Genomic DNA, 55,969 nt, shown 5'->3' with positions numbered 1-55,969 from the left:
GCGGACGACGTCGTCCAGTCGTTTTCGGTCTCCGCCGCGCATCGCGGCGTCACGATTGAACGAACCGGAATAGCCGGACCGCTGGCGATCACTGCCGCGCCGACGGCGCTGCGCAGGCTTTTCGTGGCGTTGCTGGACAACGCCGTCCGTTTCGCCCGGGGACGGGTGGACGTGGGCGTAACTACAGACTCGAGGACTCTGGTCATCACGGTGCGCGATGACGGGCCCGGTTTTGCCGACGACGTCAAACCGCGGGCCTTCGAGCGGTTAGCAACCGCGCGGCCAGCCGACGCCGAACCGGAGGCCGGCGCCGCCCCGCGCCACTACGGTCTAGGCCTCGCCCTCGTGGCGGAAGCGGCCGCGCAACACGGAGGCCGGGTGGAAATCGGCACGCAACCCTCCGGCGCGGTCATCGTGGTGCATCTGCCGATCCGACGAAACCCCGGGAACTCTCCAGCAGCCGGTTCCTTCTTTCGTGCCTTGGTCTCCAGGCTTCGAAGAATGTTCTAAGAACCCGAACCTAGCATTGCGAGCATGAGCAGACCATGGGCCACCGCGGGACGGACTAGATGACGGCCCGGGCTGGAGCAACGGGCCGGACGGCCAGCCAGCGGCGGATGCCACAACGGGCCCGTTATTTGCGCCGGGCTCGTTTGGCGGACTTGTTGGAAACGATGGTCTGGTTGTCGGTGGCGCTCGTCCTGGCACTGTTTCTGGCAGACAGCGGACTGGTGGAATTCAAAACCGTCCCGGGCGCCTTTACCGCCGTCGGCATCATCGCCGGACTCGTGGGGACCGACCTGATGCTGATCCAACTCCTCCTGGCAGCACGGCTCCCGGTCATTGACCGGGCATTTGGCCACGACCGGGCTTTGCTGGTCCACCAGCGGATGGGCAAGCCCGTCTTTTACCTCATTTCTTCACATGTGCTGCTGCTTTGGACCGGCTACGCGCTGACGGCGCGATTGAACGTGTTTGCAGAAATATGGGACATGTTCACCTCGCTGCCGGACATGAAAGTCGCATACCTTGGGTATGCGCTCCTGGCGGTCGTCGTGATCACCTCACTGGTTCTTGTCCGGCGGAAGCTTTCCTACGAGGCGTGGCACGTTGTCCACTTCCTCGCATACGTCGCCGTGCTCGCCGCCCTACCGCACCAGTTCAGCACCGGGCAATTGTTCGCGGACGGAACCTGGGCGCGTTACTACTGGCTGACGCTCTACTTCGGAGTGGCGGCGGCGCTGCTCGTCTATCGGTTCATCATTCCCGTGTTCCGGACTCTGCGCCACGACCTTCGGGTCAGCAATATCGTCACGGAGGCGCCCGGGGTGTACTCCATCGAGATGACCGGACGTTCACTAGCTGACCTGCGGGTCCGTGGCGGCCAATTCTTCATCTGGCGCTTCTGGTCGCGCGGGCTATGGTGGCACGCCCACCCCTTCTCGCTCTCGGCGGCCCCGGGGATCCTTCGCCTCAAAGTCACCGTTCGTGAGCTGGGAGGCGGAACCGCCGAATTGAGTGCACTCCCGATCGGCACCAGGGTAAGCATCGAAGGACCTTACGGACTCTTCACGGACCGGGCCCGCACCACCCGGCGTGCGGTCGCTGTCGCGGCCGGCATCGGAATTACGCCCATCATCTCTTTGCTTGAGCAGGGCGACTTCGCTCCCGGCGAGATGACGGTGATCGTTCGGGCGCCGGACGAGAAGGGCCTCTACCTTTACCGCGAGCTCCAGAAACTGTGCACCAAGAAATCTGCAACGCTCTACGTCCTGCTGGGGCGCCGGCCGAAGAGGGGCCTCGACAGCTGGCTGCCGGCCCGCGAGGCTAGCCACCGGATGAGCCTGTCCACGATCGTCCCCCATGTCCGGGACGCCGACGTGTTCGTGTGCGGGCCACGCGACTGGACCGACCTGGTAGTCGAGGACGCAAAACGGGCAGGCGTACCCCGGTTCCGGATCCACTACGAAAGGTTCAGCTGGTGAGAGCCCGCAGCGCCATACTGGCCGGCCTCGCTTCCGCCGCCGTCCTCGTGATCGGATGGCATGCCGGAAACCAAGCTGATTCCGTATCCGGCGGCACCACAACGAAGGCGGCCAATCCGCCGTCGGGCGCCGGAACGCTCTCCGGACCGAACAGCCCGACGGCGGCCGGTACCAGCGCCGGTCCTCCGGGACCGGCCGCTCCCGGTGCGAAAGACGGAACCTTCGACGGCAGCCAGATCCAGACCCGGTATGGCACGGTGCAGGTCCAGGCCGTGATATCCGGCGGCAAGATCACCGACGTCGTGCCGCTGCAGCTTACCGACGTCGGGTCGCTGTCCGGCGAAATAGACCAGCAGGCCGTGCCGATGCTCAAATCCGAGGTGCTGTCGAGCCAATCATCCAATGTGGACACAGTGGGAGGTGCAACCTACACGAGCGAGGGCTACCTTAGCTCGTTGCAGGCCGCACTCGACGCAGCGAACTTCAAGGGATAGCAGGCGGCGCCCTCTGAGCGATCCTTACGGGAACCGGTCACGTGCTCGGATGAGAAGATAAGCATACTGATGGTTTGTGTAGAATGGCTGCCGGTTTTACGTTGTAGAACGATGGGCCGGCTCGGCCAACCGGGATACTGGACAGGAGTCTGCGTCATGAACGACGTTCATGGGTCGATTAACGTCAACGTTCCGGTTCGCCTGGCTTATGAACAGTGGATGCGGTTTGAGGAATTCCCGCTTTTCATGAGCGGGGCAGAGTCCGTGACAAGGGTCGATAACGTTCGTCTCCGGTTCAAAACGGTTGTCGGCGGGGCGCCCCACGAATACGATGCGTGGATCATCGCCCGCGAAGCGGAGTCAAGGGATTGGCCCGCGCGCGAGGCCGGGGCGCGCTAAGCCTCTCGCCGTCGACGATTTCTTCTTCTTCGTGTTTCACGAGTTTCTCGCTGCGCTTGGTTCCGCGGGGTGGGAGCTGGATGGTTTCTTCGGCGTCGATTCCTGCCTGCAGTTCCCGCCCGCGTTCCATTTCGGCGTCGAACTCTGCGCCGAACAGGAGGGACATGTTCAATATCCATAACCACAGGAGCATCACGATGGCGCCGCCTATTGCACCGTAGGTCTTGTTGTAGTTGCTGAAGTTGGCCACGTAGAAGCCGAAGCCCAGCGATGCCAGGATGAATGCCAGCAAAGCGATGAAGGAGCCGATGCTCATCCAACGGAACCGCGGCTGCTTTACGTTAGGGGTGGCGTAATACAGGACCGCGATGATCAAGACCACCAGCAGGATGACGACGGGCCATTTCACGATGCTCCAGACCGTCAGGAGGTCTCCGCCAAGGTTGACTGCCCTGCCCGCGGCGTCGGCGACGGGTCCGCTGAGCACGAGCATGCCGGCGATCAGGGCCACGAGCATCACCGCGAACACGGTGACGCCGAGCATGGTTGCCCGGAGTTTGATGAATCCGCGCCCTTCGTCCACTTCGTAGACGCGGTTCATGGCCCTGCTGAAGGCTCCCACGTATCCGGACGCCGACCACAGGGCAGCGACGAGACCGAGTACCAGGGCGAAACCGGCTGATGTCGAGGTGGTGAGCTCTTCAATGGGCTGGCGGATGGTGTCGATGGTGGGTCCCGGGGCGATGCCTTGGATGAGGTCCAGGAGGGCGGACGTGCTCTTTCCTGCCTGCCCGAAAATACCGAGCAGGGAGACGAGCGCAAGCAGGGCAGGGAAAAGGGAAAGCACCGCGTAGTAGGTCAGCCCCGCGGCGGCATCCGGGCACTGATCCTTGCCGAACTCTCGGAAGGTCCTCTTGACTATGTAGGTCCAGGTTGGCTTGGCGATGTCGGTGGGTCTGTCCGGTTTTCGGTCATCATCCGCATCCGGGGCTGTTGCTGCCTTGGCCTCGCTGCTTTCGCTGGGATTTTTCGTCGTCATGGATGTCCCTCATTCCAAAGCGGGCTGGAGGCGTGTTGGCCTTCTAGAAGTGTTAGCCGGACAGCACGCCTCCGTCTGGATCATGCGGGCTGGATCCTGTCCTTGGCCGCTGCGGTGCTGTCCGTTACGTCGGAGACGGCCGTCTGGGATTCTTCCTTGACGTTTTCGACTGCCTCAGAGGCCGCAGACTTCACGTTCTCCAGCGCTTCCTGGGCTGGCTCCTGGAGATCCTGGGCCACGTCCTGAGCTGCCGCGGCAAGTTCGGTGGTCAGGGGTTCGGCCGCTTCCTTCAGGGCCGCGGCTGTCTCCTTTTCCTTCTCACTTGCCGGGATCAGGGAAGCCACCAGGAGCCCGGCCCCGAAGGCGATCAGCCCGGCAGCCAACGGGTTGCCTTGCGTTTTGCCGGCCAGACGGTGGGGCACGTCCCCGATCGCCGCACCGGCGTCGTCGATCGCTGATCGTCCGCCATCTGCCAGCTCATCAGCCGTGCCCATGACGTTCTCCTTCACGCGGAAGACGGCATCCTTGACTTTTTCGGTTTGGCGTCGGACAACGTGCGATGGCGTCACCTTATCCGCCACTGCGTCTACGTTGGTGCCAAGGCGCCGCCGGGTTTCCTCAATCTCGGAACGGATATCATCCGGATTTTCACTCATCGTTGCTCCTCGCGTGGTTTGAGTGTTTCTGGGATTTCCTGGATTGTTTCGGCCGTCTGGGGCATGCCTTTGACGGCTTTGAGTTCCTTGCGGCCTATCGATGCCATGGCTGCCGCCACGATCGCCCAGAGAACGGCCACGACGACGGCGGACCAGCCCAAGCCCATCAGCTCGCCTAGTGCGTACCAAAGGGCGAGGGAGAGGAAGAGGAGGACGAAATGCCCGGCAACACCGGCGCCTGCCAGCATTCCGGCGCCCTTGCCGGCCTGCGCCGCGGACTGCTTCAGTTCAGCTTTGGCCAGCTCCACTTCCTGGCGCATCAGCGTGGAAATATCCCGCGTGACCTCGCCCAGAAGGTCTCCCAACGATGTCGATTCCGCTTTGGCTTGTGCGGGCGTCGGCGGGATTTGGCTCTCGGTCATCGCGACTCACCGCTGGTGGGGTCGACGTCTGGCCAGGGATCGGCTTCCGGCTCGGTGACCGGTGTGGGCTGAGGCAGGGTGCCCGGCGTGCCGGTGGATTCAACGGTCCTGTCGACCGGGAGGGTGCCGGTGTTCGAGTATCCAGCAGTCGTAGTGGTTGGGCCGGGGAGCTGGACCGGGGGAGGGGGCACTGTCATCCCTGGCCCGGGGACGAAAGGCCGGGCTTCGTCGTGGGCTGGCTGGATCGGGCCCCGCCCGGTGGCCGTTCCTCGTGAGGAGCCGTCAGCGCCGGCGCTCAGTCCGCGGCTCAAGCGGCCGGCCAGGACGCCTGCTCCGGCGGCCAAGAGAAGAAACGCCCCAGGACGCTGCCGCGCGAAAGTCTTCACTTCGTCCAGAAGGGACCCGGGATCCCGGTCCTCGAGCCACGTCGCCACGGATGAAGACCGTTCGGCGGCTTGCCGCACCAAATCCGTTGCGACGCCGGGTTGCTCCGAGGCGGTGGCCATGGATTGCAGTTCTTCCGAGATGGATCGAAGGCCTGCGGCGACTTTTTGCTGCTGCTTTCCGGCCTGGTCCGTGAGGTCCAGCCTGGCCTGGTCCAGCAGGTCCCTTGCGCTCGAGTTCACTTCAGAGGCAACGTTCGCGACTTCGGATTTCGCGGTTTCGACGACGTTCTTCGCAGAGTCCCCGGCCTGCGCGGCCACGTTCCCTGCTTCGTCCTTGATGGTTTCCGTCGTCGGCATGCCGCTGTTCTGAGTAGGCGGCGGGGGAACTTGCGTACCCGCTGGTTGCTCGGTGACCGGCGGGGGCGTGTAATTCCCGTCCCATTGGTTCTCTGTCATCTTCGCTCTCTTTCCAAGAAGGTCGGCTGCGGATCAAGAACCAGAAATACTGGCAGTTAAGATAGTAAGCATGCTTACCATCTGAGCGGAACCCCCGACCGGACGATACTTCCTGTGGCGACTATCCCGACGCGTTGTCGGTGGGTGCGCCTGGGGTTGTCCGGCCGCGGGGCTCCCGGCCACGGCCATGACGCGACTCCGGGGGACGCATCCGCGTGCGGTCCTGACCGTCCGGCCCCTAGGGCGCGGCAGAATATGGTAAGTGTACTTACTGAAATGACTGCCCGACGATAAGCACCCTATGTTGCCATTATCACCACGCGTACTATCAGGACAGGGCACTTTGGCGAAGTGGGAGCCTGGTTTGTCCCGCCTCTTGAGTGGCCCAATCTCACGACAAATAGTCCATTAGGCCAATGGCTCTATCACCGTAATCTGGAGGTTGACGTGACAACTGCAATTATTGGAATCGGCAACATCGGGTCCAGTGTCGCCCGCCATCTTGTTCAGGGCGGCGAGCCGGTCGTCTTGGCGGCCCGCGATCAATCCCATGCCGAATCGTTGGCCGCTGAGCTGGGTGAGTTGGCAAATTCGGCGAGTGTCGCCGATGCCGTGTCACAAGCGGACGCCGTCCTGATGGCCGTGTGGCTGGACACTGAGAAGGAACTCATCTCCCAATTGTCCGAGGCGCTGGTCGGCAAGGTGGTAATCGACCCGACCAACCCGATCGGGCCTGATGGCCGCGGCGGATATACCACGACGCTGCCGGAGGGCCAATCGTCAGCCTCGATCGTGGCTAGTCTGCTCCCTGACGGCGTGCATTTCGTGAAGGCCTTCGGCACATTGGGTGCCGACGCGCTGGGTTCGGCAGCCAACCGGCCATCCGGGCGGGCAGTTCTGTTTTACGCAACCGACGACGACGCGGCGGCCGCAACGGTGGAGAGGCTCATTAGTGCCGCTGGATTTGATCCGGTCAAGGCCGGAGGAATCGAGGCGGCCGGCAGGCTCGAGCTGATGCGAGGCGACCTTCACCAGAATGGCGGGCTTGGTGGAAGGCTTTTGACCGCCGACGAGGCGCGTGCCGCCCTGTAGGGCCGGTCCTGACTAGACGAAAACGGACAGCAGCAGTGTAAATCCGAATCCCACGACCGAAATTATGGTTTCCATGACCGACCAGGTCTTGATTGTTTGCCCAACTGTCAGCCCGAAGTATTCCTTGACCAGCCAGAAGCCGGCGTCGTTGACATGGGAGAAGAACAGCGATCCGGCACCGATGGCGAGTACAACCAGCGCTAGCTGAGCCGGCGACAATCCGGTTGCGAGGGGTGCGATGATGCCGGCGGCCGTCACCGTAGCAACAGTCGCCGAGCCGGTGGCGAGGCGAATCAGCACGGCGATGATCCACCCCAGCACCAGGGCAGACAGACTGGCAGCTACCGCGATCTTGGCGATCGCGGTTCCGGTACCGCCGTCGACGAGTACTTGCTTGAAGCCGCCGCCCGCGCCGACGATGAGCATGACCCCGACAATCGGCAACAGGCTCTCGCCGATCTTCTTCGTCAGGGTGGAGGCGGAGAAGCCCACCCTTGTACCGAAAGTCACCATTGCCAGAAGCACCGCCACGAGCAGCGCAAAGACCGGATCACCGATGAAGTCCAGCAAGGGCCGGAGCGCGGCGCTCTTGTCCATCCAAATGTCTGCCCCGGCTTTGATCAGCATGAGCACCAGCGGCGACAGCAGGGTCACCAGGGTCCAGGCGAAGGACGGGCTGCGTGTGGCTTGCGGATCCTGTGCCTTACCAGCGGGCGCGTCGCCGCGCGAACTGGCGGCTTTTGCGCCAGGGCCTTGCGAGCTGTCCGGATGGGTGGTCTCGCCGGCTCCGACGGTGACGGCCAGGCCAGCGCCTGCGGCTCCGATCGGCACGATCCGTGCGGCGAGACGGCCAAAGAGGGGACCTGCGATGATGACGGTTGGAATCGCTATAAGCAGGCCAAAGGCAAGAGTCACACCGACATTGGCGTGCAGGATGCCGATTGCGGCCAACGGGCCCGGGTGCGGTGGGATGAACCCATGGAGCACCGACAAGCCGGCCAGGGCCGGAATCCCAAGACGCATCGCCGGGCCCTTGGAACGGTGCACGGCGAGCATCACGACAGGTATGAGTAGCACGAGCCCGATCTCGAAAAACATGGGGATGCCGATGATGCCGGCGATGAGCGCCATCTTCCACGGCAGCGTTGCGGGCCGGCCATGGAGAAGCGTGTCCACGATCTTGTCCGCACCGCCGGAATCCGCCAACAGTTTGCCCAGCATCGCGCCCAATGCGATGAGCACGCCGACGTAGCCCAGCACGCCGCCCACGCCGTTTTCGTAGGACGTGGTCACCTTGTCCAAGGCGATACCCGAGGCAATGCCGACGAAGAGGGCGCCGATGCTCAAGGCCAGGAAAGCATGCATCTTTGCCCAGACGATCAGCAAGACGACTATCGCGATGCCGATGGCCGCCACCACAAGTACTTGGGTGTCGTGGCCGGTCCACGGTTGATGCATCGCGTCGGTGGTGGCGTCGGTGGCGACCCCTGCGAAGGGCCTGTTGAGGATGGAGATTCCGTTCATGGTTCTCGTCCTGTTCCGCTCGGCCGCAGGCCGAACTTGTCCATGATTTGCTGGGCAATCACCGCTGGACCCGGACCAACGTCGATCCGGATTCCCGGCTCACCCGGGGACAGTTCCTCAAGGTCCGCGAACTGACTCCCCAACATACTGGCGGGCATGAAATGGCCGTGCCGTTCGGCCAGCCGTGCGCTGATAGTCTCGGGCGTCCCGGACAGAAAAACGAAGACGACACCTGAACCCCGGCGATTAATGATGTTTCTGTAAGACCGTTTGAGCGCCGAACAAGTAATGACGCCGTTTTCCCCATGATCCAGCCTCCGGTCGACCCACTCGGCAACCTTCTCCAGCCAGGGATATCTGTCCTCATCCGTGAGCGGATGTCCCGCTGCCATCTTGTCGATGTTTGTTTGGGGATGCAAGGCATCGCCTTCTTCGAAGGCCCAGCCAAGCCGGCCCGCAAGGAGGGCGGCAACTGTGGACTTGCCGGAACCGGAAACGCCCATGACAACCAGCACAACCGGTTCGTCCAGAAGGGGCGCCGCCAAGTCCATGGGGTCCATGGAGCCCATCTTGGCAGCACCTGGACCTCAGTGCCATAGCGAAGCGCAGCGGATTTCCCCGCCGAGACGGAGGGGGCACCGGCCTGACGGCGGCTCAGTCCGAGCCCTTTCCGATCGCGGACAGGAGCGGCAATTCTCGAATGGCAGCGGAGGTGACAATCCAGCAAGCTGAAATCACGACGCCGGAGCTCGCAACGGCGAGTACGGCGCGGCGCTCGCGAAACAAACCAGGCGTCCCGTTTTGAGTCCCGTTGACGCGCCGACGTATGTTGCCGATATTTGGCAATCGGTTGTCAATCCGGCGCGTGGCTGACTAGACTCGAGGCGAACGCACGCCCGCGAACTGCCACTTGGCGCCATATGCCGCCGGGCGGGCGAACGGATCCAAAGGAGATTTCCGTGACTGAAACCAATGCCGTGTGGAGCCTGTCCGGTTTCGGCGACGAAATAGATCCCGATCCCGCGGTCCAGGCCTCCGTACTGCAAGCCCTCGGTGCCAGCCATATCGAAGTGCGCAGCGCGTGGGGCACCAATGTCTCTGAACTCGAGCCGGAAGAGGTCGAGCGGCTCAAGGCGATCCTGGACGAGAAGGGCCTGAAGGTTTCCGCGGTCGCGAGCCCCATCGGCAAGATTGACGTCAGTGTTCCCGTGGAACACGAGCTCGCCCGGATGCGCCAGATCATTTCGGTGGCTAAGGGCCTCGATACTAAATACATCCGCATCTTCTCCTTCTACCGGGCCGAAGGGCAGAGCCACGAGGACATCCGCGACTCAGTCATGGAGCGCCTGACCGCACTCACGAACGAGGCGGCCGCGTCCGGCGTCGTCCTCCTGCACGAAAACGAAAAGGGCATCTACGGCGACACGCCCGAGCGGGTCCTGGACATCATGGAGACCGTCGATTCACCCGCGCTGCGCGTTGCCTGGGACAGCGCCAACTTTGTCCAGGTGGGCGTCAAGCCGCACACGGAGGGTTATGCCGTACTGCGCCCTTACCTGGAGTACTTCCAGATCAAGGATGCAGTCGCCGGGACGGGTCAAGTAGTGCCTGCCGGTGAAGGCGACGGCGAACTGGACGCCACCATCGCCGCGCTCAAGGCCGACGGCTTTGCCGGCTTCGCATCGCTGGAACCGCACCTTGCAAGCACCCACGAACTGGGCGGATTCTCCGGACCCGTAGCCTTCGGCGCTGCGGCGCGCGCGTTTGCGGCACTCGCAGCCAAGAACGGTGTTGCCCTCGCCTGAGGGCCTGTAGGTTCAAAGGAAAACATCTTTCGAGGGAGAAGAATGCCTACAGCAGCAGTCATCGGTTGCGGCGATGTATCGAGCGTGCACTTCGGAGCGATCGCCAAGATGGACGACGTTGAACTCGCGGCAGTCTGTGACACCGACGCCGGACGCCTCCAGGCGGCAACGGCCGCCTATGGCGTGGCGGGGTACGCGGACTACCTGGAGATGCTCGATGCGGTGAGGCCCGACGTCGTGCATGTCTGCACACCGCACCACCTGCATGCCTCGCTGGCTGCGGACTGCCTTGAACGCGGCGTCAGCGTGATTGTCGAGAAGCCGCTCGCCCACACTCTTGAAGAGGGACGCCGGCTGGTCGAGGCGGCCGAACGGAGCACGGCGAAGATCGCCGTATGTTTCCAAAACCGCTACAACGCGACGTCGCAGGCCATGCGGAGACTGCTCGACGACGGCGGGCTGGGTCAGGTTCTGGGCGCCTCGGCAACCGTGATGTGGCACCGCACGGCCGAGTACTACCGGGACAGGCCGTGGCGCGGGACCTGGGCTGAGGGAGGCGGCGGCCTGATGATGAACCAGGCCATCCACACGGTGGACCTGCTCCAGTGGCTGGTAGGTGACGTGACCAAAGTGGAGGGCCACGCCTCCACCCGCTCGCTCGGCGGCGTGATCGAGGTGGAGGATACGGCGGAATTCATCGCCGGCCACGCCAATGGTGCCACCAGCGTCTTCTATGCCACCCTGGCCAACGCAACTAACGCACCGGTGACGCTGGACATCGTGACCGAAAAGGCCACGCTCAGCCTCCGGGGCGACCTTATTGTCAGCTACGCCGACGGCGCCGTGGAAACCATCCCGGAACGTGCCTTGGAATCGGGTGGGCGTGCGTATTGGGGCGTATCCCACGAACTCCTGATCAAGGACTTTTACGCCAAGCTCGGGGAACCTGATCCATTCTGGATCAGCCCCGCGGAAGCTGAAAAGTCACTGAGGATCGTCAAAGACATCTATGCCCAGACCTACCCGGAGATCTCCGGGCAGGTGGGCTAACCACGCGGCCCATGAGGGCCCGGAACTACGGAGGACAAAGTGGCCAAAATCGGCGTACAGGCAATGATGCTGAAGGGCAGCTTTGCCGAAGCCGGCGCGTTTGAAACGCTCCGCAAGGTCAGCGCGATCGGATACAACGCCGTCGAGATCTCCCAGATCCCGATGACCCCGGAAAACGTTGCCCAACTGGACCGCTCCCGCAGCGAACTGGGTATGGACATCGCGGCGCTTTCGGTCGCCATGGAGACGCCCAAGGGCATGCCGGGCGACTCCCTCGAGGACCACTTCGACAAGATCGTTGACGACGCAAAGCGACTGGACACGCACCTGCTGCGGATTGGCATGATGCCGTTCCCGGCCATGAAGTCGATCGACGCCGTGGTGGACTTCGCGAAGCAAGCCAACGAATACGCCGAAAACCTCCGGGAACACGGCATCGGCCTGTACTACCACAACCACCACATCGAGTTCGCGAAGTTCGACGGCAAGTACATGCTGGACATCATTGCCGAAAACTCTCCGGCCATGGGCATGGAGATCGACGTGCACTGGGTGCAGCGCGGCGGCCTGGACCCTGTCCGGACCCTGGCCAAGTACGCCGGACGCACTGCCATGGTGCACCTGAAGGACTACCGGATCGGCGAATTGCCGGAGCAGGCGTTCGGGCTCCTGGAAACGGGGGACATCGCCGGATTCATGGCCGAGTTCAAGAACGTGGTCCAGTTCGCTGAAGTGGGGGAAGGCAACCTTGACTTCCCGTCCATCATTCCCGCGGCCCAGGCCGCCGGCGCGGAGTACTTGCTCGTAGAGCAAGACGAGCTCTACGGCCGCACGGTGTGGGAAGCGCTGCAGACTTCCTACGACAACCTGGTGGCCATGGGCCACGCAGACCTCTTCTAATCCCACAACAACGGAGATCCACTCATGAGCAAGAAAGTACGCCTTGGCATCATCGGCCTGGGCCAGCAGGGCGGCACGTACGCCAAGTTCATCACTGACGGAATGGTTCCGAACATGGTGATCGGCGCTATCTGCGACACCGATCCTGCAAAGAAGGAACTGGCCGCCTCCCGGTACCCTGAGGCGCCTTTCTACGACGACTACATCGCCATGCTTGAAAGCGGCGACGTCGATGCGATCGTCACGTGCGTGCCCCACTACCTGCACCCGGAAATGGGTATCGAATCGCTCAAGCGCAATATCCACGCCCTCGTGGAGAAGCCCGCCGGTGTCTACACCAAGCAGGTCAAGGAGCTCAATGAGTTCGCGGCCTCCAAGCCTGAGCTTTCCTTCGGCATCATGTTCAACCAGCGCAACAACCCGCTCTACAAGAAGCTCAAGGAGATCGTCGACAACGGCGAGATCGGGGCCATCCGCCGCACCAACTGGATCATCACCAACTGGTGGCGTCCGCAGGGCTACTACAACTCCAGCGAATGGCGCGCCACGTGGGGCGGCGAAGGCGGCGGTGTCCTGGTCAACCAGGCACCCCACCAGCTTGACCTGTGGCAATGGATCTGCGGCGTACCGAAGTCCGTCTACTCCAAGGTGGCGTACGGATTCCGCCGGGACATCGCCGTCGAAGACGAGGTCACCGCCGTCGTGGACTACGGTAACGGCGCCACCGGCGTCTTCGTCACGGCCACGCACGACCTCGTGGGCACGGACCGCTTCGAGATCCTGGGCGACCAGGGCAAGATCGTGGTGGAAAACAGCAAGACCGCCACGGTCACCCGCCTGGTCAAGCCCGAGCGCGAACTCAGCGACGGCATGGACATGGACGATGTCCGCAAGCTCTTCATGGGCGAGTTGAAGGCCGAGGACTACTACACCACCGAGGTCATCGAGTTCGAGTCGGCCTGGGGCGGACAGCACGCCGGGGTCCTGGAGAACTTCGCGGCCAACATTCTGGACGGAACTCCGTTGTTGGCACCCGGATCGGACGGCATCAAAGGCGTCCGACTGGCGAATGCCATCCACCTGTCGAGTTGGACCGGCAGGGAGGTCTCCCTGGACTTCGACGAGGAGGAGTACATGCGCGAACTCAACAAGCGCATCAGCGAGGAAGGCAAGTTCGCCGAGCGCTCGTAGTTCGCGGGGCACCCCCAGCAGCGCACGCAGCGGGGCACTTAAGCAGGGCGGTCGCCGGCCGAATGGTTTGGCAACCGTCCCGCTTTTTGTTGCCAAGCCAGATTACGATGGAGCAGTGACTGAAGCGACGAATTCCGGAGCAGCAACTTTCCCTGCCAAGCGTGGACGCGCGGAGAGATCCTCGCCCACCATTTACGACATCGCGAAGCTGGCGGGAGTCAACCCATCTACGGTTTCGCGCGCGCTGAGCAAGCCAGGCAGGGTCAGTGCCAAGACCCAGAAGATCATCGAGGATGCCGCCGAGCAGCTGAAGTACCAGGTGAACCCCTTCGCACGGGCACTTCCCACCGGCCGTACCCAGACGATCGGACTGATCGTCGCGGATATCACCAACCCGACGTTCTTCGACATTATCCGCGGTGCGGAAACCACGGGGTCCGGCCGGGACTACACCCTGGTGCTGGCCGAGTCCGCAGAGTCACCCGAAACTGAACTGATCGCGGCCCGCAGGATGTTGAGTTCGGTGGACGGCCTCATTTTGGCGAGTCCGCGCATGGACGACGAAAAGATCCTGGACTTGGCTGCGGACAAGCCGGTGGTCGTGATCAATCGCGAAATAGATGGAGTGCCATGCGTGGTCCCGGACGTCAACACGGGGATTAGCCAGGCGGTGCGGAGCCTTGCCGCCAACGGCCACCGGGAGCTCGCTTATGTCGCGGGGCCGCCGCAGTCCTGGATGTCGCGCCGCCGCTGGGAAGGCGTCCAAGCCGCCTGCGATTGGTACAAGGTGGGGGCGGTCCGCTTGGAATCCTCCAAGCCAACCGTCGACGGCGGCCGCCAAATAGCGCGCGACGTCCTGGCGAGCGGTGCGACGGCGGTGATCACCTATAACGATCTCCTCGCCATAGGCCTCATGCAGGAGCTTCAGGCCGCCGGCATGCACGTTCCGGACCAGATCAGCATTGTGGGCTTTGACGACATCTTCGGGGCAGACTTCACGACGCCGGCGCTTACTACCGTGAGGTCGCCGTTGGGGGAGTGCGGTTCCCGCGCTGCCACCCTCCTGCTGGACATGTTGCTAGGCCACGATTGGCCCGCGGGAGCAGTTCGCGTGGATACGGAGCTCGTGGTGCGCGGCTCCAGCGGACGGCTGATTGCCTAGATTCAAGCCATCCCCGGGAGCAGTTGCAACGGGATGGCAACAGATGGCAACCGGTTGACAGATTGATTTTTCCGGCTGAAAATTGACCTATGTCACAGTCGATCGCAGTCAATCCTGACCGGCTCCTGCCCGCGGATCCCGGGACGCGCAGCATTGCGCGCTCGCTTCTGGAGCGCGTCCAGGACCTGCCCGTCATCTCTCCGCACGGCCACGTTGACGCCGCCGTCATCGAGCGCAACACCCCGTTCCCTGATCCGGCCGCGCTCCTGGTCAGCCCGGACCACTACGTCACCCGGCTGATCCACGCCAGCGGAGTCCCCATGGGCAAGCTGCTCTCGGGAGGCGCCAACCCCTCCGAATCGCGGGAGATCTGGCGGACTTTCGTCCAGTCCTGGCCCCTCTTCGAAGGCACTGCCTCCGGGTACTGGCTGCGCACGCAGTTCGAAAGTGTGTTCAAGCTCGGCGCGGACCTTGGCGAGATGTCTGCCGACGCCAGCTACGACGTCATTGCCGCCAAGCTCGTCGAGCCCGACTTCCGTCCCCGCCAGCTCTTCAAGGACTTCAACATCGAGGTCCTGGCCACCACGGACGATCCCCTGGACAGCCTGGCCAGCCACAAGGCCATCGCAGAGGACCCCTCCTTCAACGGCCGGGTGCTGCCGACCTTCCGTCCGGATGCCTACCTGAACATCGCCCACCCGGCGTGGAGTGCCAACGTCGAGCGGCTCATCGAAACCGCCGGCGATGGCGCTACCGGCTACACCGGCTACATCACGGCCCTGGAAAACCGGCGTCGCTATTTCGTGGACCATGGCGCGGTCTCCGCGGACCACGGCGTCCTCACCCCGGCAACGCTCAAGCTGGACCGGAGCGAAGCCGAGCGGATCTTCGAGCTTGCGCGTGCCGGCAAGGCCACGGCCGAGGACCGCAACACTTTCGAAGCCCACATGATGTACCAGATGGCCAGGATGTCCGTCGAAGACGGCCTGGTCATGACCATCCACCCGGGTTCGTTCCGCAACCACCACCAGCCCACCTTCGAGGCCTATGGTGCGGACACCGGACACGACATCCCGTTCGCCACCAACTACACCGAAGCCATCCGGCCCCTGCTCCAGGACTTCGGCACGGCCAAGGACTTCCACTTGGTGCTGTTCACCCTGGACGAGACGGTGTTTTCCCGCGAACTGGCGCCGCTGGCAGGGTTCTATCCCTCCGTGTACCTCGGCGCACCGTGGTGGTTCCTCGATGCACCGGATGCGATGCTGCGCTTCCGCTCCGCCGTCACCGAAACCACGGGCTTCTCCCGGTCGTCGGGTTTCATCGACGACACCCGCGCGTTCTGCTCCATCCCGGCCCGGCACGACGCCTCCCGCCGGATCGAAGCATCCTTCCTCGCCCGCCTCGTCGCCGAGCATCGTGTCAGCGAAGACCGCGCCCACGAAATCATCGTCGACGTCGTCGACTCCTCACCCCGAAGGGTCTTCAAGCTGTGACCAACGAACCCGAGCAGGCCGCGGATCTTCCCCGCTTGAGCCGTGCCATCAAGCCCATCGGCAAAGCCCCGGTGCGCATCGTGCACATGGGGCTGGGTGCCTTCCACCGATCCCACCAGGCGTGGTACACCCAGCATGCAGGCGACGCGGAGGAGTGGGGCATCGCCTCCTTCACGGGCCGCCGCCCGGATGCCGCAGAGGTCCTGGCCGCCCAGGACGGCCTCTATACCGTGGTCGAGCGTTCGGACGCCGGTGATTCTTTCGAAGTCATCGGCAGCATCGTCGAGGCTGTTGACGGTGCCGACGTCGAGCGCTTTGTCGAGCTTGTCTCCGCGCCGCTGACTTCGCTCATCACGCTCACCATCACCGAGGCCGCCTACCGGCTCGGGGCCGACGGCAAGCTGGACAACCAAGCGCCGGACGTCGTCGCGGACCTCGCCTTGCTTGCTGACGGTTCTGCTTCCGGCAAGCCGACGACGCCGCTGGGCCGCCTGGTACTCGGCCTCGCCGCGCGCCGCGACGCCGACGCCGGTCCACTCGCCGTCGTCTGCTGCGACAATCTCTCCAACAACGGGACCGTTGCCAGAAGCGCCGTGATGGGGATGGCCAAGGCGTTCGACGCCGGGCTCGCCGCGTGGATCGACGCCAACGTCAGTTTTGTCAGTACTTCCGTTGACCGCATCACGCCGCGGACGACGGACGCCGATATCGACGCCGTCGCTGCCGCCTGCGGATACCGCGACGAATCACCCGTGGTCGCCGAGCCCTTCCGCAACTGGGTCCTCAGCGGGGACTTCCCCGCGGGACGCCCGCACTGGGAAGACGCGGGCGCCGTTTTCGTGGACGAGATCGAGCCGTACGAGAACCGGAAGCTGTGGCTCCTCAACGGCGCCCACTCGCTCCTCGCCTATGCCGGCCAGCTGCGCGGACACAAGACAGTGGCCGAAGCGCTCGCCGACGATTTCTGCCGACGGGCGGTGGAGGACTTCTGGGACGAGGCCGCCACCAGCCTGCATGGTGAGGGCTTGCGCATCCCCGAGTATCGGGCAGCCCTGCTGGAACGCTTCGGGAATTCCCGGATCGCTCACCACCTGGCCCAGATAGCCATGGATGGCAGCGCAAAGCTGCGCATGCGGGCGTTGCCTGTGCTCCGCGCCGAGCGCGCCGCCGGCCGCAGCGGCCAAGCGGCTGCGCGGATGATCGCGGCCTGGTCTGCCTACACCGCCACGGCAACCGGTCTCCAGGATCCGCAGGCGGCAGACATCGCCGCCGCGAACCTCCTCACGGGCCGTGCCCGGCTCGAGGCTCTGCTCGGCCTCGTGGATCCGGACCTGGTCGCCGACGCGGCGATCGTGGACCTCGTCGAGCGCTTGGCCGAGACCTTCGCGGCCGCCGGCAACCTCAGCTAGTCCGGCAATCACTTTCGACGGCGCCCGTTGCCTTCCGCGCGAAGGCGACGGGCGCCGTCGTGTAGGCCAGGATATCTGAGCGAGCGTTTGGCAGATAGAGGAATTATGTGAGCGGGCGTCGGGGGAAAGTGCCACGTATGTGAGCCGGCGTTTGGCAGAACACACGCTCGCTCACATATACGGCACTTTCCGCCAACCCTCGCTCACCTTTGGCGGCTTTTTCGCCAACGCTCGCTTACCTCTTCTGAGCGAGCGCTTCGGAGAATTTCTCCACGAAATAATACTGCAACCGGTTGCCAAAAATTGTCATCCATCCTAAGATCGTCTTTACCCGCCCTGTGGTGCACGTCGCATCCGGGCCAGGCCAGCCCTCGATCAGCAACCCTGAAAGGACCAGCTGTGAAAATCATTGCTGCTGAAGTCTTCGTGACCAGCCCCACCCGGAACTTCGTGACTTTGCGGATCACCACCGAGGACGGCGTGACCGGCATCGGCGACGCGACCCTGAACGGCCGTGAACTCGCCGTGGCCGCGTATCTGAAGGAACACGTGGCGCAGCTGCTGATCGGCAAGGACCCGCACCGGATCGAGGACACCTGGCAGTTCCTTTACCGCTCCTCGTACTGGCGCCGTGGCCCCGTCACCATGGCCGCCATCGCCGCCGTCGACATGGCGCTGTGGGACATCAAGGGCAAGGTGGCCGGACTGCCGGTCTACCAGCTCCTGGGCGGCGCCTCCCGCAACGGGCTGCGCGCGTACGGCCACGCCTCTGGCGCGGACATCCCCTCCTTGTTCGACTCGGTCCGGGAGCACCTGGAGCTCGGTTACAAGTCGATCCGCATCCAGACCGCCATCCCGGGCATCAAGGCCGTCTACGGCGTGGCCGCCCAGGCGCAGGCTTCGGGTGAGCGCTACGACTACGAGCCGGCCGGCCGCGGTGCGTTTCCGCAGGAAGAGGACTGGGACACGCGTGCCTACCTGCGCCACCTGCCCACGGTCTTTGAAGCAGTGCGCAACGAATTCGGCCCGGAAATCCCGCTGCTGCACGATGGCCACCACCGTATGACCCCCATCCAGGCCGCCAAGCTTGGCAAGGCTCTGGAACCGTACGACCTGTTCTGGCTCGAGGATTGCACCCCGGCCGAAAACCAGGAAGGGCTGCGCCTGGTCCGCCAGCACACCACGACCCCGCTGGCCATCGGTGAAATCTTCAACACGGTCTATGACTTCCAGACGCTCATCAAGGAACAGCTGATCGACTACGTCCGGGCCGCGTCCACGCACTTCGGCGGGATCTCGCCGCTGAAGAAGGTCATGGACTTCGCTGCCCAGTACCAGATCAAGTCCGGATTCCACGGCCCCACCGACATTTCCCCTGTCGGGTTCGCCGCGCAGCTGCACGTTGGCCTTGCCATCCACAACTACGGCATCCAGGAGTACATGCAGCACTCGGACAAGACCAACACGGTCTTCGAGCAGTCCATGACCTTCACCGACGGCTACCTGCACCCGGGCGACAAGCCGGGCCTCGGCGTCGACTTCAATGAAGAAGCCGCCAACTCTTTCCCGTACCAGCAGGCCTACTTGCCCTACAACCGTCTCGTGGACGGCACCGTTCATGACTGGTAGGAACGTAGCCATGGCCGGGGACCTCAGTGCAGCCGCGGAAATGCCGCGGCGCATTGTGGTGATGGGCGTTTCCGGCTGCGGCAAGACAACCATCGGGGACCTCGTGGCCCGGGCTCTCGGAGTTCCGTTCCTCGATGGCGATTCGCTCCACCCGGTGGAAAACGTTGCCAAAATGGCCGCTGGAACCCCGCTCACTGACGAAGACCGCTGGCCGTGGCTTGCGACGGTCGGCACCGAACTCGCCAACGCCGAAGACGGCGGGCTGGTGCTCGCCTGCTCCGCCCTCCGGCGCAGCTACCGTGATGCCATTCGTGAGAAAGCCCCGGACACCGTCTTCCTGCACTTGCACGGCAGCAAAGAGGTGCTGAGGGAACGGACAGAAGGGCGTTCCGGCCACTTCATGCCGCCTGCCCTCCTTGATTCGCAGCTCACCACCCTGGAACCGCTCGACGCCGACGAGGCCGGGTTTGTCGTGGACATCGCCGTCCCGGTAAGCGAGGTGGTCGCGGAAGCGCTGGCCGGGATTGCCGCCGTCGCAGTTTCCAAACCTCCGGCGGGCGGTAGCGCCGCCGGTGCCGTGGGCACCCCAGCGCGGCAGTTCGACGTCGACCTCCAGTCGGCGCCGTTCAACCTCGACGACGACGCCGTTGCGTGGGTGGACTCCACCATCCGCGGCATGAGCCTCGAGGAGAAAATCGGGCAGCTCTTCATCAATCACAACAACGATTACTCCCCGGAGTACCTCGACGGTGTACTGGAGAACTATCACGTTGGCGGGATGCGGTACAGGCCGGGTCCGTCCGCCGCTGTCCAGCAACACATCCGTTATGCCCAGTCCAAAACGCGGATCCCGCTCCTGGTGGCCTCCAACCCGGAAATGGGAGGAGCCGGAAGCTGCGACGATGGAACTTTTGTGTCGACCCACCTGCAGGCCGGTTCCCACCCGGATAAGTCCATCGCCAGGAAGATGGGCCAGGTGGCCGGTGTGGAAACCGCGGCTTTGGGCTGCAACTGGGCCTTCGCACCGATCGTGGACATCCACTACAACTGGCGCAACACGGTCATTTCCACCCGGGCCTTCGGCAACACACCGGAAATCGTGGTGGAGCGCGCCAAGGAGTACTTCGACGGCATCAGCGAATCGCCCACCGTCTGCGCTATCAAGCACTTCCCGGGCGACGGCGTGGACGAACGCGACCAGCACGTCGTCACTTCGTACAACACGCTCGGGTACGCGGAATGGAATTCCAGCTACGGGCACGTGTACCGGGAAATGATCGGCCACGGGGTCCAATCCATCATGGTCGGACACATCGGGGCGCCTGAGCTCACACGGCATTTCCGTCCGGGGACGGAAGACAGGGACATACTTCCAGCCACCCTCGCTCCGGAGCTTCTCCAGGACTTGCTCCGTGGCGAGCTCGGCTTCAACGGCTTGATCCTCACTGATGCATCCCAAATGGTCGGCCTCACCCAGGCCAAGAAACGCAAGGACCTTGTTCCAGCCACCATCGCCGCCGGCTGCGACATGTTCCTGTTCTTCCGCAACCGGGCGGAGGACTTTCAGTACATGATGGACGGCTACAAGTCCGGCGTGATCACCGATCAGCGCCTGCATGACGCACTGCGCCGGATTCTGGGGTTGAAGGCCAGCCTGGGGCTGCACAAGAAACTGCCGGAAGAATTGACGCCGTCGCCTGAGGCACTGCGGCTGATCGGCAGCGAAGCCCACCTCGCCGTCGCCGCCGAAATCGCCGACAAGACCGTCACCCTGATCAAGGACACCGCCGGCAACCTGCCCATCACGCCGGAAACGCATAAGCGCATTCGCCTGTACGGCATCTCGGGCGGTTCCGATTTCACCCGGGCGGATCCGCTGGCCTACCTGGATACGGTCAAGGAGGAACTTGAAATCGCCGGTTTCGAGGTCCACCTCTTTAAGACGGCGGAGCAGCGTGAAGCTGCGGGGGAGTCGGGCGTGAACTTCATGAGCGTCATATCCGACGAAGCCACCGGCGATTATGCGGACAAGTATGATGCCGCGTTCGTCTTCGCTTGCGTGTTGGGCTTTGCCCAGGAGGCGGCGATCCGCATCAAGTGGTCCAGCCCTATGGCGGCGGAAATCCCTTGGTACGTCACAGAAGTCCCTACGGTGTTCGTCTCGCTGAACCAGCCGAACCACTTGATCGATGTGCCGATGGTCAAGACGGCCATCAACGCCCATGCAGGGACTCGGGAGGCCATCCGGGCTACCATCGAGAAAATCCAGGGCAAATCCGAGTTCCAGGGAACGTTCAACGAAAACGTGTTCTGCGATTCGTTCGACACCCGGCTTTAGCCCGTGGCGGCCATTTCCCAGCTGCATGGGGAATGGCCGTCGAATGCCCGGTGGCCGGAATGATCGAGCTATGGAGTTCGAATCTCCTGATCTCCATATTGTCGATGCCTCGCAGTAGTATTCGGGCATGCCTGACCAGCCCGAATATCCCGCGCCGTTGAATTCAGTCGGCGCCCCGCCGCCGCGGCAAACGGAGCCGCTGTCAACCGTTTCAAGGGTGCCCGTTATCGCCAAGCTCGTTTGGCCGAAGTACCTTCAATACGTTCCGGCCATGGTCACCCGGACGTCCGAGGGCAAGGTCCTGGTGCAATGGTGGCCGAATCCCTTCGGATCGGCCACCAGATTGACTTGGCTAAAGGATACGGACGTGAGGGCCGAGCTGCGCTACGAGCGTTGAGTCAGGCGGCCGGGTTCGCGATGTCCACCAACTTGGTGTTGTCGTCCACGAGTTCCACGGGCCTCATTGTCCATGACGACGCCAAGCCATACGCATCGCCCAGCACGGCGTCCAACAGGGCCTGGCCCCTGGTTTCCTTGGGGTCGATCCAATCGTTGATCATGTCCGGAGAAATCGGGACCGGGATCCGGTCATGCAAATTGTGCAGTCTTTCGTGAACGCCTTCCGGAGGGGAATCCATGGTCAGGATCGAGCAGGACAAACGCCACGCGCCGGGCGCGGACTTGTCCTCGATGCTCTCGTCGCGCCATGGCGCAAACAATCCGGCGAAGGTAATCAGCTCATCCTGCGGTTCGACGATGTAGCGCTGCTTCGGATCCTTGCGGCCAGGACCCGATTTCTTCCACTCGTAGTAGGCAGAGGCCGGGACGACCGCCCGCCATTTGGGCAGGGACGCCCTGAATACCGGGATTGCCCCGGCGGTTTCCGAGCGCGCATTCCAGGTGGGTACTTTCGAATCGAAGGACTTGGAGAATGTTGGAACCAAGCCCCACCGCCCGGCCGCGAGCTCGCGTCCGACTGAACCGTCCCCGGCCCGTCCCCTCAGAAAGACCACAGGGTCAGTCGGGTTGATCTGGAGCGTTGGCGAGGGGTAGTCGGTATCACCGCGCAGCACGGCACCGAGCTTCCTCGACAGATAGTCTGCTTCGAAACCGACACTGAACCGACCGCACATATCGACATTCTCGCTTAGCGCCTGGGACAACGCCAGTCGCAGAAGCCCATACTGGAGCAAGATGGAAGAACCCGCATCCTCACACCCCGGACATCTGGAGGGCCCCATGAGCAACCCCCGCGGCGAGGACCCGCCGCCGGCCAAGGGCGGCCCCGCCCATTTGGCCGGACCGGTGCTGGCAGGAGTGCTCCCGAACCAGCCTGTCACAGTGATTGAGAAAGCCGCCGAAGTAGCAATCAGCGCCGGATTGGAACTGGTCCTGGCCTTCGCTGATGTCACGAGCTTCCCGGCGGCAGGGGACCGGGATGGGCATCTGGCGGCCCAAGCGATCGACCCGGACGGAATCGACGACGACGCCGCGGCCATCTCGGAGTCGCTCCAATCCCGCATCGCGGATCAACTCGACGGAAGGGGTGTGCGGTGGACCTTTGTGACCCTCGCCGGCGAGCCTGCCCGGTCGCTTGGCCGATTTGCAGCGAGTATCAACGCTTCCATGATCGTCGTGGGAACCAAGGAACATGGCCTTGGCCCGAAGTTTGAAGGACTGGTCACCGGATCGGTAGCCTTGCATCTGGCACATCGCCAGAACTGCCCCGTGCTCATGGTTCCCTTGGGCCGCCACGACCCAAGCAGGGATCAATGAAGGAAAGCAGCACTGCCCCGCCCGGAGTCCAAACCCAGACGGCACCCCAGGGCCGGCACCCGCACCGCCCGCTCCATCTGCACGGGCGGTTCGTTCTGCTCGTCGCGGCCGGCGGAATTCTGGGGGCTTTGAGCCGCTACGGTTTTGGCATGGCCCTTCCGGCGCCAAATGCGTGGCCGCTGCCCACCCTGCTTATCAATCTGTCCGGTGCGCTCGCGCTTGGCTGGCTCCTCGAAGCGCTCGCCCGAAGCGGGCCCGACGCCGGTCTCCGCCGGGTTGCCCGCTTGGGCATTGGAAGCGGTTTCCTTGGGGCCTACACCACCTACAGCACCTTGGCGCTGGACTCGGTGCATCTTTTCGGAGCAGGACGCGGGATGGACGCTATGTGGTATCTGGCAACCAGCCTGCTGGGCGGTGTCGTGGCCACAACCCTGGGGATTTGGCTTGGGGCGCTCCAGCACCGGTCCGCCCGTCAAGGGCAGAAGGCCCAGCCATGACCCTCCTTCTCATAGCGCTCGCGGGCGGGGCGGGCGCGGCCGCACGTTTCGTGGTGGATGGTGTGGTCCGTTCCTGGGCCAGGACTGCGCTGCCGCTGGGAACGATCTTCATCAACCTCTCCGGGTCGCTGCTCATGGGGATCCTGGCGGGACTGGTCATGGCACATCAGGCTCCCGAATCCCTTCAGTTGATTCTGGGCACTGGATTCCTCGGCGGGTACACGACTTTCAGCACGGCAAGCTTGGAGACGGTCAGGCTTGTCCAGAGCGGCCGGACAGGCCTTGCCCTCCTCAACGGAGTGGGCACTATGGCGGCATGCGTCGGAGCCGCGGCAGCCGGCGTCGGGCTGGTCTTGTTGTTCTGAAATGGCGCGTCAGCTATACAGCCCCGCCAGCGACTCAACAATGCGTTTCGCGCTTCCGTGGCGGGTCCTTCTTCGACCAGGCCGCATAGACGGGAACAGGCTCTGCCCTACGTGGCGGATTTGATCGCATTGCGCCGGGTCCCTGACCAGCTGTTCGGTGTGCTGCTGTTGCCGGGTGGAAACCGTAAGGCCCACTCCCGTTCGGGCGTCCACCTCGCGGGCCGCGGCGGGCAGCCTTAGGCCCCAGCCTGCTTCAGGGCCTGCTCCTCGTGTCGGTAGCCGACCGTCTCGTAAGCTACGACGATGAGCGCGGGCGAGGCAGCGACGAGGAGCAGCGTGGTGCCCACGCTCGCACCGAGGCCCACCGCGACTACCGCAGATACAAGGACGAGCGCGGCCGCGCTGAATATCCAGATATGGTACGGATCGGCAGTGCGCAGCAGGAGCGAGTAGATCGTCACGAGGGTCAGTTCGAAGACGAACACTGGAAGGGCGACGGTGAGTACCGTGGCGGTGGCGTCGATGTGGCTCCCACCGGAGATGAAGATCGCCGCCGCGTGGAGGCCGGCGCCCGTGCCGACGACCGAGGCAAACACGACGATGTGCAGGTAGCTCCATCCGAACGCGCGACGGCGATGATGTCCCAGCACCCGCCCGGATGGGACGGTGAAGTACAGCCACCACATCGCGAAGGCGAGGGCGGTGCCGCCGGAGGCGACGAGCACGACCTCGACCGACCAACCCGACCGGTCGGCGACAGCCGAGATCGCGAGCACAGCGCCGAGGATCACCTCACCGAGCGTGATGATCACGAGCAGCGAGTACCGTTCAGCGATGTGGTGCGGATGCCACGGGGTTCCTCCGTCCTTCCGCTCGGCGAGGAGCGGGCCCACCAACTCGACGCCGACGAGGGCCGCGATGACCCACGACGTCGCCCCGATCGGGAGCGAGGCGAAGATGAGTAGGACCCATCCGACCTGCGCCACCGAGACGGCAGCCGCGTAGGTCAGGCAGGCTCGCCGATGCTCAGGATCATGCCGCGCAGCGCGCAGCCAGAGCGCTACCGCGGCTACACGCATGATCACGTACCCGCTCACCATGATTGCGTTGTCGACATGGCGGCCTTCGTCGATCGAGCGGAAGAAGGGTGGCATCCCGAGGGCGATCACGAGCACCCCGACCATCTCGATCAACGTCGCGATGCGGAAGAAGACGTCGTCGTTGTCGTACGCGGAGGCCAGCCACGAGTAGTTCACCCACGCCCAACTGATCGCGAAGACCCCAAGGACGAACCCGGTGACAGCGGCCGACCAGTGCCCTTTCTCAAGGAGCAGGGCCGTCTGTGTTGAGACCGCGCTGAAGGCGACGACAAAGACGAGGTCGAAGAGGAGCTCGAGCGGGGTCGAGGTCCGGTGTTGCTCGGCTGGATCGCGCCCTGACATACGTCCGAGCCGATGGGTGAGGCTCATACATGAAAGTTACTCCGAAGAGGCGCTGCCGGGGAGGACCATCCGTCTCGACGGCCAGTGGCGCACATGCCGGTCGACATTCCGGGAGTTCCGGCCGTCCGCAACGACTTTGCCGACTGGCATGCGTGCCTTGAGTGTCATCCCAGGGAGACGGGGCAGGTTTTCGCTGGATCCTCGGGCAGGAGTAAGGGCTGCCGGGCCTTGGCCAAAAGGGGTCGACAGCGCTTAGTCCTGTCCGAGGTCGCGGACAAACTGTGCGAATCCGGGAATGGTGAATTCGAGGGTGCCGCGTAGGCTGGCTTGGAGGAATCCCTTGTCGATCAGCCTCGCGCGGGGCACGGAGAGGGCCTCCAAATCTGCCTCCATGGCGCCGCGCCCGATGCGCACGTTGGCAGCGGTGATAGTCACGCCCGGGTCCGGGCGTCCGGCCGCGGCCCAAGCGGCGTCTCCGATGAGCTGGACCAAGTAGGGATAGCCGCTCGCGACCGCGACGGCTTCCTCAAGCGCGTCCCGTTCAAGGACGTCTTCCCGAAGCCGCGGGGCGCATGATCGACACGGATCTTGCCTACAAGGCGCCGCAGGTCAACCAGATAGGAAAGCCGTTCGTCGAAGAATGATGGTCGGCCGGAGACTCCTACATATCCGGCCCAGTTCTCTCCGATCTTCATAGTCGAGGTGTCAGGTGGAGGACCCTTCAGCGGGCACGGACCGGGCGCTCCGCGTGTACCGTATCATCGCTGTCATGGTCCTGAACTGGAGGTCACCGTGGCGGAAAATGACGTGACAGGGCACAGCCTTGACCTGAAACCGCGCGCCGGAGCACGTCGCCGAGAGCTCGTGCGCCGCACCGAATTCGGCCTCGTCATCGCACTTCTGGCCGAGTTCCTCCTGGGCATGGCTGTTAACCTCTTCGTCAAGATCCCCGAGTCGCATCCCGGCGCGAAGCCGCCAGATTTCTTGAACGGGGTCGTGCAGAGCGTGGGCTGGGCCGTGACGGACGGCGGCCTGTGGCTCGCCCTGCACGCCGGGCTGGGCCTGCTCCTCACCCTCGGTGCCCTGGCCGCCCTCCTCAAGTCAATCGGCAGCCACGACCGTACGGCTCTCACAACGTCGGCCGTGGGATTCGTCTCTGTCCTTGAAGCCGGTTTCAATGGCGGCAGCTTCCTCAATTACGGCGAGGACTACAGCTCGATGATCATGGCCTCGCTCTTCGCCGTGGCCACGGGCAGCTACGCCTTCGGCGTCTACCTGCTGGGTCGTCGCGAGCGGCAGCCACAGGTCGTCGCCGGTGAAAGCCGGACTCGCCGCACGCCGGGCTTCCGTCGCCACAAGCCCCCGTCACGCCCGCCAGCCGGTCCGTGAGCGGGCAACCCGCTGGCAGTATGCTGCGTTCTGAGGCTTTCTTGGTGTGTCATCGATTTTGGGGGTAGGGGTATGCGTTTCTCCGGGGTTCTAGCTGTGGCCGCCGTTGGCGGCATTCTGTTGGTTGGTGCCGGTCCTGCGATTGCGTCGGGGGATGTCGTGGACGTCGGGGGAACTCCGCTTTGCGTGGTCGTGGACGCAGACGGCACCGCCTATATCGGCGACTACTCCTGGGGCGGAGGGGTGAACGTTCTCCCTCCGGGGGCGAACAAGCCGTCCCGGACTCTGACGACCGGCTACGGCGCGGCGGGAATGGCCCTATCCGCCGATGGCACTTTGTATGTCGAAGGGTGGGACTCTGCCAAGCAGCAGGAGAAGCTCGGCGTGATCCCGAAGGGCTCCTCCGGCGTGACGCGCACGATTGCCCTAACCCCGGGTGCCCACCTCATCGCCGCGGCCCCGGACGGGACGGTGTTTGTTCCCAACCCCGACCTTGGCACGGTCTCGGTCATCCCGCCCGGAGCTGACGCGCCGGCGCGCGAGATCATCGTCGGAGCGAATCCCAGGGAAGTGGCCGTCGCCAAGGACGGCACTGCCTACGTGACCAACCAGAATGACGGGACGGTCTCGGTGATCCCTGCCGGCGCGAGCAGGGTCTCACGCACCATCCAGGTCAGCTCCACGCCCGGGCGGACGAGCGACCCGCACGGGATCGCGGTCGGGCCGGACGGCACCGTGTACGTCACCAATATCACGGCAAACGACGTCGCCGTGATCAAGCCCGGAGGCGCAGCGGTCGCCTACCGCGTGGCGGTGCCCGGGGGACCGAAGGAAGTCGCCGTCGGTTCGGACGGAGCTGTCTACGTCCTCTACATGGCCAACGGCTTATCCGTCATCCGACCTGGCGGAACGAGCGTTTCGCTCGGCCTGCCCACGGGCCAGGACCCAGGGCATCTCGCCCTCGAACCCGACGGGTCCCTCATCGTCACCAACACAACTGCCAAATCCGTGGCTGTCTTCCCGTCCCAGGTACTCCACGCCTTCCAGCCGCCCCAGTCCACAGCTCAGGCGGCCCAGCCGCAGGGCGAGAACCCGGGTCCGACGGCACAGGCACCGTCCGACAACGCGGGGGCCGGCTTCTGGTCCAGCATTCCGGCAGTCCTTGGCGTTGTCGTCGCGGCGGTGCTGATAGGCGCTGCCGCGCTGGTCCTGACAGCCAGACGGAGCAACCGTTTGAGAGCCCGCGAGGTTCTGGCACCTTCACTGGCACCGCCAGAGAGGCCGGAAGAACTCCGCATCCTCTCGGATCAAGAGCAGGGCTGAGGGCTATCCCAGCGAACGACGGGATGTCGCGTTGAGGGATCCGCCTACGAGCCGCGATGATTTGCCCGGCTCTCGTCGCGACGCTGTCGCTTGCAGGCTGCGACAGAACACCGATGGACAGCACCACAGGAGCGCCGACCAGAACGCCTACCCCAGCGGCCAGCACTACCGCAGCCTTCCATCCCGGCGGCAGTGTGTCGGTGGGATGCGATGCGGCCAGGTCCACAAACCCGACAGAGCCCCCGCCAAACCCTGCCGATGATCTGGTCATCGGCCCGTTGGTGTACCCCGGATTGGGAAACGGCTACAACTATGGTTTCGGCCCTTACATTGACGCCGACGGCATAGCGTTTTTCAAGGAAGGTGCGGAACTGCCGGCCGACACCACGGTAACCGTTTCGATAAGCGCTCCGGCGCGGACCTGGGCCGGCATCCTGATCGAGTCCGGCCCTGCAGCCGGCTACTCCTCGGTCACCTACCGGAGCTGTTCATCCAAGTCCCAGTCGGCGCCCGCGTCCTGTCCACTTACCTCCGCGCCCGGGTCCTGCGGGGCCGGTGCGGCTTCCAAATGGAAAAACCGCACTGGCCCACCCACTTACCTTCATTAGTAAGTATACTTAGTAACGAATGCCCTAGGCCGCCGGCCTGGGTACGCAAACAAACGAGGGAGACTCACATGTTGCTTTGGATAGCCATCATTATCGCCGTTCTCTGGCTTCTCGGCTTTATCGGCGGCATCGGCGGTGGGCTCATTCACCTGCTTTTGGTGGTTGCCGTCGTCGTGCTGATTTTCCACTTCATCCGCGGCAGGTCACGCGTATAACGACGAACCTTTGCTGACGCTGGAACCCCTTGTTCGACAAGGGGTCCCGGCGTCGTCGTTCGGCGTTAGCCCGGCCCTCGTAGGCCACGTCGTGCAAGCGGACCACTTGCCCGCCGGGCGCAGCGCGAAGACAGTGTGCTGCAGCGACTTCGATGAGGTTTGCATGGGCTTCCGAAGAGAAGGGCGGCGCTCAATGCCCAGATTGCAATTCGTTTCCCGCAAGTCATGTCGAAATCATTCGTGGGCTCCGGTGGGAAGTCAGGGCCACCGCCTGGGCAAAGGTCATCTCGCAACTATGGCCGGCCTCTAAAGCCGCTGAGCAGTCGCGGTAGCCGATCGCCTACCGGACACCTTCCTGTGGCGAGACACTGACCAAAGCGGCCTGAATCTTCCGAATGATTGACCCAAGAAGGCCCGACGAGAGAAGTCCGGAACCGAGCGGGCCCGCGGCGTCCTCACCAAGTGGCGGCAACTGCTGAAGCGCCGCCCTCACTTGAGCATTCATGTGCTCGAGTTGCCAGGAGATCTCCTCGGAGATGGCCGCGGGCTGATCCTGAGCGGCCAGCCCGGCCGCTTTCGCGGCGTAGGCGGCCGCGCCGAGAGCGTGCGCGCCCATGTGAGCGACGCCGGCGGCTTGTCCAGCCGCCCGGGCGGCAGCCACAGCCGCAGGAGAGCTCACCGCGTGCGCGGCCCGACCAGTAACGAAGCGTCGGCGAATCTCACCGGCGGCGTCAAGTTCACCGTGAGCAAACGCCCGAGTACGCGCGATGGCATCACGTGGCCGGCCGTCTGTCGGGGCCTCCGTCTCGAACAAGACCAGGACTCGCTCAGCACAGTCCGCGGCCCACGCTGCCACGAGGCGACGATCGGCTTCGCTCAGTGTCTGCGGGGAAGACACGTTCAGCTGCCCCCGGCCTCTACTTCTTCAAAAGGCGTCGAGGCTTCCACCCGGTCCAGGAGCGACAGCCGGCTCGCAATTCTGGCCAGATCAACGGGCTGGGTGCTGGTCCGGTGGGCCGGATCCTGGGCCAGGTCCCAGTCCAAGGGGCCGTGACCCACCAGGAAGAGCGTGATGCCCTGGTCGTACAGGACATCCACGACATTGCTGAACCGTTGCCAGGCCGGCGCGGACCCGGCAGCCGACTCGATCGTTGGCGAGGGCACTCCGTCGATCACCCAGGTTCCGTAGTCCTCCGCCAGCGCCAAGTAGTCCGCCGTCGACATGAGGCCGCCGCACAATTCCGTGAAACTGACCCAGAGCATGTCGTCAGCCGCTTTGACGGTGAGCCGTTGCGTCGTGGGCGTGAGGATCCGCTCTTGTGACTTCGCCGGCGGGAACAAACCGAAGGCTCCGAGTTGCGCCGGCGTTCCGGGAGTAATGATCTTGCCCCTGCTGAAGGCCTCCAGGCCAGGGGAGTCGCTGGGCCGTGGCGCAGCGGAACCAGTAACCGGCGGACGCCGGAAATCAGTGTCTCCGTCGATCTCCATGATGTCCATCATCTCCTTGATCACCCCGATGGTCGGCACGAAATGATCGTGCCACAGAGGGTTCGGCAACAACTTATCCGGTGGATAGTTCGACGTCACCACGAGCGGGACTCGCCGTTGGGCCGCGGTCCGGAGCAGCTTGGCGATGAACATTCCGTCACCCACATCGTGCACGTGGAATTCGTCGAAACACAGGATGTCGACGCCGGACAGCAAGGCATCCACCGAGCGCTGGATGGCCGTGCCATCCGCCTCGGGCCTCCCGGCCGAAGCATGCACACCCCGATGCAGCTGACGGAAGAAATCATGGAAATGGATGCGCCTTTTCCGCCCCGGCAACTGACGGTAAAAGCTGTCCATGAGCCAGCTTTTGCCGCGACCCACCGGACCGTGAAGGTAGACGCTACGCGGCGTCCGCCGTCGTAGGAGTCCCTTGCGGCGGACGGAAATGGACTCGCCGAGCTGGCAGAGCCGGGCGGCGGCCGCGGCCTGGGCCGGCTCCAGGATGAAGCCTGAAGCCTCGGCGTCGGCGATGATTTCCGTTATGAGATCGGCCGCGTCGGGGCGTCGCCCAGCGGAGGCAAGGAACACTAGAGCCAGTTCTTCCGCTTGAAAATGACATACATGATAAAGCCCGCGGCAACCATCATTCCGAGCGCCATGGGATAGCCGAATGGCCAATGGAGCTCGGGCATGATGTCGAAGTTCATGCCGTAGAGCCCGGTAACGAATGCGGGTGCAAAGAAGATCGCGGCCCACGAGGAGATCTTCTTGGTTTGTTCGTTTTGTGCCGCACTCGCCTCGTTTTGCCGGTTCGCGGTCAGGGTCCCGTCGAGGGTCAGGGCGTTTTGGAGCAGGTCGCGGAACCCATTGGCGCGGGAGATGACTTGTTCGACGTGGTCCTCCACATCGCGGAGTTTGCGCTGCAGTTCGATGTCGACTCCGTATTTCTCGAACCCGCGCTTCAAGGAGGCCATCATCTCCGGGAGTGGGTTGATTGCGCGCTGGAACTGGATGACCTCGCGGGCGAGCTCATAGATGCGCCGCGAAACCAGGGGATCGCCGCCGAAGAGCTGGTCCTCGATCTCGTCGATGTCGTTCTCCAGCCCCGAGATCACAGGGCCGTAGTCGTCCACTACCCGGTCCAACAGCGCGTACAGGACGGCTTCGGGACCATGGCGCAGCAGCTCCGGTTGTTGTTCTAGATCGCGACGGACCTTGGCCACCCCGGGTGTCTCCGCGTGCCGGACCGTGACCACGAAGTTCCTCCCCGTGAAGATATGAAGCTCACCGAACTCCACGGTCTCCGTAGCATCTACGTACCGCGCAGGCCGGAGGACTGTGAAGAGGTTGTTGTCGTAGCGTTCCAGCTTGGGCCGCTGGTGGGCGTTGACGGCGTCCTCGACTGCGAGCAAGTGGAGGCCGAACTCGGCGGCTACTGCAGCCATTTCCGTCTCGTCGGGCCGGTACAGTCCAATCCACACCATTCCGCCGTGGGCGGCCAGTGTTTCGACACTTTGCTCGAGGCTTCCCGGAGTGGCGGTCCGGATACCGTTCACATAGACGGCATTGTCAATGATGGTCACGAGGTTATTCTCCTCTTCTTATTGCAACGCCCCGAGGATTAACCCGGCAACTGTCATGGCCACGATGTCATGGCCGGAGTCGATGAGGGTCACGGCGGACGGCCGGCCCGCGAAACCGTTGTGGATGACGTGGCCGCCGACGCGGAAGACGACCGCAATCACTAGCGCAAAGAAACCGGCGTGCAGGCTTCCCTGCACGCCCAGCTTGCCGATGAGGACAGCCAACAGGATGCTCGTAAGAGCTGCGGCCACCATCATGGGGATCCAGATTCCTGCGCCGCCGTCGATCTTCTTGAGGTCTTCCTCGGTCTTGCCAATAGCCTGCATCCACCGTCTCCCGAGGACCGCCGGCATGTACCAGACAAATCCGATGACCATGCTGGACATGAACGCCAGGAGTATCGCCAGCCAGTTGAGGTGCTGAAGAGAAGAGAGCCAATCCATTCTGGAATCCTAGTCGGCTTCCCTGACCGGCGAATCAGTGGAAACCTGCGTTTTGACCCGTTTCGTGGCGCCGGCGGTCTCGGCGGCGTCCACGAGCCTGCTGATGAGCGGCTCTGTCCGGTAGGGGATATGGGTGTGCAAGGCAAGGACCGTCTCCGTGCGGATGACGCCTTTGGTTCTGAGGATGGAGCGAAGCGCCGTTTGCAGGTTGTGCGTTTCGGTGGCCACCACCCGGCATAAGAGATCGCCTCGCCCGGAAATTTCATGCACCTCAAGGACCTGCGGGATACGGCGCAGGGCTCCGATCACGCCGTCGAGTTCCCGGTGGGTCACCTCCAACGTCACGAAGCCGACGACGTCGTACCCCACCTTTTCGAGGTCGACCTCACGGCCGCCGTCGTTCAATACGCCCGAGCGGACCAGCCGGCGCATCCTCGATTGGGCGGTGTTGCGCGCAATCCCCAGGGACTCGCTAAGTTCACCGATCTGAACCCTGGGATCACGGATCAACTCGAGCAGGATCTTCAGGTCCGTCGGATCGAGGGTGTTCAAATCATCACTCCAGCTCATTTGTGGTCATCGGTGGACGTCAATTTTGACTGTTCTGATCAATTCTTTCACGGACATCTGATCTATCTGGCAGGCCTGCGACATCCTATTGCCATCAATATTTTGGGCCGTCCAGTCCCGGCCCACAAGGCCAGGTTCCGTGATGGCCGCTGAGGCGAAGGCACGGAAATGACTGTCTTTAGCGAACTGCGCATGCGCCAGGCCACCGCCGGGCGCTGGGGCTGGGATGCTTCCACCACGGCAAGGCCGGTCCTGGCCGGCGCCGTCATGTTCACACTGCTGGTCGGTGCCAACTTGGCGAGCCCGCTGTATCCGCTGCTTCAGGCGGAACTGGGAATCACTTCACTCGGCGTGACCATTGCCTTTGCAAGCTACGTCCTGGCACTCGTGGCGGTGCTGATGCTCGCCGGCCACTGGTCGGACCATATCGGCAGGCGTGCGGCGCTGGTACTGGCAGTCCTCGTGGGCTTGATGGGCGGCCTGGTTTTCGCCAACGCTGACAACCTCCTGATGCTCTCGGCCGGCCGGATGCTCCAGGGCGTTGCCGTGGGCCTTGCTACCGGAGCGAGCTCTGCGGCTTTGCGTGAATTGCTTCCGTCCCGGCCCGAGTGGGCTTCCCGTTTCACTTTGCTGTCTTCCTCCGGAGGTGTGGCCGCCGGTCCTGCCATCGGTGGACTGCTTTCGCTGCTCCCGGGTGCCACGTCAACGCCGTTCTTCATTCACGCGGCCGTCCTCCTCCTTTTGTTGGTCCCGCTGTGGCTTCTCAAGGCACGCCCGGCGATTCGGCCTGCCGAAGGCCCTCGTCCCTACACGGTGCTCGCCCCACGCCGGCCCTCCGTATCGCGGGAAGCCAGGGGAGCGTTTTGGCTGGCCTCAAGCGTGGGGTTCCTCAGCTTTGCCGTGTTCGGATTCTGCCTTTCGCTCGCGCCCGGCTACTTCGCCGTCGTCGTACATGCCGATTCCCGCCCCATGACCGGGCTGCTCGCCGGGCTCACGCTCGGAGCGTCCGCGCTCAGCCAATTGCTGAAGGTCCGCGGCCGTTTCGCCGTGCCCGCTGGACTGGCGGTCCTGGGAGTTTCCATTGTGCTGGTCGGCGCGGCGGCATCCCTGTCCAGCCCGGTGCTGCTGGTGGCAGCGAGCCTGTCCGCCGGGGTAGGGCAGGGGATCGCCTTCCGGCTGGTGTTCAACGACGTTGCCAGCAAGGTGGAAGCGTCCCGGCACGCCCAGATCATCAGCACCGTCTACGTCATCACCTACCTTGGCAGCGCTGTGCCGGTCATCGGGTTGGGTCTGGCCGCCTCGGCCATCGGGCTGGGCGCCGCTGCCAGCTATTTCACTGTGGTGTGTGGGCTGGCAGCTGCTGTGCTCGCCGTCATCTCCTTCCGCAGGGTGCTCCGCAAGGGCTGACTGGCTGTTCGTCTGACAAGCCCAAGTTTGCAAAGATTGATTTGCAAAGAAAGTCTTGCAAAGGTTTCTTTGCAAGAGTAGCGTTTCCGGCATGGAGAAGGTTCAAGAGCCGGAATTCCCCGTCCGCAAGGTCGATACGGCGTCCCTCAAAGCGCTCGCGCACCCCTTGCGCGTTCAAATCCTTGAGATGCTGTCCCGTTATGGGCCACAGACCGCCTGCAGCCTGGCCGAACTCCTCGACGAATCCAGTGGCGCTACGAGCTACCACCTTCGGCAACTCGCCAAGTTCGACTTCGTCCACGAAGTCCCAGGCAAGGGGACAGCACGGGAGCGGTGGTGGGAGCGGCCCAGGGGAGCCATCCAGATCACTTCGCCCGAGTTGGCCCATTCGCCGGCAACGCAGGAGGCATCGCGGCTAGTCACGCGCGAGTTCGAACGGAGCAGGCAGGCTGTCCTCGCGGACTTCATGGCTCACGGCATGGACTCCTTGGACGAAGACTGGCTCGACGCTGCCATCGTCAACACCGCCAACGCCCGGATGTCAGCCGAGCAGCTCGGACGCTACGCCCACGCCATGGAAGCCTTCGCCCGCAATCTTTTGGAGGAAATCCGGAGCGAACCCGAGGCGGACGATGCCCGCCCCGTGCAGATCCATTTCAACGCATTCCCCATCCTGGGCGTCCCGGCGTGGGCCGGAGACAAGAAATCCCGCGACGCCAAGTCGCACGCAGCAACCGAAGGGAAAGAGTCATGAGCACTGCGACCGCATCATGCGGCACCTACCGCCGGCCCTCCATGCTCGAGTCGGCAGCCGCCGGAATCGGAACCAGCCTGGTTTCGTGGGCCGAGCGCAGGCGCTACATTCCTCCGGGCGACCTGGCCGTGCAGCGAGCGGCGCTCACGCGCCGGCAGGAACTCGATGATTTGCGCCAGGACGCCATTGGGGCCGCTCACTCGGGCCTCGAGCCACGCCACTGAGTCGAGCCGCGTCGAGCGACGGCAGAATCACTCGCGAAGTCAACCGCTATTCCGGCAGCGGCCCGTGGTTGCCCTGGATGTGGGCAAAGACCAAAGTGGTCTCGGTATGGCCCACCACCGGGTCCGTGGCGAGGTTGTCCAGGACCCAGTCGCGGAGGTCGTCGGTGTTGGCTACGGCGATGTGCAGCAGGTAGTCCACGGAGCCCGAAGTGTGGAACGTGGAGATCACTGCAGGGAGGGCGGGAACCCGTGCCGTAAAGCGGTCGATCTGGTCGCGGTCATGGGCGCGCAGGCGCACGGCGATCAGGGCCTGGACCGATCGGCCGATTGCCGGGAGGCTGAGCACAGCTTCGAAACCCTCGATAATGCCGCGTTCGGAGAGCGACCGCGTACGCATAAGCGCCGTCGACGGAGCAATTCCGACCAGTTCTGCCAGCTGCTTGTTGGAGATCCGGGCATCGTCAACCAAGGCTGCGAGGATGCGTTCGTCGATCGCATCCAAGGGCTCGCTGATGCCGACGGGCCGAAGGTTCTTCGGGGTGGTGGTCACGGATCCTCCTGAAAGTGCTGTCTATTCATCATAGGTGCCAGTTTCCACTCAATCCATTCATTTGCACTGTCAATCTCCGAATTATTGCCAGATACTGACCGAATTCAACGGTGAATAATTCAAGGAGAGCAGTGACAGCCATAGATACACTCGCAGTCCACGCGGGCCGGACAGGACTCACGGAACAAGGCGTGCACGCCGTTCCCATCGACCTTTCAACTACTGCGCCTTTGCCTTCTGTTCACGACGGCGGCCTCGCCTACGAGCAGATGGCCACGGGCGGCGTGCCCCTCGACGGTCAGAGCACGGTGTACCAGCGTCTCTGGAATCCTACGGTAGCCAGGTTCGAAGACGGCGTCGCGGCGCTCGAAGGGGCAGCCCAAGCTGTCGGTTTTGCCTCAGGGATGGCCGCCTTCAGCGCAGTGCTGCTCGCCGCCCAATCAGAAGGCAAGGCACATGTGGTTGCAGTGCGACCCCTTTACGGCGGTACGGACCACGTTCTGGCCAGCGGCCTGCTTGGCAATCAGGTCAGCTTCGTCAAGGCCGACGGCGTGCGGGATGCCCTTCGCCCGGACACCGGCCTGGTGGTGGTGGAAACGCCCGCAAACCCGAGCCTGGACCTTGTGGACCTTAACCGCCTGGTGGCCGACGCCGGAGACGTTCCGGTTCTCGTTGACAATACTTTCGCGACGCCGATCCTCCAGCAGCCACTCAAGCACGGCGTCGCGATGGTGCTCCACAGTGCCACGAAATTCCTGGGCGGCCATGGCGATGCCATGGGCGGCGTGGTGGCAACGAGTGCGGAGTGGGCAACGCGGCTGCGCCGGGTCCGTGCCGTGACCGGGGGCATCCTGACTCCATGGCCCGCCTACCTGTTGCACCGGGGCCTGGCGACTCTTCCCATCCGGGTACGTGCCCAGCAGGACCACGCCCACAAGATCGCGGCAGCGCTCGCAGGCCACGAACTCGTGGCCAAGGTGTACTACCCGGGGCTTCCCGAGTGCGATCCCTTGCATTTGGTAGGTACGCAGATGAGTGGCCCGGGCTCGTTGATCTCTTTCGACCTTGAATCGGCCGAGCACGCGGAGCGCATTCCCGGCGCGGTCCGCCTCATCACGCACGCAGTGTCGCTGGGCGGAATCGACACGCTGATCCAACACCCCGCCGGATTGACCCACCGCCCGGTGGCCCCGGAGGCCAAGCCCCAGACGCGCATGCTCAGGCTTTCCATCGGTTTGGAAGATCCGGCCGACATCGTCGATGACCTGGTCCAGGCAATCGAGTCCACCCGTTAGCGCCTGCTACTTTCCCTGACGTGCCGGTTCCAAGGAGCCGACGACGGCGACCTGGCGCGCGGCGGATCGGTGCACGACGGCGGTGATCACCGCCGTCGTGCACCCCAGTGCGATGACCGTCCAGGCGAGTGCGGTCCAGCCGAAAGCCTGGAAGGCGAGTCCGCCGGCCCAGCCAATAATGCTGGAACCCAGGTAGTAGGAGAGGTTGTACAACGACGCTGCTTGCGCGCGGCCGCTCGTCGCGATGGTCCCGGTCCAGCCTGCTCCGATGCTGTGCGCGGCGAAGAAGCCGCCGGTGAAGACAACCAAGCCCGCCAGAACCGCGGCGATGTTGTCCCACAGGGTGAGTCCTAGGCCGGCCGTCATGGTCGCGATTCCGGCGAGCATGACCGTGCGGCGGCCGAAGCGCATAGACAATCCGGCTCCCCAGCGGGAGCTCACGGTACCGGACAAATAGGCGAGGAAAATCAGGCTGACCACGGTGGCGGGCAGTCCGAAGGGCGCCGCATGGAGGCGGAATCCGAGGTAGTTGTAGACGGCCACGAAGCCACCCATCAACAGGAACGCTTGAACATAGAGGGCCAGCAGCCGTGGATTGGAAGAATGGCCCGCCAACGTCTTCATGGCCCCGCGGAAACCTCCAGCGGAACTTGGTGTGAAGCGGCGCGGTTTCGGGACCAGCAGCAGGAACAGTGCGGCCGATGCCGTCGCAAGGATGGAGACTGCGAAGGCGGCGGCCCGCCAACCCCACAATTCACCGATGGGTCCCGCGAGCAAGCGCCCGGCAAGTCCGCCGAGGGTGGTGCCGGCTACGTAGCTGCCGGCGGCCAGCGCAGCGTGCACTTTGTTCACTTCCTCATTCAAGTACGCGATGGCGATCGCCGGAATACCGCCGAGGGCCATGCCCTCCAGCGCCCTCAAAGCGAGGACCAGGGGAAAGGTGGGGGCCAGGGGGACGAGCAGGCCCAGGACGGTGGCTGCCGCGATTCCGATGGCCATCGCACGCACGCGGCCGATCTTGTCGGCGACGAAGGACCAGGGCAACACTGTTGCCGCGAGGCCTACCGTGGCCAAGGAGATGGTGAGCGCTGCCTCTGCCGCCGTGATGTGCAGCTCGTTTGCCATGAGTGGCCGGACGGCTTGGGTGGAGTACAGCTGCGCGAAGGTTGCCACACCGGCGAGGGCCAGGCCGGCCAGGATCCGCCGGTAGGCAGTGGAGCCCTTCAGATGGCCTTCCCAATCGGACTCTGCGGGGCTCGTGGATGCTGCGCTTGTACTCACCTTTCCACAGTAGGGTGAGCAGAAGTGATGATTCCAATGCATGATTCACTTAGGATTGATAGCCAAAATGGATGATTTTGAAGATGGTCAATCTGAGGGTGGACAGGCATGGACATCGAACACAAGCAACTGGTTCAACTACTGCCGTTGCTGCCACTGCTGGCCGAACTTGGCCGGACAGAACATGTCACCGAGACGGCCGAGCTGCTCGGAGTACCCCAATCGACGGTGAGCCGGGCGCTGGCCCGGGCTAGCGCCGTCGTCGGGACCGAACTCCTTATCCGTGAAGGCCGCGGCGTCCGCCTGACCCCGGCCGCCAAGACCCTTCTTCCCTACATCGAAGCGGCGCTCGCGGAATTCCAGGCGGGACTGGACGTGGTCCGCCACGAATCCGATGTTGTCCGCGGCCGAATCGCGGTGACCTTCCAGCACACTTTCGGCGAGGCCACGTTGCCGCTGCTCATGAGCGCGTTCCGGAGCCGGCACCCCTCCACGGCTTTCGAACTCAGCCAAGGAGCCCGTGCCGCCTGCCTTGAATTGCTCATTGCCGGTGACGCCGACTTCGCCTTGACGGCACCCGTGGCGGCTCCGGGCAGGAACCTCGACTCGGCGGCGCTGTACCGCGAGCCGTTGCGGCTGGTGGTCCATCACCGCCATCCGGTGGCCCGGCGGCCCAGCGTGCGGCTCGCCGAGCTCAAACACGAGCCGTTCGTTTCCATGGGGCCAGGCTTCGGCCTGCGCTCGCTGACCGACGCGATCTTCCGGGATGCGGGCTTTCGCCCAAGGGTTGCTTTCGAGAGCCAGGACTCGCATACCATCCGTGGTCTCGTGTCCGCTGGATTGGGCTACAGCATCCTGCCGCCGGGAGGGCTAGGTCCGGGACCTCAAGGGGTTCTGGATTCCACGGACCTGGGGTGGGTGGAGGTATCGCTCGACTCGGAGCTCGCATACCGGGAGATTGGGATTACCTGGCGTGAACGGCGCAAGGAACCCGATCCCGTCAGGCTTTTCCGCGAACTGGTGCTTTCTGAAGGACCGGGGCTGCTTGCGGGCCTTGTCAGAGCGCGATCCGGAACCCAATAGAACCACCCGGTGCGCCCGCGCTAGGCTTTTGGACGTGGAGACTGCAGAAAACACGACCCCCCGGCCCGATGCAACGGTCATCGGGCTCGACATCGGCGGCACGAAGACCCGCGGTGTCCGCTTCGAAGACGGCAAGCCGGTCCGCGACGAAAGCACGGGGAGCTCCAACGTCCAGAACGTCAGCCGGGAGACGGCGGCGAAGAATCTTGCCGAGCTCTTCGCCATGATCGGTGGCGGCGACGTGAGCCGCGTCCTTGCCGGCGCAGGCGGAATTGACACCGACGCCGATGCCCGCGCCCTGGCCGAGCTGATCGAACCGCATGTCCCAGGCGCACAGGTCACGGTGGTCCACGATTCCCGCCTGCTACTGGCGGCAGGCCGGGCCAGCACGGGAGTGGCTGTCATCGCCGGGACTGGATCCGCGGCCTGGGGAAAGAATGCCGAGGGGGAAGAAGCCCGTGCGGGTGGCTGGGGCTTTCTCCTGGGCGATGAGGGCAGCGGTTACTGGCTGGGCCGGGAGGCAGTGCGTCACAGCCTCCGCCGGATGAACAAAGGACTGGAACCGGATGGCCTCACAGCGGCCCTCCTGGAATCCTGCGGGGTGGACAACCCCAACAAACTCATCGCGCTGTTCCATTCGGAGGACACCGACCGGCGGTACTGGGCCCAGCGCGCAAGCGCCGTAGTCGAGACTGCGCGAGAAGGGCTCGAGATCAGCCGCCAACTGCTGGACCAGGCGGGACGGGATCTCGCGGAGCTGGCGGCGCAGGCAGTCCGTCAACTTGGCCTCCCCGGACCGGTGATTCTCGGCGGCGGGCTCGGCATGAACGTCGAGCCCTTGCAGTCCGCTTTCCGGGCGGGACTGGCCGCACACGGAATCACCGATGTGCGGGTCCTGGACCAGGAACCGGTTTTCGGTGTGCTGCGGATTGTTGCAGAGCTTCCGTAGGGCGGACATTGCGCTGACTCGTTGGCGACTCGCAAATGACTGGCGGATACGGAGAAAGACTGGCGACCCTCGGATACCGGTGTCCTGAGTCCTGCTGCGTGTCGCCAAACTTTTTGGGTGTCGCGAGGCTTAGTCAGTAGCCCTGTTCCGGGACCTGGGCTTGAGCTGGACCCCTGGCATGGGCGGTGCGGGGATGCGCCCGGCTTCAGCTCCGGCGTCGGGCCCGTGGCCATGGATCCAGCCGAACCGCGAAGCGCGGGCGTCCTCGTCACTCAGCAGCGCCTGGGCTTCCCAGTCTTCGCGGGCCTGCTCCACTTCCTCGTGCGTCCGGCCCACGAAGTTCCACCACATCAGGATGTCCTCTTCGAAAGGTTCACCGCCCAGCAGCATGAAGCGGGTTCCAGGAGCTGCCTCGAGGCGGAGCGATTCCCGGCCCATGCCGAGGAATGCCAAGGGCCCAGGGTCGACTTCTTGGCCGTCGATCACCGCGGAGCCGTCCAAGACGAGCACGGCATGCTCGAATTCGGGGTTCAGCGGCAGCTCGACGGCGCCCGAGGCTGAGATTTCGACGCCGACAATCGGGCTGTACATAATGGCGGGGGAGCGCTGTCCGGCGAATTCGCCCACGAGTACCGTCGCCGTGAAACTGTCCGTGGCGACCACCGGCAGGTCGACGATCTGCTGGAACGACGGCGCCCGGTGCCTTACGCCGTCGGGCAAAGCAACCCACAACTGCAGGCCCCGGGACAGCGGCAGGAGGGTGCCGCCGTCGGGCGCGTCCGGGTGAAGTCCTGCCGGCAGGACGCCGAACTCGGAATGCGAAATGCCGCGGCCAGCCGTCATGATGTTCAACTGCCCGGGACGGACCAAGACGTCGCTGCCGACGCTGTCGCGGTGCCGCACCTCGCCCTGGAGGGGCCACGTGACCGTCTGCAGTCCCATGTGCGGGTGGGGGAGGACGCTCATCGCGACGCGGTCCGGGCCGAAGCTGTCCAGGAAGCACCAGGCTCCTACCGTCGGCATACCGCGCTGCGGGAGGGTGCGGGAAACATTCATGGCCCGGACGCCGCCCAGGGGAACTTCGCGGGCCGGCCAAAGCTGTACAAAAGGTCCCTGTCCGGGGTGTCCGGCCGGGCAGACTTCCTGGGACGGGGCCGTTTCCAAGTTGGTCACAATACAACTCCAAGTGCTGAACAGTGTTCCCTCCAGCTTAGGCCTAGGCTGGCTCCATGAGCATGCAGTTCGACACCCGCCCGGCCGCGTACGGAGTGGTCATCCGCGACGGAGCAATCCTTCTGGCCTATTGGAAGCAAGACGGCAAAGAAGGCTGGACTCTCCCCGGGGGAGGATTGGACCTGGGGGAGCATCCGGTGGACGGTTGCCGCCGCGAGATCCAGGAGGAAACCGGGTACGACGCCGATATCGGAGCGATGCTCGGCATCGACGTCGGCCACTGGCCGGGTGAGGGGCGGCTGGACGGATCTGACCGTGATTTCCAGGCAATCCGGCTGGTCTACGAGGCAAGCATCACGGGCGGCGAATTGACCCACGAGATAGACGGCAGCACTACCCACGCCGCCTGGGTGCCGTTGGGCAAGGTTCCCGGACTGAACCGGGTGTCCCTGGTCGATATCGGCCTTCGCCTGCACCGTGAGCGACCCCTCAACGGAAAGCTGCCGACGCCCTGAGGATTGCCGATTCATTACGGTCTTCGCGCCTGCGCTGACATCGTCGGTGGTGCTGGTTAGGCTGTAGAACATCAGTTCGCTGTTGATTGATTTCCATCGTTGATATTTGCGGCCCGAAAAGTTAGGTAAGCCCCGGAATGGCTGAAGCCATGATTGAGTTCCAGAGCGTCACCAAGCAGTATCAGGGCGGGCAGCCCGCGGTTGATGGATTGAGCATGTCCATCGACAAAGGTGCCATCACCGTATTCGTCGGACCCTCGGGCTGCGGAAAGACCACTTCCCTGCGGATGATCAACCGCATGGTAGAGCCGACATCGGGCACCATCACTGTTGCCGGCAAGGATGTTTCGAACGAACCGGCCGCCCAATTGCGGCGCTCCATGGGTTACGTCATGCAGTCTTCGGGACTCATGCCGCACCGTTCGGTGCTGGACAATATTGCCACCGTTCCGCGGCTCAACGGCGTTTCCAGGGCAGCGGCCCGCAAACGCGCGGAAGAGCTGCTCGACGTCGTCGGGCTGGCTTCCGTGCTCGGCAAGCGGTACCCGTCCCAATTGTCCGGCGGCCAGCAGCAGCGCGTCGGGGTAGCCCGCGCGCTCGCAGCAGACCCGCCCGTGCTGCTCATGGATGAGCCCTTCAGCGCGGTGGACCCCGTGGTCCGCGACGAACTCCAGCAGGAACTCCTCCGGCTCCAGCGCGAACTGGCCAAGACCATTGTCTTCGTCACCCATGACATCGATGAGGCCACCGTTCTCGGCGACAAAGTGGCCGTTTTCGCCGTCGGGGGCAAACTGGCGCAATACGCGGCACCCGAAGAGATCCTCCGGGCGCCTGCCAATGACTTTGTAGCCTCGTTCGTGGGCCGCGACAGGGGATTCCGGCACCTTGCCTTCAACGGGGCTGATGCTGTTCCCGTGCATCCGGTCAAGACCGTGGAGGCCCCGCAAGGTGCCGAGGGCAGCAGCGAATGGGCCTTGGTGCTCGACGGCGACTCCCGGCCGATGGGATGGGCTTCGCCGCGCGACGGTGCGGGGCTGGTTCCCGGAGGTTCCTTGTTCCGGCGCGGGGACACGCTCCGCCGAGCGCTGGATGCCGCGTTGTCTTCACCTTCGGGCCTTGGCGTCGTGGTGGATGACGACGGCAGGCTCGCGGGCGTCCTCAAAGCCGATGAAGTGCTGGCGCTCATCGAACAGACGCGGCATAACAGGGAGGACGCCCGCTGATGGAATGGTTCCTGGCGAACAGCGGCATGGTCTTCGAGCGGGCGGGCGAGCACCTTGTCCTGGCTTTGATTCCCATGGTTTTGGGTCTGCTCATTGCGGTGCCCTTGGGGCAATTGGCCCGCCGGAACCGTGCCCTCAGGACCGTTGTCACCACGGGAAGTTCCCTCCTGTACACCATTCCTTCCTTGGCGCTTTTCATCATCCTGCCGCCGATCCTGGGAACCCGGATCCTGGATCCGCTCAATGTCGTGGTTGCCCTCACCATGTATGCCGTCGCCTTGCTGGTGCGGGCTGCCATGGACGCCTTCGATTCCGTGGACGACGACCTCCGCATGGCGGCAGTGTCCATGGGATTCAAACCGACCGCACGGTTCCTGCAAATCGACCTTCCCCTTTCCTTGCCCGTGCTTTTTGCGGGCCTCCGCGTGGTGTCCGTCAGCAATATCTCCCTCGTGAGCGTCGCCGCGCTCCTGGGGGTCGGAAACCTGGGAATGCTGTTCACCGACGGGCTGCAGCGCTCGTTCGTCACTGAGGTGATGGTCGGCATCATCGCGATTCTCCTGCTGGCCCTCATCATGGACACGTTCCTGGTCCTGTTGGAGAAGCTGCTCACGCCCTGGACGCGGGCCGGTGCGGTCACCGCCAAGCAAGATGCCAAAGCAGGGCGGTTCATCGCAGATACCCGGATCCATGCGGAGGCAGGTCGATGAGCAATATCTTCGTTGACACCCTCGCGTGGCTCACGGATCCGGCTCACTGGTCAGGAAGCGGCGGAATCGCCACGAGGCTCCTGGAACACCTGCAGTACTCCGGGCTGGTCCTGGTGATTGCCGCGGCCATCGCCGTGCCGGTGGGCCTCTTCATCGGCCACACCGGACATGGACGCGTCGTTGCCGTGGCGTTCGCCGGCGCCTTGCGGGCCCTCCCCACCCTCGGCCTGCTTGTCCTCTTCGCCCTGTTGGCTGGAAGCGGACTCATGCCACCTGTCTGGGCCCTGGTCATCTTGACAGTGCCGCCTCTCCTGGCCGGGACCTACGCCGGGATTTCCAGCGTGGATCCAACGGTGGTTGACGGAGCCCGGGCCATGGGCATGACAGAACTGCAGATCTTGTTCCGTGTAGAGCTGCCCAACGGGCTTCAGGTCATGTTCGGCGGCATCCGCACGGCTGTCCTCCAGGTCATCGCAACGGTTTCCGTAGTGGCGTATCTTCCGCTGGGCGGCCTGGGGCGTTATCTTTTTGACGGGTTGGTCCTTCAGGACTTCCCCCGCATGCTTGGCGGGTCACTGCTCATCGCGGCGTTGGCAATCGCCGTCGACCTCATTCTGGCCATGGCGCAGAGGATCCTCCTCCCGCCCGGACTTTCCATCGATTCCAACGGCGGCCACAAGGCCGCCGGAGATCTCGCAGCCGCCGCACCAGCGGGGGCTGCCGTTCAAGGAGGTACCGCATGAAGCAACCCGTCACCCTGACCCGCCGCGGACTCGGCGGCCTGGCGGCCGGAGTCGGCATTGCGCTTGCACTGAGCGCATGTGGTGGAAGCCCGCTGTCCAGCCCGTCCACCAGCGCTCCCTCCGGGGCCGGCGGCTCGCTCACTGTGGGCTCGGCAGATTTCCCCGAGAGCCAGGTCATCGCCGAAATCTACGCCGGAGCACTGAACGCCGCCGGCGTCACCGCTACGACGAAGCCCAATATCGGATCCCGCGAGATCTACTTCAAGGCCGTACAAGACGGTTCGATCGACCTGGCCCCCGACTATTCCGGCAATCTGCTGTCCTACCTGGACACCGCCGCCGCTCAGGTCTCGGCCGATGACGTCTACAAGGCGCTGCCCGGGAAGCTTCCACAGGGCCTGGGAGTGCTCGACCCCGCCAAGGCCGAAGACAAGGACGCCATGGTTGTGACGAAGGCCACGGCGGAGAAGTACCAGCTCAAGTCCATCGACGACCTCGCCAAGGTCTGCGGGGACTTCACGATTGCGGCACCGGCAACCTTTGAGACACGCGCCTACGGGCTCCCGGGCCTCAAGTCCAACTACAACTGCGTGCTCAAGGGCCTGAAGCCGTTCAGCGACGGCGGCGGGAACCTCACGCTGCAGGCCCTGCTGTCCAACGACGTCCAGGTTGCCGACATCTACACCACCACGCCGTCCATCCAGGACAACGCCCTGGTGGTCCTGGATGATCCCAAGAACAACTTCAAGGCCCAGCAGGTCCTCCCGCTGTACAACATGGCCAAGATGACGGACAAGGCGAAGACAGCCCTCAACAACGTATCCAAGATCCTCACCACGGACGACCTCATCAACCTCAACCGCGCAGTCAGCGGCAACCAAAAGCAGAATCCCAAGGACGCTGCGACCGCTTGGCTCAAGGACAAAGGGATCGTGAAGTAAGTCCCCACCGCCTCCCTCGCCTCGCTCCGCTCGTCCAGGGAACCCTCGGCGGCGGAGGCCCCTGCAAAGGACGACGGCGGCGAGGAACCCTTTGGGGGCCTCGCCGCCGTCGTCGTCGTGAATGTGAGTGATGTCTCAACGGAAGTACATCCCCGGTATGGCATATTTGATGAATGGCAGAATTCAAGCAGTCCACCAAGCTTCATAATGTCCTTTACGACATCCGTGGACCGATTCTTCAGGCCGCCCAGCAGATGGAGGCAGAGGGTCACCGCATCCTCAAACTGAATATCGGAAACCCGGCACCGTTCGGATTTGAAGCGCCGGACGCGATCTTGGTGGACATGATCCGCCATCTGCCCCATGCCCAGGGATACAGCGATTCGCGCGGAATTTTCTCGGCCCGCACCGCCGTCTCGCAGTACTACCAGACCCGCGGCATCCAAAACATCCACGTTGACGACATCTACCTTGGCAACGGGGTCAGCGAGCTCATCACCATGTCGCTCATGGCTTTGCTGGAAGTGGGAGACGAGATTCTCATCCCCACTCCCGACTACCCGCTCTGGACCGCCTCGGTGGCATTGGCCGGCGGCCGTCCGGTCCACTATCTGTGCGACGAAGAATCGGGTTGGCAGCCGGACCTTGAGGACATGGAATCGAAGATCACGCCTCAAACCAAGGGCATCGTGGTCATCAATCCCAACAACCCCACGGGTGCCGTGTACCCGGAGGAGACCCTCAAGAAGATCGTGGCCCTCGCCGAAAAGCATGGCCTTGTGGTGTTCGCCGATGAGATCTACGAGAAGATCCTCTACGAAGACGCTGTCCACGTGAACCTTGCCGGGCTCACCGGCGACGACGTGCTCTGCCTGACGTTCAGCGGACTGTCCAAGGCCTACCGGGTGTGTGGCTACCGCGCGGGTTGGATGGCCATCTCCGGACCCAAGAAAGACGCCGCAGACTACCTCGAAGGCATCAACCTGCTGGCCAACATGCGTCTGTGCGCCAACGTGCCGGCACAGCATGCCATCCAGACCGCCCTCGGCGGACACCAAAGCATCAACGACCTTATCCTGCCCGGCGGCAGGCTCCTTGAGCAGCGGAACAAGGCCTTCGATCTGCTCAACGCCATCCCCGGCGTCAGCACTCAACAGGCCCGGGGTGCCCTCTATCTGTTCCCGAAGTTGGATCCCGAGGTCTATCACATCCGCGACGACGAGAAATTCGTCCTCGACCTTCTCAAGGAACAAAAGATCCTCGTCTCGCACGGACGGGCCTTCAACTGGGTGCGTCCTGACCACTTCCGCATGGTGACCCTGCCGAACGTCAAGGATATTGAAGAAGCGGTTGGCCGCATGGCGGACTTCCTCGGGCGGTACCAAGGCAACTAGCCTGTTGTGCAAGCCGCGACGAAATGCGGCCGGACCAGAGGGGACGTCGAAATGACCGGGACCAAGGAGTTCACCAAGCAGGTATCCACGATCTTGAAGGCCGGACCGGGATTCTCGCTGGACGCAGTAGACCCTGAATCGACGCCCGGCTACAAGGGAAAGAAGTCTGACGGCGTCGCCTTGCTGGCGGCGCAGGACGGTCGTTTGGACGTCCTGCAGGAGATGCTCTTTGCCGAGGGAAAATTTGGCAGCTCCAAACGAGTCCTGTTGATCCTGCAAGCCATGGACACCGCGGGCAAAGGCGGGATTGTTGAGCACGTCGTCGGATCGATGGATCCCCAAGGTGTCAAGGTTGTTCCGTTCAAGGCGCCGACTGATGAGGAGAAAGCCCACGATTTCCTCTGGCGGATCGAGAGGGCCCTGCCCGACGCCGGATTCGTCGGGGTTTTTGACCGATCCCACTACGAGGACGTGCTGATACACCGAGTGCACGGTTGGGCCAATGAAGCTGAACTCGAACGGCGCTATGCGGCCATCAACGAGTTCGAGGCACGCCTCGCCGAACAAGGTACGGCGATCGTCAAGGTCATGCTCAACATCAGCCGCGATGAACAAAAAGCGCGCTTGCTGGCACGATTGGATGACCCGTCCAAGCACTGGAAGTACAACACGAGCGATCTCGAGGAACGCGCGTTTTGGGATTCCTATATGGACGCCTATCAGCTGGTCTTCGAGAAGACCTCAACCGAGGTGGCGCCCTGGTATGTGGTTCCGGCGAACAAGAAATGGTTTGCGAGGATCGCTGTCCAGGAGCTTCTACTCGAGGCCCTAGGGAAGCTGGACCTGCGATGGCCGAAAGCAGACTTTGACGTGCCGGCGGAACGGGCGATGGCCGTCCAATCCTAAGGGGCCTTCGCGTCGTCCTCGCTGTTGTTCCGGGCCGCGGCCAACCTCCTGCGGGCACCCTCCAACCACTCTTCGCAGCGCTTCGCCAGAGCCTCGCCGCGTTCCCAGAGGGCGAGTGATTCCTCAAGGCTTGCCCCGCCGGCTTCAAGGCGGCCAACCACTGCCATCAGCTGCTCGCGGGCTTCCTCATAGCTGAGAGCATCAAGGTCCTCAGCGGAAACCTTGGCCGCAGGGGATGTGTTTTCTGCTGTCATTTCTTAGTCCTCATTTTGCTGGTGCTTGCTAGGTTGTCCGGCCGCTGCGGCGGCTCCGGAAGATACGGCGGCAAGGCGGCCCTCCGCCAACCGGAGGGTCAGCTCCGTGCCGTCAGGCGCTTGGTCAGGGCTCCGGACGACGTCGTGGCCGACCCCGTCCGCTCCCGCAACCTGGACGACGGCGTACCCGCGGTCCAGTGTTTTTTGGGGGGACAACGCCCTTACCTGGGCGCGGAGGTGGCGCACTTGGTCAAGTGCGCGGACGACTGAGGAACTCACCGCGGTGTGGGCATGTTTCCGGAGCCGTTCGACGTCCTCTTCCCGTGCCGTGACCATTCCCTCGGGGGACGCCAGCACAGGGCGGGATCTCAACGCGTGGAGTCGATCCGTTTCGCGGTCTACCAGGCGTCCCACTCCGCGGCGTAGCTGCTCCCGTGCCTGACGTACCCTCGCAAGTTCCTCGACGACGTCAGGGACGATCCTCTTTGCGGCGTCGGTGGGCGTGGACGCGCGAAGGTCGGCGACATCGTCCAGGATGGGATGGTCGGCTTCATGGCCAATCGCGCTGACCACCGGAGTTGCCGCTGCGGATACTGCCCGGACCAGATCTTCGTTGCTGAACGGAAGCAGATCTTCCAAGGCTCCGCCACCGCGCGCGATCACGATCACATCCACGTGCGGATCGGCGTCGAGTTCCTTGAGTGCAGCCAAGATCTGACTGACTGCGGTGACACCCTGGACTGCGACCTCCCGGACGGCGAATTCGACGGCGGGCCAGCGAAGGGCTGCGTTGCGCAGGACGTCTTTCTTGGCGTCGGAATCGCGGCCGGTGATGAGCCCGATCCGGTGGGGGAGCAGGGGCAGCCGCTTCTTCCTCGAGTCTGAAAACAGCCCTTCAGCGCCAAGGGCCTGGCGCAAGCGCTCGATTCTCGCGAGGAGATCGCCGAGGCCGACGGGACGGATGTCCTTGATCGACATATTGAGCCGACCGGTCTTGAGCCAGAATTCGGGTTTCACCAAGGCCACGACGCGCGAGCCACGCTCCAGCGGCATCTTCTGACGGTCCAGGACGTTGGACCACAGCGACGCGGGCAAGGAGATTTCGGCGTCGGTGTCCCGCAGCGTCACGAAAGCGCTGCCGCCGCGACGGTTGAGTTCGATGACCTGGCCCTCGATCCACGCGGCCGGGGCCCGTTCTATGTGGGTCTTGAGCTTGCGGGACAGCAGCTGCAGCGGCCAAGGATTGTCGGGACTTGTCTCCGACGCCGTCGCGGGCAGGGTTGACTCTGCCTTCGTGGATTCTTCTCCGGAGGACTCTTCTTCCTGGGCTCCCGGGTTCGGGATTCCTGAAATCGGCAACGCCCGCGGTGCGCCGCCGGGCACGGCATCATGGGACACGCGGATAGCCTCCTACTGGTGGCTCGTGCATGGTTCCGTCCTCGCTGGTACTTTGCTAAGGGGTGCCGGAAGCACTGCTGCTATGAGTGCTTCTGAAATCTTGCTACCGAAAAGCCGGTGGCAGGCTTCCAACTCTATCCATACCTTGTAGCATGCATGACCGACATTTACTCGTCGTCGCCCCGCCTGGAACCGCTGCACTCCAAACTTGAGGAATCCATTGCGCACGTTTGTCTCTGCAATCGCAGTGATCTTTGCCCTTTTGCTCACAGGAATTGCCGTCCCTATGGCATGGACGGACGCCAACATCGTCCGGGAAGACGGGTTTGTGGCGCTCACTTCTTCGATCGGAAAGGACCAGGCGTTCCAGGCGCGCCTGGCGGCCACCGCCGTCGCAAGCCTTGAATCCAAAATCAATCTGCCGGCGCCGGTGGAACAACTTGGCGCCACTTTCCTCAAGGATGCCGCCACCGCAATGTCCACGTGGCCCGAATACCCGCAAGCGTGGAATGAAACCGTACGCCGGAGCCACCAACTGAATTTCGCAGGCAATACCGGCCCCGGAAACTCGAGCTCCGGGACGGCCTTGGTGCTCGACGTCGGGCCTTTGGTCAAGCTCGCCGCAGACCGGCTCCACGCCGCAGCCGGCCTCCCCATTCCGACGCCGGACTCCACTCTGATCAACATCGGGGGTCCTGCCCAGCGCCAGCAAGTAGACGCCATCGCCGCGTATGCGCCGATGTGGTGGGTTCCCGGCCTCGGCGCCGTCCTGCTGTTTGCCCTGGGCCTGCTGGCCGCGAAGCGCAGAGGCCTGCTTCTCTTGTTCGCCGGACTGGGTTTGGCCGCAGTCGCGGCGCTGTGGCAAGTGGCAACGACGGTGCTGAAGGCCGCAGGCGATGCGGGCTTGGGCGGAACCGCCACGGGCGGCCTTTTCGCGCGGGAGTTGGTGGCGGCGTCGGTCGACAATTTCGCCGGCTGGATCACCATCGCCTGGATTGCGGCGGGAGTGCTTGCGCTTCTCGGCCTGATCGGTGTGATCTTCCCACGCAAGGGCAGGCCGAGCATGCGGGCGAACGCTGCCGGTAGCATGGAGGAATGACCAGCTCAGCAGTTTCCATTCCGATGCCCTCTGTCCCGCGTAGGCGTCGGACGCCGGAAGAGGTGCTGGCCACCGCTCCGGTCTCCGGCCCCAAACGAGTCTTGCTCGCGGCCCCCCGCGGATATTGCGCAGGCGTCGACCGCGCAGTCATCGCTGTGGAGAAGGCACTGGAACACTATGGGCCGCCGGTATACGTGCGTAAGCAGATCGTGCATAACGTCCACGTGGTCACCTCGCTGGAGGAGAAGGGTGCAATCTTCGTCGAAGAGACGGACGAGGTACCGGAAGGCGCCCTGGTGATCTTCTCAGCCCATGGAGTGTCCCCGGCTGTAGTGCAGTCGGCCGAGGACCGCGGCCTGCGCACCATCGATGCCACCTGCCCCCTCGTCACGAAAGTGCACCGCGAAGCCGTCCGCTTCGCCAAGGAAGACTACGACATTCTCCTCATCGGCCACGACGGTCACGAAGAAGTGGAAGGAACGGCGGGCGAAGCCCCGGACCACATCCAGATCATCAATGGTCCACACGAAGTGGACAAGGTCAAGGTGCGCAATCCGGAGAAGACCATCTGGCTTTCGCAGACCACCCTGAGCGTCGACGAGACCATGGAGACCGTCCGGATGCTCAAGGAGCGGTTCCCCACGTTGCAGGATCCGCCCAGCGACGACATTTGCTATGCAACCACCAACCGCCAAGTGGCCATCAAGAAGATTGCACCGCAGGCCGACCTCGTGATCGTGGTGGGGTCGGCGAATTCTTCCAACTCCGTGCGCCTCGTGGAAGTGGCGCTTGAGTATGGCGCCAAGGCCTCCTATCGGGTCGATTTCGCGAACGAGGTCGACGAGAGCTGGTTCGAAGGCGTCGCCACCGTGGGCGTCACCTCCGGCGCTTCCGTTCCCGAGGTCCTGGTCCAGGATGTTCTTCGTTTGCTGGCCGACTACGGATATGGTGCGGTTGAAGAGGTGGTGACGGCGGAGGAAGACCTGCTGTTCTCGCTGCCGAAGGAACTGCGCGCCACCCTCAAAGAGGCCGGAGACGTCACGCGCGCCTTGGGCGGACGCGGGAACCGGCCAACCTCGTAGTTGGGTCCTAGGCCGCGGATTCTCCTTCGATCAGTTCTGGTGCCGCAAGGGTCCGCGGCACTGCTTCCACTGCGGACGGTGACACCAGGCCGTCGGTGTCCATGGAGTTGAGTTTCCGCGCCGTCGGCAAGACGCGTGCTTCGAGCGTTCCGACGAGTGCGTTGTAGCGATCCACCGAGGTCTTCAACGACGAACCCAGCTTGCCTACGTTGTCACCGAGAGTCCCCATGCGTTCGTACAGCTGCCGGGCGAGCTCGAAGAGCTCCCGGGCGTTGTCCGTCAGGACGTCCTGGCGCCAGGTGAAGGCGACGGACTTAAGTACTGCCAACAACGTGCCGGGGGACGCCAGCACTACGTTCTGGGACAAGGCGTGATCCAAAAGTGCCGGGTCCGCTTCGAGTGCGGCAGCCAGGATGGATTCCGCGGGCAGGAAGCAGATCACCAGCTCGGGCGAGTTGCCGGGGATGTCCCAGTACTTCTTGGATCCCAGGGCATCCACGTGGGACTTGAGGGCCTTCGCATGTGCGAGAAGCAAAGCATCCACGCCATTGCCTACCGACAGGGCGCCGTTCCCATCCAGGTGCCTGGTGTTGCCCTGTTCCTGGGCAGCGAGGTAGGACGCCAACGGAACCTTTGCGTCCACCACCAACTGCTTTCCACCCGGCAACTGGACCACAAGATCCGGCCGGATGGCGTTGTCTACGGAAGCGGAATGCACCTGCTCGTGAAAATCGACGTGACGCAGCATGCCAGCGGCTTCCACTACCCGGCGCAGCTGGACTTCACCCCACTGGCCCCTGGCGCTGTTGGACCGAAGGGCGGAGGCCAGTGCGTGGGTGGAGCGCAGCAGTTGTTCATCGGACAGCCGGGCTTCCTGGAGCTGCTGGGCGAGCTGGCCGTACTGCTCCAAACGATCCCGCTCCAGAAGCGAGACCTGTTGCTGGACGGCCGTCAGCTTCTCGGCAACCGGGGCAAGGGCGCGCAACACACTGCCATCCTGGTTCCTGGACTCGTTCAGTTCACGGTTCTGTGACAACAGAAGCCGCCGTTCGGCGTCGGCGGCGGCAAACTGGGCGTTCACCGCGGCAAGCCGGGCCGAGACGCCGTCGAAATCTTCTTCAAGCGCGGCATTGCGGCGCCGAAACAGGAGGAAGCCAGCCACCAGCCCGGCGGCCGCTCCGAGAAGAAGCATGAACAAAGCGAGTATTACTGCAAAACCATCCATGTCTCCAACCTTGGCATAGGGGTCGGACAATATAGCGAAGCCGGGTCACGGCACCCGGGCGTGGGGTCCGGGGTTCTCCCCGCAAAGCGGAGAAGGGCACTCAACGGGTAGAATCAATGCTCGTGGCTCTTACTATTGGCATCGTCGGACTGCCCAACGTCGGCAAATCAACTCTTTTCAACGCACTGACCCGCAACCAGGTGCTGGCCGCGAACTACCCGTTCGCCACCATCGAGCCAAACGTCGGCGTCGTCAACCTCCCGGACCCGCGCCTGCAGAAGTTGGCGGAGGTCTTCGGATCGCAGCGCCTCCTGCCCGCCGTCGTCTCGTTCGTTGACATCGCAGGAATCGTCAAGGGCGCCTCAGAAGGCGAAGGCCTGGGCAACAAGTTCCTTGCGAACATCCGCGAAGCAGAAGCCATCGCCCAGGTCATCCGCGTCTTCGATGACCCCGATGTTGTCCACGTCGACGGCAAAGTTGATCCGCGCTCGGACATTGAGACGATAAACACCGAACTGATCCTGGCCGATCTCCAGACGATCGAAAAGGCCATTCCCCGGATCGAAAAAGAAGTCAGGATCAAGAAGCGGGAAGCCGCTGAACTCGCAGCTATCCTGGCTGCCCAGGCCGTGCTGGAACGTGGCGACACGATCTTCTCCTCGGTCAAGAGCGACAAGCTCGAGATGGAGCACCTCAAAGAGCTCAGCCTCCTCACGGCCAAGCCCTTCATCTACGTCTTCAACTCGGACGAAGGAATCCTGGGCAACCCGGAAAAGCAGGAGGAACTGCGCGCCATGGTGGCGCCGGCGGACTGCATTTTCCTTGACGCCAAGCTGGAATCGGATCTCGTAGAACTCGACGAGGAAGAAGCCCGCGAGATGCTCGAGATGAATGGCCAGGACGAATCCGGCCTCGACCAGCTGGCACGCGTAGGCTTCCACACGCTCGGACTGCAGACCTACCTCACGGCCGGTCCCAAGGAAGCCCGTGCCTGGACCATCCACCGAGGCGACACCGCGCCCCAGGCCGCAGGAGTGATCCACACGGATTTCCAGCGCGGATTCATCAAGGCCGAAGTTGTCTCCTTCGATGACCTCATCGCCGCCGGATCCATGGCCGAGGCCAAGTCCCGCGGCAAGGTCCGTATTGAAGGCAAGGAATACGTTATGGCCGACGGCGACGTGGTGGAATTTAGATTTAACGTCTAACCTCTGCGGGCCAGGGCAGGAAGTAGCCGGTCCTGGCGTGTCCCGAGGAGTGCAGTCGTGAGTGAGCCGTGCCTTTCTGCCGATGCGATCGCTGTACATCTCGGCGTGACCAAGGAGACCGTCTACATCTGGATCGCCGAACGCTCCAGGCCGGCCCACTTCCCTTAGAACAGCGGCCAGGGCACCGCCGACATCTCACCACTCGGAGCCGGAAACCGCCCTGCCAAGCGTAACCGGGCGCAGCGCGCGGCGAGCGATGCGATTTCTTCGGCGCTGAGCAATTCCGCCAGGTTTCGGCCCAGCTCACCGTGGAGTCCTTCGCTGACACGATCGATGCCGTCGCGTTCCTCGGGGGTCAGAGGGTCTCCCAGCCATCCCCACAGCACCGTGCGCAGCTTGTGGTCACGGTGAAAGGTGAGCCCATGGTCCACGCCGTGCCGGTGTCCGTCCGTCATGGCAAGAATGTGGTCGCCTTTGCGGTCGGCGTTGTTGACGACCGTGTCGAACACCGCCATGCGTCTGAGCGCTGGCGAGTCTTCGTGAACGAGGGTGACCATCCGTCCGTTCTCATCTTGTCCCTCGAGAACGTGTTTCCAGCCTGTCTTCGGCACGTGGTCTGTCGCGACCAGGTTCACGGCGTTTTGGGCGGGGTCTTGCTCCTGCCAGAGCTGCACCATTCCTTCGCCCATCGGACCATCGCGCAGCCAGGTGCGCGGCACGATGTCCCAGCCGAAGGCCTGCGAGACAAGGTAGGCGGCCACCTCCCGGTGTGCCAGGGTGCCGTGGGGAAAGTCCCACAGCGGAGTTTCGCCTGCTATCGGCTTATAGACGACCACTGCGTCGCCGATGCGGCCCAGAAATGTAGCGTTTGAAGCCGTCGTGATGCGGCCGGTGAGCGTCAGCTCGGCGGTCACTAGGTCCGGCGTTGGCATCAGGCCTCGGGAAGGGTGCAGATGTGCCCGTCGGCGTCTATGGGGTAACCGCAGAGCGGGCACGTCGGACGCCCGGCGCCCACGATCTCACGGGTGCGCTTGGCGAATGCGCGGGCGGTGCCGACCGGCATTCGCACCAGCAGCATTTCGGGCTCGTTAGCGCCGTCCTCATCAAGCGATGCGTCGTTGTCATCAGCATCGACATCGGTGATGGGGTAGGCCTCTAGTACGACCTGTGCCGTGGTTGGGTCCCAACCTAGGCTCATGGCGCCGGTGCGAAACTGCTCCTGAACGGCATCGAGTTGGTCATTGTCGACAAGTTCAACGGGAGTACCCGTGGGGACGCTGAAGGGGTTGCCTTCGACGGTGATGAGCTGGTCCAGAATTTCGTCGATCTTCTCCGCGAGCAGAGCCGACTGCTGTTTCTCCATGGCAATGCTCACGATCTGCGTCCCTGCGCGCACCTGCAGGTAGAACGTTCGCGCCC

59 protein-coding genes (2 of these 59 only partly in view) are annotated in these 55,969 nt (G+C 63.7%); 37 read left to right on the top strand and 22 right to left on the bottom strand.

From position 1 onward, the window contains the following. From ABH924_RS01895 to ABH924_RS01885, 3 genes are all read left to right on the top strand, one after another. Positions 1-510, top strand: the end of a protein-coding gene (locus ABH924_RS01895) for a sensor histidine kinase (RefSeq protein WP_404496458.1). Its footprint begins 783 nt before the window's first position; 510 of the gene's 1,293 nt are visible here — the last part of the coding sequence; its start codon lies off the left edge, out of view; it ends in the stop codon at positions 508-510. A gap of 164 nt (positions 511-674) precedes the next feature. Continuing rightward, entirely contained in the window at positions 675-1,985 is a 1,311-nt protein-coding gene (locus ABH924_RS01890; RefSeq protein WP_404496456.1) for a ferric reductase-like transmembrane domain-containing protein, read from the top strand. Then, on the top strand, positions 1,982-2,479 hold the full coding sequence (locus tag ABH924_RS01885) for an FMN-binding protein (RefSeq protein WP_404496454.1): 498 nt from the start codon (positions 1,982-1,984) through the stop codon (positions 2,477-2,479). Before ABH924_RS01890 ends, ABH924_RS01885 begins: the two co-directional genes overlap by 4 nt. 340 nt (positions 2,480-2,819) lie before the next feature. Here the strand turns inward: ABH924_RS01885 and ABH924_RS01880 are convergent, their stop codons facing one another. From ABH924_RS01880 to ABH924_RS01865, 4 genes are all read right to left on the bottom strand, one after another. Continuing rightward, the gene (locus ABH924_RS01880; protein ID WP_404496452.1) at positions 2,820-3,917 is read right to left on the bottom strand and encodes a YihY/virulence factor BrkB family protein; all 1,098 of its coding nucleotides are present in this window, start codon (positions 3,915-3,917) and stop codon (positions 2,820-2,822) included. An 80-nt stretch (positions 3,918-3,997) separates the two neighbouring features. Continuing rightward, positions 3,998-4,573: a DUF3618 domain-containing protein gene (locus ABH924_RS01875; RefSeq protein WP_404496450.1), complete on the bottom strand. Its 576-nt coding sequence runs from the start codon at positions 4,571-4,573 to the stop codon at positions 3,998-4,000. Further along, positions 4,570-4,995, bottom strand: a complete 426-nt coding sequence (locus ABH924_RS01870) for a phage holin family protein (protein WP_404496448.1) — start codon at positions 4,993-4,995, stop codon at positions 4,570-4,572. The genes ABH924_RS01875 and ABH924_RS01870 overlap by 4 nt, the downstream gene beginning before the upstream one ends. After that, on the bottom strand, positions 4,992-5,738 hold the full coding sequence (locus ABH924_RS01865; protein WP_404496446.1) for a hypothetical protein: 747 nt from the start codon (positions 5,736-5,738) through the stop codon (positions 4,992-4,994). The genes ABH924_RS01870 and ABH924_RS01865 overlap by 4 nt, the downstream gene beginning before the upstream one ends. A gap of 546 nt (positions 5,739-6,284) precedes the next feature. On the opposite strand from ABH924_RS01865, the gene ABH924_RS01860 reads away from it, so the two are divergent. Continuing rightward, positions 6,285-6,929 carry an NADPH-dependent F420 reductase gene (locus tag ABH924_RS01860; protein ID WP_234748524.1) on the top strand — a complete coding sequence of 215 codons (645 nt, stop codon included), beginning with the start codon at positions 6,285-6,287 and terminating at the stop codon, positions 6,927-6,929. A gap of 12 nt (positions 6,930-6,941) precedes the next feature. Here the strand turns inward: ABH924_RS01860 and ABH924_RS01855 are convergent, their stop codons facing one another. Together ABH924_RS01855 and ABH924_RS01850 are read right to left on the bottom strand one after the other, a co-directional pair. Further along, complete coding sequence (locus tag ABH924_RS01855) at positions 6,942-8,387, bottom strand: SLC13 family permease (RefSeq protein WP_404496566.1); 1,446 nt, start codon at positions 8,385-8,387, stop codon at positions 6,942-6,944. Positions 8,388-8,449: 62 nt separating this feature from the next. Further along, entirely contained in the window at positions 8,450-9,013 is a 564-nt protein-coding gene (locus ABH924_RS01850) for a gluconokinase (protein WP_234748521.1), read from the bottom strand. A 399-nt stretch (positions 9,014-9,412) separates the two neighbouring features. On the opposite strand from ABH924_RS01850, the gene ABH924_RS01845 reads away from it, so the two are divergent. The 10 genes from ABH924_RS01845 to ABH924_RS01800 all read left to right on the top strand — a co-directional run bounded on the left by ABH924_RS01845 (position 9,413) and on the right by ABH924_RS01800 (position 21,830). Next, entirely contained in the window at positions 9,413-10,258 is an 846-nt protein-coding gene (locus ABH924_RS01845) for a sugar phosphate isomerase/epimerase family protein (protein WP_404496444.1), read from the top strand. A gap of 42 nt (positions 10,259-10,300) precedes the next feature. Beyond that, on the top strand, positions 10,301-11,308 hold the full coding sequence (locus ABH924_RS01840; RefSeq protein WP_404496442.1) for a Gfo/Idh/MocA family protein: 1,008 nt from the start codon (positions 10,301-10,303) through the stop codon (positions 11,306-11,308). A gap of 39 nt (positions 11,309-11,347) precedes the next feature. Continuing rightward, positions 11,348-12,208, top strand: coding sequence for a sugar phosphate isomerase/epimerase family protein (locus tag ABH924_RS01835; protein ID WP_404496440.1), 861 nt, complete (start codon positions 11,348-11,350; stop codon positions 12,206-12,208). A gap of 24 nt (positions 12,209-12,232) precedes the next feature. Then, positions 12,233-13,399: a Gfo/Idh/MocA family protein gene (locus ABH924_RS01830; protein ID WP_404496439.1), complete on the top strand. Its 1,167-nt coding sequence runs from the start codon at positions 12,233-12,235 to the stop codon at positions 13,397-13,399. A 115-nt stretch (positions 13,400-13,514) separates the two neighbouring features. Beyond that, the gene (locus ABH924_RS01825; RefSeq protein WP_404496437.1) at positions 13,515-14,561 is read left to right on the top strand and encodes a LacI family DNA-binding transcriptional regulator; all 1,047 of its coding nucleotides are present in this window, start codon (positions 13,515-13,517) and stop codon (positions 14,559-14,561) included. 89 nt (positions 14,562-14,650) lie between these two features. Next, positions 14,651-16,057 carry a glucuronate isomerase gene (uxaC, locus tag ABH924_RS01820; protein WP_404496435.1) on the top strand — a complete coding sequence of 469 codons (1,407 nt, stop codon included), beginning with the start codon at positions 14,651-14,653 and terminating at the stop codon, positions 16,055-16,057. A gap of 86 nt (positions 16,058-16,143) precedes the next feature. Further along, the gene (locus tag ABH924_RS01815) at positions 16,144-17,466 is read left to right on the top strand and encodes a mannitol dehydrogenase family protein (RefSeq protein WP_404496564.1); all 1,323 of its coding nucleotides are present in this window, start codon (positions 16,144-16,146) and stop codon (positions 17,464-17,466) included. Between the two features lie 399 nt (positions 17,467-17,865). Continuing rightward, a complete protein-coding gene (gene manD / locus ABH924_RS01810; protein ID WP_234748499.1) occupies positions 17,866-19,095 on the top strand; it encodes a D-mannonate dehydratase ManD in 1,230 nt (409 codons plus the stop codon). Then, the gene (locus ABH924_RS01805) at positions 19,085-21,433 is read left to right on the top strand and encodes a gluconokinase, GntK/IdnK-type (protein ID WP_404496433.1); all 2,349 of its coding nucleotides are present in this window, start codon (positions 19,085-19,087) and stop codon (positions 21,431-21,433) included. The genes manD and ABH924_RS01805 overlap by 11 nt, the downstream gene beginning before the upstream one ends. A gap of 127 nt (positions 21,434-21,560) precedes the next feature. Next, positions 21,561-21,830, top strand: coding sequence for a hypothetical protein (locus tag ABH924_RS01800; protein WP_139359719.1), 270 nt, complete (start codon positions 21,561-21,563; stop codon positions 21,828-21,830). 1 nt (position 21,831) lies between these two features. On the opposite strand, the gene ABH924_RS01795 is transcribed toward ABH924_RS01800, so the two are convergent. Continuing rightward, the gene (locus ABH924_RS01795) at positions 21,832-22,566 is read right to left on the bottom strand and encodes an SOS response-associated peptidase (RefSeq protein ID WP_234748493.1); all 735 of its coding nucleotides are present in this window, start codon (positions 22,564-22,566) and stop codon (positions 21,832-21,834) included. A gap of 106 nt (positions 22,567-22,672) precedes the next feature. Between ABH924_RS01795 and ABH924_RS01790 the strand changes: the two genes are divergently transcribed. The 3 genes from ABH924_RS01790 to crcB are packed head-to-tail and all read left to right on the top strand — an operon-like array spanning position 22,673 to position 24,071. Then, positions 22,673-23,209, top strand: a complete 537-nt coding sequence (locus ABH924_RS01790; RefSeq protein ID WP_404496430.1) for a universal stress protein — start codon at positions 22,673-22,675, stop codon at positions 23,207-23,209. After that, a complete protein-coding gene (locus ABH924_RS01785; protein ID WP_404496428.1) occupies positions 23,206-23,706 on the top strand; it encodes a fluoride efflux transporter FluC in 501 nt (166 codons plus the stop codon). Before ABH924_RS01790 ends, ABH924_RS01785 begins: the two co-directional genes overlap by 4 nt. Further along, positions 23,703-24,071, top strand: a complete 369-nt coding sequence (gene crcB, locus ABH924_RS01780) for a fluoride efflux transporter CrcB (protein ID WP_234748485.1) — start codon at positions 23,703-23,705, stop codon at positions 24,069-24,071. Before ABH924_RS01785 ends, crcB begins: the two co-directional genes overlap by 4 nt. 236 nt (positions 24,072-24,307) lie before the next feature. Here the strand turns inward: crcB and ABH924_RS01775 are convergent, their stop codons facing one another. Both ABH924_RS01775 and ABH924_RS01770 read right to left on the bottom strand, forming a co-directional pair. Then, on the bottom strand, positions 24,308-25,540 hold the full coding sequence (locus ABH924_RS01775) for a low temperature requirement protein A (RefSeq protein ID WP_404496426.1): 1,233 nt from the start codon (positions 25,538-25,540) through the stop codon (positions 24,308-24,310). Positions 25,541-25,765: 225 nt separating this feature from the next. Then, positions 25,766-26,005: a hypothetical protein gene (locus ABH924_RS01770; protein ID WP_404496424.1), complete on the bottom strand. Its 240-nt coding sequence runs from the start codon at positions 26,003-26,005 to the stop codon at positions 25,766-25,768. 300 nt (positions 26,006-26,305) lie between these two features. Here ABH924_RS01770 and ABH924_RS01765 point away from each other — a divergent pair, with 300 nt between their 5' ends. The 4 genes from ABH924_RS01765 to ABH924_RS01750 all read left to right on the top strand — a co-directional run bounded on the left by ABH924_RS01765 (position 26,306) and on the right by ABH924_RS01750 (position 29,048). Next, complete coding sequence (locus ABH924_RS01765; protein WP_404496423.1) at positions 26,306-26,902, top strand: hypothetical protein; 597 nt, start codon at positions 26,306-26,308, stop codon at positions 26,900-26,902. Between the two features lie 72 nt (positions 26,903-26,974). Next, the gene (locus ABH924_RS01760; RefSeq protein ID WP_404496421.1) at positions 26,975-28,225 is read left to right on the top strand and encodes a hypothetical protein; all 1,251 of its coding nucleotides are present in this window, start codon (positions 26,975-26,977) and stop codon (positions 28,223-28,225) included. Positions 28,226-28,338: 113 nt separating this feature from the next. Then, a complete protein-coding gene (locus ABH924_RS01755; protein ID WP_404496419.1) occupies positions 28,339-28,833 on the top strand; it encodes a hypothetical protein in 495 nt (164 codons plus the stop codon). A 68-nt stretch (positions 28,834-28,901) separates the two neighbouring features. Beyond that, positions 28,902-29,048, top strand: a complete 147-nt coding sequence (locus ABH924_RS01750; protein ID WP_345449193.1) for a lmo0937 family membrane protein — start codon at positions 28,902-28,904, stop codon at positions 29,046-29,048. Positions 29,049-29,388: 340 nt separating this feature from the next. Here ABH924_RS01750 and ABH924_RS01745 read toward each other — a convergent pair whose 3' ends face one another. From ABH924_RS01745 to ABH924_RS01725, 5 genes are read right to left on the bottom strand one after another with little or no spacing between them, the layout of a single operon-like run. Beyond that, positions 29,389-29,946: a putative immunity protein gene (locus ABH924_RS01745; protein ID WP_404496417.1), complete on the bottom strand. Its 558-nt coding sequence runs from the start codon at positions 29,944-29,946 to the stop codon at positions 29,389-29,391. A 2-nt stretch (positions 29,947-29,948) separates the two neighbouring features. Further along, entirely contained in the window at positions 29,949-31,127 is a 1,179-nt protein-coding gene (gene zapE / locus ABH924_RS01740) for a cell division protein ZapE (RefSeq protein ID WP_404496415.1), read from the bottom strand. Then, complete coding sequence (corA, locus tag ABH924_RS01735) at positions 31,127-32,122, bottom strand: magnesium/cobalt transporter CorA (protein ID WP_234748465.1); 996 nt, start codon at positions 32,120-32,122, stop codon at positions 31,127-31,129. The genes zapE and corA overlap by 1 nt, the downstream gene beginning before the upstream one ends. An 18-nt stretch (positions 32,123-32,140) precedes the next feature. After that, positions 32,141-32,566 carry a DUF1761 domain-containing protein gene (locus ABH924_RS01730; protein ID WP_404496414.1) on the bottom strand — a complete coding sequence of 142 codons (426 nt, stop codon included), beginning with the start codon at positions 32,564-32,566 and terminating at the stop codon, positions 32,141-32,143. A gap of 9 nt (positions 32,567-32,575) precedes the next feature. Beyond that, complete coding sequence (locus tag ABH924_RS01725; protein ID WP_404496412.1) at positions 32,576-33,136, bottom strand: Lrp/AsnC family transcriptional regulator; 561 nt, start codon at positions 33,134-33,136, stop codon at positions 32,576-32,578. 168 nt (positions 33,137-33,304) lie between these two features. Here ABH924_RS01725 and ABH924_RS01720 point away from each other — a divergent pair, with 168 nt between their 5' ends. From ABH924_RS01720 to ABH924_RS01710, 3 genes are all read left to right on the top strand, one after another. Then, positions 33,305-34,543 (top strand): MFS transporter, encoded by a 1,239-nt coding sequence (locus ABH924_RS01720; protein ID WP_404496410.1) that lies wholly within the window; start codon positions 33,305-33,307, stop codon positions 34,541-34,543. A 91-nt stretch (positions 34,544-34,634) separates the two neighbouring features. Then, entirely contained in the window at positions 34,635-35,297 is a 663-nt protein-coding gene (locus ABH924_RS01715) for an ArsR/SmtB family transcription factor (protein WP_404496408.1), read from the top strand. Next, positions 35,294-35,521 carry a 2-nitropropane dioxygenase gene (locus tag ABH924_RS01710; protein WP_404496406.1) on the top strand — a complete coding sequence of 76 codons (228 nt, stop codon included), beginning with the start codon at positions 35,294-35,296 and terminating at the stop codon, positions 35,519-35,521. The genes ABH924_RS01715 and ABH924_RS01710 overlap by 4 nt, the downstream gene beginning before the upstream one ends. A 46-nt stretch (positions 35,522-35,567) precedes the next feature. Here the strand turns inward: ABH924_RS01710 and ABH924_RS01705 are convergent, their stop codons facing one another. Continuing rightward, positions 35,568-36,071 (bottom strand): Lrp/AsnC family transcriptional regulator, encoded by a 504-nt coding sequence (locus ABH924_RS01705; RefSeq protein WP_234748448.1) that lies wholly within the window; start codon positions 36,069-36,071, stop codon positions 35,568-35,570. Between the two features lie 131 nt (positions 36,072-36,202). On the opposite strand from ABH924_RS01705, the gene ABH924_RS01700 reads away from it, so the two are divergent. After that, positions 36,203-37,366: a trans-sulfuration enzyme family protein gene (locus tag ABH924_RS01700; protein ID WP_404496403.1), complete on the top strand. Its 1,164-nt coding sequence runs from the start codon at positions 36,203-36,205 to the stop codon at positions 37,364-37,366. A 6-nt stretch (positions 37,367-37,372) separates the two neighbouring features. Here ABH924_RS01700 and ABH924_RS01695 read toward each other — a convergent pair whose 3' ends face one another. Next, positions 37,373-38,689, bottom strand: coding sequence for an MFS transporter (locus ABH924_RS01695; RefSeq protein ID WP_404496401.1), 1,317 nt, complete (start codon positions 38,687-38,689; stop codon positions 37,373-37,375). 66 nt (positions 38,690-38,755) lie between these two features. On the opposite strand from ABH924_RS01695, the gene ABH924_RS01690 reads away from it, so the two are divergent. Both ABH924_RS01690 and ABH924_RS01685 read left to right on the top strand, forming a co-directional pair. Continuing rightward, positions 38,756-39,730 carry a LysR substrate-binding domain-containing protein gene (locus tag ABH924_RS01690; protein WP_404496399.1) on the top strand — a complete coding sequence of 325 codons (975 nt, stop codon included), beginning with the start codon at positions 38,756-38,758 and terminating at the stop codon, positions 39,728-39,730. Positions 39,731-39,764: 34 nt separating this feature from the next. After that, positions 39,765-40,679, top strand: coding sequence for an N-acetylglucosamine kinase (locus tag ABH924_RS01685; RefSeq protein ID WP_404496398.1), 915 nt, complete (start codon positions 39,765-39,767; stop codon positions 40,677-40,679). Positions 40,680-40,808: 129 nt separating this feature from the next. Here ABH924_RS01685 and ABH924_RS01680 read toward each other — a convergent pair whose 3' ends face one another. After that, entirely contained in the window at positions 40,809-41,852 is a 1,044-nt protein-coding gene (locus tag ABH924_RS01680) for a pirin family protein (RefSeq protein ID WP_404496397.1), read from the bottom strand. Between the two features lie 56 nt (positions 41,853-41,908). Here ABH924_RS01680 and ABH924_RS01675 point away from each other — a divergent pair, with 56 nt between their 5' ends. The 7 genes from ABH924_RS01675 (at position 41,909) to ABH924_RS01645 (ending at position 48,284) form a co-directional block, all read left to right on the top strand. Next, a complete protein-coding gene (locus tag ABH924_RS01675; RefSeq protein ID WP_234748429.1) occupies positions 41,909-42,367 on the top strand; it encodes an NUDIX hydrolase in 459 nt (152 codons plus the stop codon). Between the two features lie 137 nt (positions 42,368-42,504). Beyond that, positions 42,505-43,590 (top strand): ABC transporter ATP-binding protein, encoded by a 1,086-nt coding sequence (locus tag ABH924_RS01670; protein WP_404496395.1) that lies wholly within the window; start codon positions 42,505-42,507, stop codon positions 43,588-43,590. Beyond that, positions 43,590-44,300, top strand: coding sequence for an ABC transporter permease (locus ABH924_RS01665; protein WP_234748426.1), 711 nt, complete (start codon positions 43,590-43,592; stop codon positions 44,298-44,300). The genes ABH924_RS01670 and ABH924_RS01665 overlap by 1 nt, the downstream gene beginning before the upstream one ends. Next, positions 44,297-45,043, top strand: coding sequence for an ABC transporter permease (locus tag ABH924_RS01660; RefSeq protein ID WP_234748423.1), 747 nt, complete (start codon positions 44,297-44,299; stop codon positions 45,041-45,043). Before ABH924_RS01665 ends, ABH924_RS01660 begins: the two co-directional genes overlap by 4 nt. Next, on the top strand, positions 45,040-45,984 hold the full coding sequence (locus tag ABH924_RS01655; protein ID WP_234748420.1) for an ABC transporter substrate-binding protein: 945 nt from the start codon (positions 45,040-45,042) through the stop codon (positions 45,982-45,984). The genes ABH924_RS01660 and ABH924_RS01655 overlap by 4 nt, the downstream gene beginning before the upstream one ends. 173 nt (positions 45,985-46,157) lie before the next feature. Continuing rightward, entirely contained in the window at positions 46,158-47,378 is a 1,221-nt protein-coding gene (locus tag ABH924_RS01650) for a pyridoxal phosphate-dependent aminotransferase (RefSeq protein WP_234748417.1), read from the top strand. A gap of 51 nt (positions 47,379-47,429) precedes the next feature. After that, the gene (locus ABH924_RS01645) at positions 47,430-48,284 is read left to right on the top strand and encodes a polyphosphate kinase 2 family protein (protein WP_404496392.1); all 855 of its coding nucleotides are present in this window, start codon (positions 47,430-47,432) and stop codon (positions 48,282-48,284) included. Here the strand turns inward: ABH924_RS01645 and ABH924_RS01640 are convergent. After that, a complete protein-coding gene (locus tag ABH924_RS01640; RefSeq protein ID WP_234748412.1) occupies positions 48,281-48,538 on the bottom strand; it encodes an exodeoxyribonuclease VII small subunit in 258 nt (85 codons plus the stop codon). The genes ABH924_RS01645 and ABH924_RS01640 overlap by 4 nt on opposite strands. 3 nt (positions 48,539-48,541) lie before the next feature. After that, entirely contained in the window at positions 48,542-49,882 is a 1,341-nt protein-coding gene (xseA, locus tag ABH924_RS01635; protein ID WP_234748646.1) for an exodeoxyribonuclease VII large subunit, read from the bottom strand. A gap of 340 nt (positions 49,883-50,222) precedes the next feature. On the opposite strand from xseA, the gene ABH924_RS01630 reads away from it, so the two are divergent. Both ABH924_RS01630 and ABH924_RS01625 read left to right on the top strand, forming a co-directional pair. Then, positions 50,223-51,035, top strand: coding sequence for a hypothetical protein (locus ABH924_RS01630; RefSeq protein WP_404496390.1), 813 nt, complete (start codon positions 50,223-50,225; stop codon positions 51,033-51,035). After that, positions 51,032-52,117, top strand: a complete 1,086-nt coding sequence (locus ABH924_RS01625; protein WP_234748406.1) for a 4-hydroxy-3-methylbut-2-enyl diphosphate reductase — start codon at positions 51,032-51,034, stop codon at positions 52,115-52,117. The genes ABH924_RS01630 and ABH924_RS01625 overlap by 4 nt, the downstream gene beginning before the upstream one ends. 7 nt (positions 52,118-52,124) lie before the next feature. Here ABH924_RS01625 and ABH924_RS01620 read toward each other — a convergent pair whose 3' ends face one another. Beyond that, a complete protein-coding gene (locus tag ABH924_RS01620) occupies positions 52,125-53,342 on the bottom strand; it encodes a DNA recombination protein RmuC (protein ID WP_404496388.1) in 1,218 nt (405 codons plus the stop codon). A 122-nt stretch (positions 53,343-53,464) separates the two neighbouring features. Between ABH924_RS01620 and ychF the strand changes: the two genes are divergently transcribed. Continuing rightward, complete coding sequence (gene ychF, locus ABH924_RS01615) at positions 53,465-54,550, top strand: redox-regulated ATPase YchF (RefSeq protein ID WP_404496386.1); 1,086 nt, start codon at positions 53,465-53,467, stop codon at positions 54,548-54,550. 164 nt (positions 54,551-54,714) lie between these two features. Here the strand turns inward: ychF and ABH924_RS01610 are convergent, their stop codons facing one another. Together ABH924_RS01610 and ABH924_RS01605 are read right to left on the bottom strand one after the other, a co-directional pair. Further along, a complete protein-coding gene (locus ABH924_RS01610; protein ID WP_404496384.1) occupies positions 54,715-55,482 on the bottom strand; it encodes an SCO1664 family protein in 768 nt (255 codons plus the stop codon). Then, positions 55,482-55,969, bottom strand: the 3' portion of a protein-coding gene (locus tag ABH924_RS01605) for a DUF3090 domain-containing protein (RefSeq protein ID WP_404496382.1). Its footprint extends 67 nt past the window's final position; only the last 488 of its 555 coding nucleotides appear in the window; its start codon lies off the right edge, out of view — the gene reads right to left on this strand; the stop codon is at positions 55,482-55,484. Before ABH924_RS01605 ends, ABH924_RS01610 begins: the two co-directional genes overlap by 1 nt.

Origin of the sequence: Arthrobacter sp. GAS37 (assembly GCF_044908325.1) — a bacterium.
GTDB lineage: Bacteria > Actinomycetota > Actinomycetes > Actinomycetales > Micrococcaceae > Arthrobacter > Arthrobacter ramosus.
Note: the sequence above shows the minus strand (reverse complement) of the source record. Positions and strands in the feature narration are given on the sequence as shown.

Bases quoted from the DNA above. Each gene is read 5' to 3' on its own strand.
- ABH924_RS01725 (WP_404496412.1), bottom strand. From the start codon at position 33,136: ATGAGCTGGAGTGATGATTTGAACACCCTCGATCCGACGGACCTGAAG.
- ABH924_RS01760 (WP_404496421.1), top strand. From the start codon at position 26,975: ATGCGTTTCTCCGGGGTTCTAGCTGTGGCCGCCGTTGGCGGCATTCTG.
- crcB (WP_234748485.1), top strand. From the start codon at position 23,703: ATGACCCTCCTTCTCATAGCGCTCGCGGGCGGGGCGGGCGCGGCCGCA.
- ABH924_RS01610 (WP_404496384.1), bottom strand. From the start codon at position 55,482: ATGCCAACGCCGGACCTAGTGACCGCCGAGCTGACGCTCACCGGCCGC.
- ABH924_RS01675 (WP_234748429.1), top strand. From the start codon at position 41,909: ATGAGCATGCAGTTCGACACCCGCCCGGCCGCGTACGGAGTGGTCATC.
- ABH924_RS01815 (WP_404496564.1), top strand. From the start codon at position 16,144: ATGGGGCTGGGTGCCTTCCACCGATCCCACCAGGCGTGGTACACCCAG.
- ABH924_RS01690 (WP_404496399.1), top strand. From the start codon at position 38,756: ATGGACATCGAACACAAGCAACTGGTTCAACTACTGCCGTTGCTGCCA.
- ABH924_RS01830 (WP_404496439.1), top strand. From the start codon at position 12,233: ATGAGCAAGAAAGTACGCCTTGGCATCATCGGCCTGGGCCAGCAGGGC.
- ABH924_RS01655 (WP_234748420.1), top strand. From the start codon at position 45,040: ATGAAGCAACCCGTCACCCTGACCCGCCGCGGACTCGGCGGCCTGGCG.
- ABH924_RS01640 (WP_234748412.1), bottom strand. From the start codon at position 48,538: ATGACAGCAGAAAACACATCCCCTGCGGCCAAGGTTTCCGCTGAGGAC.
- ABH924_RS01805 (WP_404496433.1), top strand. From the start codon at position 19,085: ATGACTGGTAGGAACGTAGCCATGGCCGGGGACCTCAGTGCAGCCGCG.
- ABH924_RS01790 (WP_404496430.1), top strand. From the start codon at position 22,673: ATGAGCAACCCCCGCGGCGAGGACCCGCCGCCGGCCAAGGGCGGCCCC.
- ABH924_RS01720 (WP_404496410.1), top strand. From the start codon at position 33,305: ATGACTGTCTTTAGCGAACTGCGCATGCGCCAGGCCACCGCCGGGCGC.
- ABH924_RS01710 (WP_404496406.1), top strand. From the start codon at position 35,294: ATGAGCACTGCGACCGCATCATGCGGCACCTACCGCCGGCCCTCCATG.
- ABH924_RS01870 (WP_404496448.1), bottom strand. From the start codon at position 4,995: ATGACCGAGAGCCAAATCCCGCCGACGCCCGCACAAGCCAAAGCGGAA.
- ABH924_RS01730 (WP_404496414.1), bottom strand. From the start codon at position 32,566: ATGGATTGGCTCTCTTCTCTTCAGCACCTCAACTGGCTGGCGATACTC.
- ABH924_RS01750 (WP_345449193.1), top strand. From the start codon at position 28,902: ATGTTGCTTTGGATAGCCATCATTATCGCCGTTCTCTGGCTTCTCGGC.
- ABH924_RS01625 (WP_234748406.1), top strand. From the start codon at position 51,032: ATGACCAGCTCAGCAGTTTCCATTCCGATGCCCTCTGTCCCGCGTAGG.
- ABH924_RS01855 (WP_404496566.1), bottom strand. From the start codon at position 8,387: ATGCATCAACCGTGGACCGGCCACGACACCCAAGTACTTGTGGTGGCG.
- ABH924_RS01840 (WP_404496442.1), top strand. From the start codon at position 10,301: ATGCCTACAGCAGCAGTCATCGGTTGCGGCGATGTATCGAGCGTGCAC.
- ABH924_RS01665 (WP_234748426.1), top strand. From the start codon at position 43,590: ATGGAATGGTTCCTGGCGAACAGCGGCATGGTCTTCGAGCGGGCGGGC.
- ABH924_RS01695 (WP_404496401.1), bottom strand. From the start codon at position 38,689: ATGCATTGGAATCATCACTTCTGCTCACCCTACTGTGGAAAGGTGAGT.
- ABH924_RS01795 (WP_234748493.1), bottom strand. From the start codon at position 22,566: ATGTGCGGTCGGTTCAGTGTCGGTTTCGAAGCAGACTATCTGTCGAGG.
- ABH924_RS01875 (WP_404496450.1), bottom strand. From the start codon at position 4,573: ATGAGTGAAAATCCGGATGATATCCGTTCCGAGATTGAGGAAACCCGG.
- ABH924_RS01650 (WP_234748417.1), top strand. From the start codon at position 46,158: ATGGCAGAATTCAAGCAGTCCACCAAGCTTCATAATGTCCTTTACGAC.
- ABH924_RS01755 (WP_404496419.1), top strand. From the start codon at position 28,339: ATGGACAGCACCACAGGAGCGCCGACCAGAACGCCTACCCCAGCGGCC.
- ABH924_RS01880 (WP_404496452.1), bottom strand. From the start codon at position 3,917: ATGACGACGAAAAATCCCAGCGAAAGCAGCGAGGCCAAGGCAGCAACA.
- ABH924_RS01890 (WP_404496456.1), top strand. From the start codon at position 675: ATGGTCTGGTTGTCGGTGGCGCTCGTCCTGGCACTGTTTCTGGCAGAC.
- ABH924_RS01800 (WP_139359719.1), top strand. From the start codon at position 21,561: ATGCCTGACCAGCCCGAATATCCCGCGCCGTTGAATTCAGTCGGCGCC.
- uxaC (WP_404496435.1), top strand. From the start codon at position 14,651: ATGTCACAGTCGATCGCAGTCAATCCTGACCGGCTCCTGCCCGCGGAT.
- ABH924_RS01670 (WP_404496395.1), top strand. From the start codon at position 42,505: ATGGCTGAAGCCATGATTGAGTTCCAGAGCGTCACCAAGCAGTATCAG.
- ABH924_RS01785 (WP_404496428.1), top strand. From the start codon at position 23,206: ATGAAGGAAAGCAGCACTGCCCCGCCCGGAGTCCAAACCCAGACGGCA.
- ABH924_RS01775 (WP_404496426.1), bottom strand. From the start codon at position 25,540: ATGAGCCTCACCCATCGGCTCGGACGTATGTCAGGGCGCGATCCAGCC.
- ABH924_RS01645 (WP_404496392.1), top strand. From the start codon at position 47,430: ATGACCGGGACCAAGGAGTTCACCAAGCAGGTATCCACGATCTTGAAG.
- ABH924_RS01630 (WP_404496390.1), top strand. From the start codon at position 50,223: ATGGCATGGACGGACGCCAACATCGTCCGGGAAGACGGGTTTGTGGCG.
- ABH924_RS01715 (WP_404496408.1), top strand. From the start codon at position 34,635: ATGGAGAAGGTTCAAGAGCCGGAATTCCCCGTCCGCAAGGTCGATACG.
- ABH924_RS01620 (WP_404496388.1), bottom strand. From the start codon at position 53,342: ATGGATGGTTTTGCAGTAATACTCGCTTTGTTCATGCTTCTTCTCGGA.
- ABH924_RS01660 (WP_234748423.1), top strand. From the start codon at position 44,297: ATGAGCAATATCTTCGTTGACACCCTCGCGTGGCTCACGGATCCGGCT.
- ABH924_RS01850 (WP_234748521.1), bottom strand. From the start codon at position 9,013: ATGGACCCCATGGACTTGGCGGCGCCCCTTCTGGACGAACCGGTTGTG.
- ABH924_RS01865 (WP_404496446.1), bottom strand. From the start codon at position 5,738: ATGCCGACGACGGAAACCATCAAGGACGAAGCAGGGAACGTGGCCGCG.